The following is a 57,671-nucleotide window of genomic DNA, read 5'->3' as shown; positions in this document are numbered from 1 at the left end:
AACCATTTCTGGATCGCCAGCGATGACCACTTTAAAAATCGATAATTTGGCTGGCACCTTAGCAAATGTCGTATCGGTAAATGGCATTTGTTTAGGAATCATGGACTCATAGCTGGATTTGCCAAATTCAGTTAACGAATACACCTGATCTTCAGCAACCACATCTAAGTGGAAACCTTTTTCCTTAACGAGATCATAAACTGGCTGGATTTGTGATTTAGTCAGCGTTGAAGATTTGATGACGGTGTGATCCCGTACTAATCGGACTAAGCCGCCGTTGAAACAAATGCAGACATCATCATTTTTAGTTAAATGAAGCTGATCCAAAAATGGCTTCAAAGTGGCAAATGGCCGACCAGAACAGAGAATGACACGTATACCTTTGCGGCTAAGATAGCGGAGCACATCTTGATTCGTGACACTAATTTCTTTTTGACTATTAAGTAACGTGTTATCCATATCAAGGGCAATAGCTTTAAGCATGGGTAAACTTCCTTTCTAACTTCACGTGGTTACAACCCATTATATCAGAGTTGGCGGCGTTAAAAGCGTTTTCAGGTCATTGTGTACATTAAGTTTTAAATTTGGGTTTATTGATATAGACCATTTATCGGGAAAACAACGCAGTCAGTCAGTGATTGACAAATAACGATATTCAATAAATGAACAGGAGTGAACTTTCATGCTTGAACAATTAAAACAAGAAGTCTACGAAGCAAATATGCAGTTGCCAAAATTAGATCTGGTTACTTTTACTTGGGGCAATGTTTCCGGCATTGATCGGGAAAAGGGATTGTTCGTCATTAAACCATCTGGCGTTGATTACGAAGACTTAACGCCGGATGACATGGTTGTCGTCAACCTGCAAGGCGAAGTTGTAGAAGGGCAACTGAACCCTTCAAGCGACACGCCGACACACACCGTCCTCTATAATGAGTTCCCTGACATCGGTGGGATTGTCCATACCCATTCACCATGGGCAGTTGCGTTCGCTTCGGCACACATGGATATCCCCAACCTGAATACAACCGCCGCTGACACGTTTTATGGGGATGTGCCCATCTCCGAAGCGTTGACGCAACAAGAAATTGAAGATGCTTACGAGGAAAACACGGGTAAAGTCATCGTCAAAACCTTCAAAGATCGCGGTATTGATCACAACGCAGTTCCTGCAGTTCTGGTCAGCCAACATGGTCCATTCAGCTGGGGAGCGACCCCAGCTAAGGCGGTTTATAACGCCAAAGTCTTGGAAGTTGTCGCAGAAATGGATTATCACGCATTAACCTTGACGCATCAAGATGTGCATTTGCCACAGTATTTGTTGGACAAGCATTATTATCGAAAACATGGTAAGGATGCTTATTATGGGCAGGATAATGCTAAGTCGGTGGGGCATGCGGCTAAGGCGTGATATTAAAAGCAAGCCGAGATCCCTGTTTTCAAAAATAAGAGCTGGTTAAGTGGTCAAGCACCGCTAACCGGCTCTTTTTACATGATCCTTCACTAGTTTCACCTTCAAGTGATAGTTGACTATTTAACGATATCCAGTTGTTTTCGTTAACCATCGTGCACGTTTTTTCCCCGACGTCGGAAAATGACTGTCTTAAGTCTTTCTCTCGTAAACGCTACCATAGAACAGAAAGATGAAAGGGAGAGATTGAATATGTCTGATTGGTTAGGTTTAGATAGCAAGACAATTGTTGTAACTGGAGGTTCATCAGGAATTGGCGCTGCGATCGTCAAGGAATTGATTAATAATGGCGCTACGGTTGTTAACGGCGATCTCAAGGAAGGCGACTTTAAGGACCCTAACTTGAAGTATGTGCATACTGATGTGACTGATCCTGACGAAGTTGAAAATCTTGCCGCCACCGCCGAGAAGATCAATGGAGAAATCTGGGGCGTCGTGAATAATGCAGGTATCAACAAGCCGCGGGTATTGGTTGATCCTAAAGATCCACATGGTAAATATGAATTGGACGTTAAGATATTTGAACAAATCTTCAGTGTTAACGTTAAAAGTGTCTTCTTGGTTTCACAAGCAGTCGTTCGTCGGATGGTCAAACAGGGACATGGGGTTGTCGTCAATATGTCTTCTGAGGCTGGCCTTGAAGGTTCTGTTGGTCAGAGTGTTTATTCAGCAAGTAAAGGCGCCATCAACGGGTTCACCCGTTCTTGGGCTAAAGAGTTAGGCAAGTACAATATCCGGGTTGTGGGGGTCGCACCTGGCATCATGGAAGCAACAGGCTTACGGACACCGAGTTATGAAGAAGCTTTGGCTTATACGCGTGATACCACCGTTGATGCAATCCGTGCCGGCTACAGTTCAACGTCTACTACACCATTAGGCCGTAGTGGCAAATTGAGTGAAGTGGGTGATTTGGTCAACTACTTCTTGTCCAATCGTGCTAGTTATATTACAGGTGTGACAACCAATGTTGCGGAGGGTAAGTCCAGAGGTTAATTCATAAGCTTGGGGAGGTAACCTGATTGAATAGTTTGGATTATCGACTTCTACGCTATCTCCTAGCAAATGGCACATCTGATTTAGACGAGTTGGCCGAAAGCGAAAACGTTTCAACGCGTACGATGCAGAAGTACATTCATGAGCTAGGGGAATCACTTGGGGATGCTGCAGAAATTCGCATTAATAAAAATGGGTACTTCTTGCACATCTTGGATTATCGCCAATTTGCTTTAATTCAATCAGGTGTCTTCAAACAAAATATTGATAATAACGACAAGCAGAAGCGGCAGGCGGAAATTCTTTTTCGTCTTATCAAAGAACGGCAATTCATTCCTATGGATGAAATCGCTGATCAATTGACGGTCAGTCGCGGCACTTTATTAAAAGATTTAGAAGCTTGTCGCGCTTGGTTGAAAAATTATGATCTCCAAATTGAAGGGGCGACAAGTCGCGGGGTTAAGTTACAAGTGGGGTCAACTGTTGACTTAACCATGTTGATTTACAATCACCTCTTTGATTATGTGCAGTCGCGAATTTTTACGGATAAAACTTTGGTTGCATCAGTCGTCAGTCGGCTGAACTCAGCCAAGATAAAGACGAGCACAACACAAATTTTTGAGAAGATCATGCAAATCATCGTCTTCCTGAAAAAGCATCATTATGTATTCAGTGGTATTAGTCCGTATTATACGAACTTGATGGACGATTCACCACTTTTCATTAACATTGTTGGTGATATTGAAGATCGCTGCCATGTGTCATTTAGCCAAGAAGAATATGATTTCCTTGCCTTTCCCTTCAACTTGTATGCGAACAAGTTATTGTCACCAGCTAAGTTGAAGGTAAAGGTTCACGAAAATAAAGCAATGTTCGACCAAATTGCCAGTGAAGTTCGAGCTTTGGTTGATGCCAAGATTGACTATGACCAATTTTATGAGACGACTAAGTATCATTTAATTTTCTTGATTAATCGCGGTATTTTCCACATTTCTCCGTCTGATTATTTGACGGACAAAATGTTACAACGATTTCAACCAGCTGCCGATATGGCGATCTTGATGATTGACAAGTTGGAAGAAAAAATGGGGATTCATATTGCGGATGTTGAGATCAATTATCTGACGGTTTACTTCGAAATGGCGTTGCAGCATGCCGATGTCAATGTACCAGATCAACCACGAGTTGGTTTTTATTCAAACATGGGGCAAAGCGTGCTGCAGTATTTGTAAAATCAGCTTAACACGATGTTCGAGTCGCAGGTGACAATCACTGCTTATCAGGATGAGGAAGATATTCTAAAACATCAAGATGAGTTGATCATGGTTTTCACAGATCGGCCGTTGGCTCATAAATTGCGAATTCCGGTCGTCATGATTGGTGATATCTTCCGGGATCGCGTACTTGAAACCAAAGTGCGAGTTTCAGCGGTTCAACACGAAATTGATGCTGGCAGAATCATCTGGCGCCCACAGGTTTTCGAGAATCAACCGAGCATGTCGTATGAGGCAGTTTTACGAGCAGCACTCAAGCCAGATAGTGATGCAGGTTTGGTTGACCCGGGATTTATTGACCGATTGATTAAGCACGAATCGACCACCAAGTTTGTGCTCGATAACGGTGTCGCGATCCCTCATGCTATTGCGGATATTGACGAGAATCGCTTGTTCCTGCATCTAAGTGTACTGAAACATGCCATTCCAGTTGGTGGCAAAGCAGTTAGTTATATTTTTGTTATTGGGATTCCACGTGTTTTAGGGAAAAAAGCCTTGGAGGATTTATCGATGCTCTATGATCTGCTGTTTTTACTAGCAGTGAATGAAGCGGCGATGAATAATCTGCGCAAGATTTCAGGCAGTCAAGATCCCTTAACCGTTGTCACGGAGGGACTTTAAATGAACGTTTTGATACTTGGTATCTTTATTGCAGCGGCGTTTTTACTGCAGGCACTAATGGGCTATTTTCAGATTCGTAATTTTGCTCACAATTATCACGAGGTACGGCAAGATGGTCGGGTGCTGATCGGGAAAAATCCTCGGCGTTTTCGCCAAGGCAGTTTGATGTTGATCGGTTTAGACCAAGATGATCGTATTCAAGAAATTCGGGTGATGAAGGGCCTCACGGTTTTCAGCCGATTCCGAGACGTAAATCAATTTGGCGGTGAACTGGTCGCTGAAGTTGGCGCTGATTACACAGCACTGCAGAAGCTGAGTCGAACAGAACGCGAATGTTTTCTGAATGCGTATCGCAATTATGTGAACTATAAAACGAATAATCTCAGTTTTGAAGACTTTGATACAAGTCGTGTCAGCATGTTTTCACTGCCGATCTTTAATGAGATCGGCAGTGAAATGAAAGCGATTCCGCAGATGCTAACCAATGTCTTTAAGAAGAATACAATTTAAATTTAGGAGATGAGACCATGCAATATGTTTCTGATTTTGCAGCCGGCTTCATGAAGCTGTTCCAAACAGGTGGCAAGACATTCATTAGCTGGATGACCAGCATTGTACCAGTTGTCTTGCTATTGTTGGTATTGATGAACACGATTATTGCTTTTATTGGGGAAGAACGGATCGAACGGTTTGCCCAGAAAGCGAGCCGAAATGTATTGATGCGTTATCTGGTATTGCCATTCTTAGCAGCATTCATGTTAGGTAATCCAATGTGCTTCACGCTTGCCCGCTTCTTGCCGGAATACTACAAGCCAAGCTACTATGCTGCACAAGCACAGTTCTGCCACACCAGCAATGGCGTGTTCCCGCATATTAATCCAGGTGAATTGTTCGTCTGGTTGGGCATTGCCCAAGGCGTCCAAAAACTTGGGTTAAATCAAATGGACCTCGCAATTCGCTACATGTTAGTCGGGATTGTGATGAACTTTATCGGCGGTTGGGTCACCGACTTCACAACCGCATATGTATCCAAGCAAACTGGCATTACGCTCAGCAAGACAGTTGATCTATCAGCGCGTAATGGTCAAGAAGCTTAGAGTGTGAACCAGCCCGTTTAGAAACCGAAGCATAAGTGGGCTTGGGCGTGATGGTCGGGCTTTGACCATTGCGACCAAGGTCCTTATGCGCAGGTTTCTGGGCTGGTGAACACGTTTCAAACCAAGGAGGGTTAAACTATCATGGCTGATCAAAAATGGCATAGTATTCAAGTTGTGAAAGGTTCAGGCGGCTATGGCGGCCCCTTGACCATTACACCTACAGAACAAAAGCATAAGTTTATCTACGTGACTGGCGGCAATCGACCTGCCATCGTTGACAAGATTGTTGAGTTAACTGGGATGGAAGCAGTCGACGGTTTCAAGACATCTATCCCTGAAGACGAGACGGCAGTTGCGATCATTGACTGTGGCGGCACACTACGTTGCGGAATTTATCCGAAGAAAAACATTCTGACGATTAACGTTTTACCAACTGGGAAGTCTGGTCCGCTGGCAAAATATATTGTGCCTAAGTTGTATGTTTCAAATGTTGATGTGAATCAGATTACAGCCTTACCTGATGATGCAGTGCCAGATCAATCATTAAATGGGGTACCTTTTGACCAACGTGGCGAAGCTGGCAAACAGCATGCTGCATTGGCAGCATCGGCAGCTTCTCAAACGACGGCGATTGAAACACAGACCACCACAGCTAAAGATCAAGAGGCAGCTGACGCTCGCGAAGCAAAGTTCGATACGAACAAAACGATCACGGCGCAGATGAAGAAGCCCAATTTCATTGCGCGTATCGGGATTGGCGCTGGGAAAGTGATTGCTACTTTTAACCAGGCGGCTAAAGATTCCGTTCAGACGATGCTGAATACCGTTATTCCATTCATGGCCTTTGTTGCCTTACTGATTGGTATTATTCAAGGCTCTGGCTTAGGTAGCTGGTTCGCCAAGCTCATGACGCCACTTGCTGGTAATGTCTTTGGACTCATCGTCATCGGCTTTATCTGTTCCCTACCATTCCTTTCACCAATCCTTGGCCCCGGGGCTGTTATTGCTCAGGTTATTGGGACGTTGATCGGGGTTGAAATCGGTCGTGGTAACATCCAGCCACAATATGCATTGCCTGCATTGTTTGCGATTAATACGCAAAACGCGGCTGACTTCATTCCTGTTGGTTTAGGACTTGAAGAAGCTGATTCCAAGACGGTTGAAGTCGGCGTTGTCTCTGTCTTGTATTCCCGTTTTCTAAACGGGGTACCACGTGTTGTTGTTGCTTGGTTAGCAAGTTTTGGCTTGTACGCGAAATAAGTTAGTTTATTGGAGAGGTGAGTAAGGTGTCGTCATTAGCAGAAACAGTAAAATACGAGACAAAAATTCTTGAAGTTGGTTCGGAAGCACGGGGGTTCAAGGATATCAATATGGCCATTCTTTTTGGAGATGAAGCCCCTGATGCATTACGATCGTCTTGCTTCATTATTAATGTCAATAAAATTTTGGAACCAATCGAAGTCGGAGATGTGATGACGTTCGACGATCAATCTTATAAGATCACGGCGGTTGGCAATGAGGTGAACACCAATCTGGGCAACCTTGGTCATACAGCGATTGTTTTCGATGGTTCGACAACACCTGAGCTCGCAGGATCGCTTTATTTGAAAGAAAAGACGTATCCAGAATTAGATGTCGGGACTACAATTAAAATAATAAGAGCGTGAACCGGCGCGGTAAGAAACCGGAGCATAAGTGGCCTTGGCCGCGATGACCGCCCTTTGATCATTGCGACCAAGGTTCTTATGTGCAGGTTTCATCGCCATTGAACGCTTTTAATTAGGGGGAATAATCCATGTTTATTGATACAGCGAACCTCGATCAAGTCAAAGAAATGTTGAGTTTTAATCAGTTCGAAGGGGTTACCACCAATCCCAAGCTGTTGCTGAAGGAAGGCCATCCACGCTTCGAACAATTAGGTAAGATTCGCGACTTGAAGCCAGGCGTTTTGTTCGTGCAATTGGTTGGCGATACTGAGGAAGAATTGTTAGCTGACTATCACGAATTACGCAAGCGCTTTCCGGATAATGATGACACGCGCATGGCCTTTAAGATTCCATTATTTGAACCAGGCTATCGGGCAGTATCAGCGATTCGCGCTGAAAAGCCCGATGAGTGTCTGCTAGGCACGGCCGTTTATTCCGTTCGCCAGGGCTTCATGGCCTGCGTCGTTGACTGTGATTACATTGCCCCTTACGTCAATCGTATGGAGCAGTTGGACATTGACCCATACAGCGTGATCGCCGAGACACATTCATTCTACAAGAGTACTGACACACACATTAGAATCATGGGCGCGAGCTTCAAGACCGCTTCACAAGTGATGGCTGCCATCAAAGCTGGGGCAGAAAATGTCACCATCAGTTACGACATTTTCCAACAGCTCATGACCAATGCAGCAGCTAATGATGCGATTCGCGTCTTCAATGAAGAAGGCCATCAGCTGGATAAAACGGCTGGGATTTGATCACTGATCGGATGAACAAAATCGTGATGGGATAGGTGCGAATTTAATTTCAAAAAAGCCATGAAGTGCCGAGCTTGACTCGGGGTTTCATGGCTTTTTGTGTCTCGCACGACTTGATCTATCGGAGGCAGCAAACGAACTTTCATTCAAAACAGCCTATTTTTGCAGCAGATTACCAGCAAAAAAAATAGGCGTTATTTTTAAAAATAAGAAACGGATTTTTGCACGAATGACTGATGCAAAGTGTGAAATGTCTAAATTGACGTTTTTTTGAAATTTAAGGAATGATACAACTTATAAATGCTGTTATGTACATAAATAAACGCGCCATATAAGCACTTCAATCATCGGCTTCCTGAATAGCTTAACACAACATTGTTGACAATCGGAACAGACCAATTATCTTTTTGTTTACAATATCACATATCATTGCACGATTAATCGTGCAAACATTGCCTGTTGTTTCGCCTTAGAAAGCGCTTTACAGTAGAATTAGAAATTGAGTGTGGGGGGTGATGTGAGATGTCATTAAGTAACCGACAGCGGCAGATTGTTTTGCAGCTGATTAGTGCTGAAGGGGCGGTGACAGCTAAGCAGTTGGCTGAGTCAGTTGCAGTCAGTGTTCGGACAGTGAAGTACGACTTAACAGATATTCGAGATTGGCTGGCGGCGAAAGATTCAGTTTTGAAAAGTGCACCGCGCAAAGGAATCTGGATCGAGGCTAGTGAAGCTGCACGAACGGCTTTGCGGGAGAAAATCGATGATCAGTTAGCTGATAACTATTTAGCCCCGAATGAACGAATTCTCCGCATGATCTTGATTCTTTCACAAACCGGCGATTACACCACCCAACAGCAGTTGCAGGCGCGGGTGAATGTGAGTCAGACAACGGTGAACAATGATCTGAAGAAACTCGCGGTTTACTTGGAGCAATTCAACGTCAAGCTGATCAGCAAAAACTATTATGGCTATAAGCTGAATGGTACCGAGTTGGCTATCCGCCGTTTGCTGGAACAGCTCATCACCCAGCAGTTGAATCGTAAAACGCTCATGGCCGAGCTGGTTGACAGCTTGAACACTAAAACCGAATCGAAAAGAGCTTTAGTTTTGACCGGTGAAGCAACTTTTGATCACGCGTTCAATACCATCTTGAAAGAAGCCATTCGTCTAGGTAAACAGGAAGGCGACATGCCTGATCCTAGTACACTGATTGCCACGATCATTCGGTTGACCATCGGCGTGATTCGCCAAGGGTTTAATCAACTAGTCAACAGCTATCATCGGGTTGAACAGTCCCAAACGGATCAGCAGTATTCGGACAAACTGATCATGAGGACGTTGACTTTTTACAACTTGCCAGCGCTCACGGACGATTACGACTATTATCTCGGTCAAAGCGTTAACGAAAAAGTGGCTCCGCAAGATCATAACTTGGTCGCGATGACACATCGCATCATCTTGGCGGTTGGGGCATTGGTTGATCATGATTTTAGTCACGACAGTCAGCTGCAGGAAAATCTGTACTTGCATCTTAGTCAGTCCTTGGGTAAGAAAAGTCAGCTGCTTGAGTACAGCCCGTTTACGCAAGATATTAAGCAAGAGTATCCGGCCTTGTTTGAAGCAATTGAAAAAACCGTCAATAAAGAGTTGGCAGGTGATCAGGCAGTTTTAAGTGAGGCGTTTGTTTCCTTCATTGCCTTGCATTTCATGGTGTCGCTCAATCGCGATAGCCAGATGCGCACGGTTCGGGTCGCATACGTTTGTGCAACTGGCATTGGAATCACCAATCTGATTCAGCAGCGCATTGCTTCAGCGATTCCAAACATCGAACTGGTTGGCTTTGCTTCCATTGATGACGCGCGGGCGTTGATTGCGCGCGAACATCCTGAGTTGGTCATCAGTGTGTTTCCGCTCAAGAATTTGGAGGTTCAGGTGATTGAAGTGCGACCGTTGCCGAATGCCGCTGACATCGCTGCGATTCGAGGAGCGGTTGCTAAAAAATTACAAGTACCGCTTGCCCAGATTAAGTCACAGCAGCCAGTAGTGCCGATTAGACCGAAGCCCAATCTTGAACAACAGACGCAGCAGACGATTTTGACTATGTTCAGTATCTATTCGGAACTCAAGCAGCAATTGCCAACAACAATTGATCCATATTACGGCGATGCGTTCATGATGCACGTTTTCCTCGCGGTCCAACGCATTATGTTTGATAAGCAGTATCAGGGAAAACCAAATCAGGATGATCCTAAGCTGGTGGGGACAGTTGAGCATGTCTTTTCGGATCACGGCCTTGCCATCAATCGTGCAGAAGTGCATGCGATCCTAGAGTATTTGAGCTTAAGTCATGAAGTATCACAGGAAGGGGATGATACCACTGGACGCGAACGTTGAATTACCCACAGAAGTCAAAGCGATGATCGAACAAAGCAGTGATGTCCAAGCAACAACAGCGCTTGTCAATTATGTCATCAAACTAGCCGCTGCGGCGGAGATTCATTTTACTGATCTTCAGCTGCAAGTACTCACGAATCATCTCATTGAAATGCTAGGCCGATCGAAGTCAGGCGAGCAATTGCCAGCGGTTGATCCGACAATGTTCGCTGAAGTTTCGCAAAAGTCGTTGGATTTGGCTGATCAAGTTGTGCAGCATATCGGGCATTTGGAAGTCGCAGAGAAGTATGTTTTATCGATTCATTTTGAAGCGGCGCAGGATAAGATTTAAAAAATTGTTGTAGAAGGTCACTTACTTTGAATAAACAAACGCGCTCGCAGTCGCAACTCGGCTATGTCAAGGACAGTTACGTCAGATGGCCCAAAGATCGGACCATTTGACGTAACTGCCACTTCGCTACGCCGAGCCAAGCGTTCCTGCTCGTGCGCTCATAATAGGAGGATTTCACCATGGTTAAAGTTGTTATTGCAGATCGGATGGGTAAGGGTCAGAACGTTGCGAAAGGCGTTGAAGCGGCTGGTGGTACAGCGGTTGTTGTGCCAGGCATGGGTGCAGATATGCGCTTGGGTCAAGTGATGGATAAAGAAAAAGCCGATATGGGGATTAGCTTCTGCGGTTCAGGCGGTGCTGGTGCAATCACAGCGCACACCCAGTTTGGCTGGCCAGAACGTCATGGTATGCGTTCCGTTCAAGAAGGAATTACCGCGATTGAAGACGGCAATAAAGTGCTTGGTTTCGGCTTTATGGATCAAGAAGCTTTAGGTACAGCCCTTGTCGAGGCGTGGAACAAGAAATATCCAGAAGCTTAAGGAGTGATTCAGATGACGGTCGTGAATGAAACCAAACGTCAGGTTCTCACAGTATCTGGTAAAGGCGAGACCAAGCAACAAGCTTTCGCTGCTGCCTTCAGCGACATTCAAAAGCAGCTGATCGATAATGGCGATGAAGCTATTTTACGGATCGTCCCAGAAAAGGTTGAGCCGCTGAAGTTGATCAAATCCAGTTACACAGAAAAGTTGGATGTAAGCTGATTCCTGAGACAACTTTTAAGAGAGGGTATAATGAATAAATCGTCTCTCAAAAGGAAGGAATTTTTACATGCCAACTCGTTACGACAAAGAATTCAAACAAAACATTATCAACCTATATAAGCAAGGCGAATCAGCTGCTCAACTGGCCAGAGAATATGGCATTGGCTATTCAACAGTTCATAAGTGGATCCAGGGCCAGGCCAAAACTCAATCCGGTAAATCGCCAGACGAAATCAAAGCGATGGAAAAGCGACTGGCTTCGCTGTCTGAGGAGAACGAAATCCTAAAAAAAGCCCTGGGCTTCCTTGCGCAGAAGTAACCAATATCTTTGATTACATTCACCAAGAAAGCCATCACCACCAGGTAACCAAGATGTGCCGAATCCTCGGTGTTTCCAGAGCTCAGTATTATCGTTATCGATCCCCCAAAACTTCAAAACGCCGGGCCGAAGATGCGGACTTGAAACAACGGATTCTGCGGATCTTTGCGGAATTTAAGCAGCGATACGGTGTTATGAAGATCCACCATGAATTGAATCTGGAACTTCAACCACTGCAGCTTCGGTGCAGTCCACGACGGATTTCCCGGCTCATGAAGGAACTGGATATCCACTCCGTTACCGTCAATAAGTGGAAAGCGGCTTCGGCTTCCAAAACCAAGGTTGAACAGCGTCCCAACTTGCTTAAGCAGGATTTCTCGACCACTGGTTTAAATCAAAAATGGACCGCTGATATGACCTATATTCAAACGAAGCGTAATGGCTGGTGTTACTTATCAACCATCATGGACCTGCACTCACGACGGATTATCGGCTATTCGTTCTCAAAAAAGATGGATACTGATTTAGTCTTAAAGACCCTTGAAAGCGCGGTTAAAAATCGAACCATTACTGGGGACCTGATTATCCATACGGATTTAGGATCACAGTATACCAGCGATAATTACAATCAACGTTTAACTGAACTACATATCCGCACTCATACAGCCGTAAGGGTTGTCCGTATGATAATGCGCCAATGGAATCCTTTCACGCTTCCCTCAAAAAGGAATGTGTTTATCCAGTGCCGGTCTTTGAAGATTATGAAACTGCCGCTTCCGTCCTTTTTGAATATGTGCATGCTTTCTACAATAGGAAGAGAATTCATAGTTCACTGGGCTACCAGACCCCCTTACAAGTTGAAATTGCAACACTTACGAGCCAAATGGCCGCCTGATTTAATGCTTTCCAGGGTTCAAATAAGTTATTAATCGCGATTAATGATTTATTTGAGCTGTGGAAGGTAAACGCGGTCCTGAATGTCTCTTAAAATCTGTCTCAAATATTGACTTCAATCCACTAATAGCAAAATTAGATGTGTCTATCACTCACATGCGGAAGAATCAATGTTCTGGGCAACAAGCGGGCTTGATATGCCAAATGTGACTGAGGTAACAGAGGAAGTAGGGCCTATTCGGGTATTGCCTTACGCACCTGCTACTACAAAAGAACTGGCTGATATAGTTTATAAAGGGTTGAAAGAAGTTGGTGAGGCGGCTAAAGAGCATATATTCCTGTTAAATAGTCATGGTGTTCTGATTACCTCCGAGACCCTTCATCATGCAACGGAGATTCTTGAAACTATTGAGTGGAATGCAAAAATTGCATATCAGCAAACAATTTTTATCAAACTAGGACTGCTTGATGGTTACCAGTCATGTGGAAAGGCAACTGATGGCATGGTAAAGGAGAGTTTGCATGTATAACGCATGTATTTTGCCAGTTTGAAAAGGTACTATGCTGTTGAACCCTTATGAAAAAATTGGGTCTGAGAGTATTCTATAACTAGAGTCAGTCGAGCTTCATACGTTTGCTATAAGAGCAGCCATTTTCTATTATTGAAAACGGCTGCTCTTTATTGTGATAGACCATTTCTGATAGTAGTCGACTTAATAATTATCATAAGTTATCGTTTCGAAAAACATTTTAATTATCATAAATGAAAATAATCAATTTTCAATAATTTATAATTAAGTGGGTTCACAAATAATATGAAATCGGTTACAATTTCAAGTGAATCCATATAATACAAGGGGGACTTAGAGTGAGAAAAATCTGGATAGGTGCAGCTTCAATACTACTGTCGGTGGCGTTAGTGAACCCAGTCAATAGTCAAGCAATCACGATGACTAAGAAGCAGGCCCAAGAGGTTACTGAAACGGTTCAAAAGACAATGCCAACAGAACAGCGTGTCAGCGATTTAGAGGATGCGGCTATTTACTACTATTGGAATGGTGGCCAACTCAAGAAGAACGAGAAGAAGGTTTTTAAGGGCGTCACTATCAAGAGTAATTTCGATGTCATTGAGCAGTTGTTCAAAGAAGCAATCAAAATTGATCCGCAGAATCTGAATTTACAAATGGATCTAGCCTCTACTTATCGGATGCAAAATAATAATGCGGCTGCGGCAAAGATGTGGCAGAACATTTTGAAGAAAGACCATACGAACTTTGACGCACGGCTTAAACTTGCTGCTTTTAGTAAGGTGACAGGTGACACAGCGACATATGACGATAACATTGCCAAACTGCAGGCACAGAATGCAGAGAAGACCGCGACTTTCACGAAGGCATTTAGCCAAATTGATGATATTGGCAAGTTGGACATTCAGACCAAGATACCAAATGACTTGCCTAAAGATAGCCATCACTACTTCGTTGTTCTCGGTTATGCTTTAAGTCCAAATGGTAAGATGCAACCAACGATGAAAAAGCGACTTGAAATTGCTTTGAAAGCAGCTAAGAAGTATTCCAAGTCAAAGATTTTAGTTGCTGGCGGCGTTCCGGAGAATAAGTTGACTGAAGCAACGGTTATGCAGAAATGGCTGGTTGCGCATGGCATCGCCAAAAAGCGAATCGAATTAGAGGATTTGTCAACGAATACCGTTGAAAATGCCCTGTTTTCAGTGCGCGAACTAGTTGATAGAGGGGCAACAAGTGCGACACTCATTACGAGTGCCACCCATATGCGCCGGGCATTTTTACTGTGACGAATTGTCAACTCAAGTGCAACTTTTTACCCATGAAGACTTCTGATGGCGTCTTCCAGCCTAAGACCTTGCGTGGTCGATTATTCAGTTGTTCAATGTAAGTCTCAATTTCCTGGTCGCTCTGAAGGTCTAGGTCTGTGTTCTTGGGAAAGTATTCTCTAATCAGTCCGTTGGTGTTTTCGTTAGTTCCTCGTTGTTGAGGCGCGTGTGGGTCAGGAAAGAAGACCTTTGTATTCAGACGTTCTGCCAGCTCCCTGTACCGGGCAAACTCCCTTCCACGGTCAGGAGTCACTGTTCTTACTCGGTTAGCTGGTAAGGCACCAAGCAGCTCAATCATGACGTCTCTAACAGTGTCAGCTTTTGCATTGGCCGTTCGCTTCGAAAGCAGATAGCGTGATTTACGGTCAACTAATGTTACTAATGCAGAGTGTCCTGTTTTACCGCGTACTGTATCGCCTTCCCAGTGACCAAACCAGCTGCGATTTTCTGCCGACCGGGGTCGGTCGTGAATTGATGGCACGTCATTGAAGCGCCCCCGGCGTTCATTTATGGTGCCTTTGATTTTGCGCGTCTTGCCTCGGTGTCGAAGCAGCCTTGGTAGCCCGCGAGCACCATGGCTCTTCAATGGAACACCGAGATTATCTAGGTAGATACCTCTGTAGATAGTCGAATAGCTGATGCGAATAGGACTGCCTTCTAGTGACAAGCGACCGGCAATCTGCTCAGGCGACCAATGTAGCACCGTGATATATCGAATGACAGCGTCACGAGTCCCCGGTCGATCGAGGATCCGAGGACGCCTGCTAGCCAAGCGAACCCGCCGGTAGCGGTCCTGAGCGGTGGCTGCCGAATAGTTCCGCCAGCCGCCGTTACGTGCAATTTCACGGCTGACTGTACTCTTGGAACGACCTATCTCTTTGGCGATGGTATCAAGAGTTTTGCCTGTAGAGATACCAAGCAGTATCGATTCACGGTCTTTTAAGGTAAGATGGGTGTACGGACTCATAGTCGAGTTCTCCTTGTAGTTGGTCTTGTGGTGATTCCATTTTACAAGGACTCAGGCTATGAGTCTTTTCTATTTGACTAATTTGTTGCACTTGAATTGTAAATCCGTCGTGACAAAAAATGGGTACAAGCCATTAGCCATCAATCAATTAAGTTCTAAAAAGATCTCAGTCACCCAAAAAGATTTGCAAAGTTCAATTGCGCAACAACTGCAAAATACCATTGACACTAAAGGTAATTCAAACCTAGATTGCAATAATAAAGTTACCACCTAGAAAGAGGCTTGCTCACTGCTTGAACTGGGGTTTGCCAACGGAGACATTTTCTAGGTTTGTTATTGATAAGCGCTGTGGCTTGTTGAATATCGGTCTCTGAAACCTGATCAAACTGTGTTCCCTTCGGGAAATAGTAGCGAAGTTCTCGATTGAACCGTTCATTTGTGCCCCGTTCATTCGGGTGATAGGCGTGGCAAAAGTAAACCGGTATCCGATAGCGCTTTGTAAGCGCCTGATCGCAGGAAAACTCTTTACCGTGATCAACCGTCACTGATCGAACCGGACCCGGAAAGTCCACCATCAGTCTTGCAAATCCCTTGAGAACAGCATTTTGTGATAAGTTTTCAAGCTTAGTTGTCGCCATTAAACGTGTCACCCGATCGACAATGGTCAAAACAGCAGCCTTTGACCCGCGACCACCGCGAACTGTATCCATCTCTAAATGTCCTTTTTCGGTTCGCCGATTAGCTGACTCACTGCGAATCTCAATTGAGGTGCCTACTGCTTGGTTATAGCGCGACCGAAGGTCTTGTCTTCTTTTATGACGTTTACCGTGATCAAAGAGTTGGCTTGGCTGAAAATCGACTTGTCTTTGATAAATCCAGTGGTAAATCGTGTGTGGCGCACAGTGAACGGCATAACCGACCATTTCAGGGGACCAACCTAGGTTTAGCTTCTCAGTTACCATCCGCTTCAACTTAGGCGTTAAAATCGAGTGCCGACCACAACGATGCCGACAAGTATCGGCATGATCCTGAGCTATAATGGCGCAGTAATCACCTTCAGGGCAACGGTGAAGCTCATGCCTAATAGAAATACGAGAGCGGCCTAAGGTCGCGGCGATGTATTGAATCGTGTGGTGTTGCATCAGTTCTATCTGAGATCGTTCAATTAAGGTTATAATGGCCATGGGACCTGTCCTTCTCTCTAGATGGTATGTTATGCAAACACCATTTTAGCAAGAACGGACAGGTCTTTTTTCACATTTTCTGGGTGGTAACTTTAATTATGCAATCTAGGCAAACATCACCATTGAAAAATTTTCGGAGTATCCTGATGTGGATACTGCAGGTGAAAAGACGGCTAAAGTGCTTGTGTCACAAACCTTATCGAGTGGCAAAAAAGTCAGTTATCCTTATAAAGTGCCAGTAACCGTGATCGCCAAGCCGGGCAAACTTAAAACACAGGAAGCTTTTTATAAACTTGGTGAAAAGTGGAACACAGAAAATCGTTCAAGGATGATGGTGTCGGCGACAGACACTGATGGCAGTGATGTGCCATACAGTGACGGCAGAGTCGGGTCTAGCAACCCTGATGAAGTTAAAAAAGCGCTCAAAGATGACCGAATAGATAAGCTCTTTAAAGCATCCGTTGAACTCGTTTTTTCGTCCATGGGCGGAACAGTCACTTCTATTAGTCCAGTTGAAGCAGAGTATGGGAATGCCATTGTCTTACGAGGATATGAATATGGCCCTCGTGATTCAGCTGGTGTGTTCGCTTTGATTGAGGAAAATGGTAACCCGAAAATTATCGCGACTTCGGGGAAGTCGACCGATAACGAAGCCATTCATTCTTCGTTTCCCGGAAAGTTTTATGTTGAGACTGCTTTGTATAACATGAATCAGCATACCGAGTTAGCACTTGATAAAAGTACGCCAACGATGGTCATTAAAGCGAACGGCGATGATAAGAAGCAAGACTTTTTGAATCGTTGGGGCGCTTCTCGTACGCTGTCCGTTAATTACGGCGATGTTTTTAAGGCCAAAGAAGCAGAAGGGAAAATTGGCTATACACAAGATTCCACGTATACTTCCTTAAACCGCTATCAGCAACCTAAAGAAATCTTTTTCGAAGTTACAAAAAATGGCTATCGACCTTTGCAAATTAACCAACTGACTTTTAAAGGGTTGGTCGTCCCACCAGCTGTTAAAAAAGAAGCGATTGAAAAGGAAGTTAAAACTGCTATTGATAAAAACAAGCAAGCAACGGTGACATTCGAAAAGATAACTGACTATCCGGACACTACTCACGATGGGTTTCAAGATGTAAAGGTGCAAGTGTCTGAAAAGCTTGCTTCAGGGAATAAGGTGTTCTTCACATACACAATTCCAGTTGTCGTCAAAGATACAGACGATCAATCGGATGATCAATTTATTCTCACGGCAAAAAACATAACCGCTTATTCTAATCAACTAGCTAATAAAACATCCGATCAGTTGGCGGCGTTTATTTTGAAGCAAAGTCAAGCTCAGGCTTGGGAAAAGAATAAGCAGACCCCCTCCGAGAAAATCAAGGTGATCACAACGAACCTAAAGCCTGAATTTGGTACTTATCAGGCAACATTAGCGATTGGTAAGCTTCGAAAAGAGATTTCAATCAATGTCTTAGCATCAAACAATATGATCGATTTGACGATTCCGAAAAGTCTCGCCTTTGGTTCGACTGATGTTGATCAAGGTCAGATTGTCTCACCCAACTATGAGATCAAGAATCGTTCAAAGACAAAAGTCAAAGTGGTTTTGCAACAAGTTAAGACCACAACCAAATCATCGATTAAGTTAGTGCATGTTAATGATCCTGATCCAGTAAACGCCTCAGAAAGTGCCAGATTATTTTTGAAAGGCAACGAAAAATTTGCCGCAAATAAAATTCCGCTTGATGATTCAACAGCGAATCAAGAGCTAGGAACATTAGATGATCAGGCTAAGACCAGTGTGTCGTTGTCGGGCCAATATTTCGGTGATTATTCGAGTCGGCAAAATCTGGCCATGGATTTAACCTTTAAGTTTGAGGTATTACATTAATCAGCAAAACGGAACGAAATCATTCACTCTAGGATTTAAAGAATCCTAGATTGCATAATTAAAGTTACCACCCAGAAAATGTGAAAAAAGACCTGTCCGTTCTTGCTAAAATGGTGTTTGCATAACATACCATCTAGAGAGAAGGACAGGTCCCATGGCCATTATAACCTTAATTGAACGATCTCAGATAGAACTGATGCAACACCACACGATTCAATACATCGCCGCGACCTTAGGCCGCTCTCGTATTTCTATTAGGCATGAGCTTCACCGTTGCCCTGAAGGTGATTACTGCGCCATTATAGCTCAGGATCATGCCGATACTTGTCGGCATCGTTGTGGTCGGCACTCGATTTTAACGCCTAAGTTGAAGCGGATGGTAACTGAGAAGCTAAACCTAGGTTGGTCCCCTGAAATGGTCGGTTATGCCGTTCACTGTGCGCCACACACGATTTACCACTGGATTTATCAAAGACAAGTCGATTTTCAGCCAAGCCAACTCTTTGATCACGGTAAACGTCATAAAAGAAGACAAGACCTTCGGTCGCGCTATAACCAAGCAGTAGGCACCTCAATTGAGATTCGCAGTGAGTCAGCTAATCGGCGAACCGAAAAAGGACATTTAGAGATGGATACAGTTCGCGGTGGTCGCGGGTCAAAGGCTGCTGTTTTGACCATTGTCGATCGGGTGACACGTTTAATGGCGACAACTAAGCTTGAAAACTTATCACAAAATGCTGTTCTCAAGGGATTTGCAAGACTGATGGTGGACTTTCCGGGTCCGGTTCGATCAGTGACGGTTGATCACGGTAAAGAGTTTTCCTGCGATCAGGCGCTTACAAAGCGCTATCGGATACCGGTTTACTTTTGCCACGCCTATCACCCGAATGAACGGGGCACAAATGAACGGTTCAATCGAGAACTTCGCTACTATTTCCCGAAGGGAACACAGTTTGATCAGGTTTCAGAGACCGATATTCAACAAGCCACAGCGCTTATCAATAACAAACCTAGAAAATGTCTCCGTTGGCAAACCCCAGTTCAAGCAGTGAGCAAGCCTCTTTCTAGGTGGTAACTTTATTATTGCAATCTAGGGAATGAACGCTATGAAGACTTTGCCAATTTAGCCGACCTTTTCAAGGATTTGCATCCTGATCGTTAAATATACTGCCTACTTTTACGTGGCAGGCTGGCTGCATGAAGATTTTCGTGCAGCTTTTTTGATTCGTTTGGTGAAATTCAAAAAGTGGATTAATAAATTCTGTCGGGAAAATAATTTATTTTATTTTTGCAAGCATCACGTCAATATTAAAACGATTGCTGGTGTATACCAAAAGTTCACGATGATTGCGCTTCCAATTATGCGATGATAAGCTCTCTGAGATTAGATGTTGGCTATTTTAGGCAGTTGAACGATTTAGCGGCTGTAGCTGAACGGAGCAACGTCTTGATTGATGATCACCTATCATCGAAAATCATTTTAACAGGGAGAAGAGCATGAAAAAGTTTTTGGTAAGTGTAGGCCTATTGGGAATGATGCTGCTTTCGACCGGGACGGTTACTGGGTACGCGGCTGATGATAGTGCCAGCGCGGTCGCAACACCATCGTCGGCCACGTCGAGTTCAGAAATACTGAAGGCTGTTAATGACGAACCAGTTGCCATGGAAGTTCCTGCGCAAGGGGCTAAGCCTGTCGAGAAGGCAGCAACAGCAACAAGCCGTGCTGAGTATGTGACGATGCGCGCAAGATGGCGTGACCGCCTGATTGCGACCAAACCGGATATGAGTGATCCCAATGTTAAAGCTTACTTGACGGACTTGGCAGCGCAGAGTCAAACGCTATGGGCGACGATGGATCGAGGGGCTAATCGTAGTCGGCTTTGGCCGAAGAAAAGTTCGGACACGATCTCGGCGGATTACACCTCGATGTTTACCAATATTAAAATGTTAACATTGGGCTACTATAATCCTGTAAGCCAGCAGCACCAAAATCCTGAGGTGTATCAGGCAATCATTGATGCGATTGATTTTATGGAGACGGCCAAAAAATATAACGGAAGCTATTCCACCGGCAATTGGTGGGATTGGCAAATCGGTTCGGCACAACAGCTCGATGATACTTTGATCCTGTTATACAATGACTTGCACCGACAGGATCCAGAAAAGTTGGTCAAGTTTGTTCAACCATTGTTGGGTTATGCCAAGGATCCTAATATTCAATGGCCAGCTTACACAGCAACAGGGGCTAACTTGACGGACATTTCGATTTCGGTTTTGGCTAGCGGGTTGTTGTTAGAAGATGACAAGCGGGTTGCCCTTGTTCAACAGAATTTACCTAAAGCGATGGGGCTTGTGACCGCCAAGGATGGTATCTATGCGGATGGTTCCTTCGTTCAACACACCTTTTTTCCATACAATGGCAGTTATGGCAACGAAATGATTAAAGGCATTGCGCGCGTTTCATCGACCCTCGTTGGTACGCCTTGGGCTATTAGTGAAGTTCAGTTCGCGAACGTTTTTAACTTAATTGACAAAGGCTTTTTGCAATTGATGGTGAATGGACGCATGCCGTCGATGGTTTCGGGTCGTAGTATTTCGCGCGCACCAGGGACGAATGCGAAAACCACGGAGTTGGAGACTGGCAAAGAGACGTTAGCCAATCTGACCCTAATTGCCGACGCAACGCCAGCAACATTGAAGCAGAAAATTTATCAGGCCGTTGCCACTTGGGTTGCACAGGTGGGTGAGCGCTACAATTTCTATGACAAGCCACGAGATTACGCGGCATTAAATGGTCTCAAAACAGCTTTGCATCAGGCAACAGCTCAGAAAGATACGTCAGTTCGCTGAATATTTATGGGGCGATGGATCGGGTCATGCAAAAAACACCGACGCACGCGGTTGGCATCGCGATGTACTCCAATCGAATTGCCAATTTTGAATACGGTAATACCGAAAATAGCCATGCTTGGCATACGGCTGACGGCATGGTTTATCTGTATAACAATGATTTGAATCAATTCGGTGAAGGTTACTGGACAACGGTTGATCCATACCGCCTTCCCGGAACGACAGTTGACACGGTGTCACTGCCGGATGGTGAGAAGTCGTCTTCAAAAAGTCCGCAAGCTTGGGTTGGCGGCGCGACCGATGGAACCATCGCCAGTGTTGGCATGGCATTGAACAAAGCCAATGAAGGCCAGAATCTGCAGGCGATGAAATCCTGGTTTTTATTAAACGACCAAATCATTAATCTCGGTGCCAATATTAATGGCACAACTGCCGCCGATATCGAAACCATTATCGATCAACGCCAAATTGATCCGGCAACCACCAAAATCACGGTGGATGGTCAGGTATACACGAAACAAAAGACAGTCAGCCGGTGGGCAAATATTAACACCACCGATCCCGAAAATAATGTTGGCTATATTATCGCAAAAGGCAATGCGCCCGTTACGATCAATCAGGCGACGCGGACAGGCACCTACAAAGATATTAATGGGTATTTCCCATCCGATACGGTTTATAAGCATACTTATGCAACATTGGCAGCCATGCATGGCGCAACCGTTAAAAACGGATCGTATGAATATGTCACTGTGCCGAATGCGACGGATACAAAAGTCGCCCAGCTAGCGCAGTCACCAGACTATATGGTTCTCGCAAATACTGGCGAGTTGCAAGCAATCAAGACAAAAGATCAGGTGATGGCCAATGTTTGGACCAAGGCCGATCAACTGGATGGCCTTGTTTCAATTGATCAGCCGGCCGCGGTCATCATCAAAGCACTTGGCAACAATGTTTATCAGCTGACGGCTGCCGAACCAAGTCAAACCGGTAACCTAATCAACTTCAGCTTTAACTATCCAGTTCATCTTCCAGGAAAGACGGAGGCGCTCTTTTCAACGAACGGCCATGTTTTGACCTTTAATCCGGCTGATTTGGCAGGCGCCAGTCGAGCGGTCACCTTTAAGCTCGATGTACCAGTTGACCGTACTACCTTAGCTGCGACTATCAAAACTGCAGGAAATTTGAAGGCGAAGGATTACACGAAAGCAAGTTTCGCGACCTTAACGCAGGCACTGACGGAAGCAAAAGCAGTCATCGCCGATTTAGCGACTGACCAGCAGATAGTGGATGATGCTAATACAGCGTTGGTGGCAGCCATTGATGGGCTGGTAAAAACTGCTGATACGAAAGCACTTCAGGCTGCTTTGACTGCTGCGGCGAAACTTGATGCGAAAACTTATACCGATGCTTCGTGGCGGGACTTGCAAGCAGCGATTGATGCTGCAAAAGACGTTCTGACGCTTGACGAGCCGGCCCAAGTTATGGTTGATCACGCCACGAAGGCCGTACTTGCTGCACAAAAAGCGCTCGTCAAACGATCACAGACAGATCCAAGCAGCAAAATCCCACCGACCAAGCCGTTACCAGCTGATAAAAACGGTCGGCATCAGAAAACGCAAGCAGATATGCCACAAACTGGCGATAAGGTCATTCAATGGCTAAGTTTGGCAGGCGTGGGCATGCTTTTGCTGATTGGCGGCTTAATGATTTGGCGTAAACGGCGTGAGCAATAGTCAGACGGGTTACAACATGCGGTTAGAACTAAAATTTATAACTGCCAAACGAAGATGAATAGCTTCCATCCCTAGTGGCGCCTCTTTTGTGCTAGCAACTACCGACAAACCAAAACAACCACCCAACAAGAAACGTGTTCCGAATCAGCGGAACACGTTTCTTGTTGTCTTGAAAAGGTTTTCACGATAAAACTTGTCTGTTATGTTTAGATCAACAAGAAATTATTTTGCTATTACTAGAAGAGGTGACAAAGATGAAACAGAAGGTTATGGACGGTCTGCAGCGCTTTTCCAAGGCCATGTTCGTGCCCGTGCTGATCCTGCCGATTGCGGGGATTCTGATTGCCATTGGGAACATCTTTACCAATCAGAAGTTGCTTGAAGTGGTGCCGTTCATGAATAATCCGGTGACAAAAGGCTTCGGCTTGATTTTGTCCGGATCGTTGGTGTCAATTCTAACCAACCTTGGGGTGATTTTCTGTGTGGGCTTGGCTGTTGGGTTAGCGAAGAAGAAGAAGGCAGAGGCTGGGTTTACGGCGCTACTGACATTCTTGGTCTTCATTAACGCGATGAACAAGTTTATGGAACTGCGCGGGATTTTATCAAAGGCCGAGAATCTTCAAGGTACCGGTCAAGCATCGGTTCTTGGCGTTCAAATTCTCGATATGGGGGTCTTCCTAGGCATTATTTTAGGGTTAACGGTTGTCTTCATTCATAACAGATTTGTGGATACTGAATTTCGCAGTGCCTTTCAAATTTATGGTGGCAGCCGGTTTGTCTTCATTGTTTTGATTCCAGTTACTGTCATGTTAGCAGTCTTGCTTACGTATGTCTGGCCGTTCATTCAAATGGGCATTTCCAGTCTGGGGCACGTGATTAATCAAACCGGCAACTTCGGCCTTTTCCTGTATGGGTCGCTTGAGCGGTTACTCATTCCAACTGGTTTGCATCACCTCATTTACACGCCATTCCTATATACCTCGCTTGGCGGTGTTGAGGAAATCGGCGGGCACATTTTTGAAGGCGCCCGGAACATCTACTACGCCGAAATGGCTAATCCCAATATTCATCTGTTGTCACGCTCCGTTATTTGGGACGCGCGAGGCATTTCCAAAATGTTCGGTCTAATCGGTGCTTGTTTGGCAATGTATCAAATGGCAAAACCTGAAAACAAGAACAAAGTGAAAGCCATTTTGATTCCAGCCGTTGTGACCTCCTTCTTAGCAGGGGTCACGGAACCGATTGAATTTTCCTTCATGTTCATCGCACCATTGCTGTTTGTTGTTCATGCAGCCTTAAGCGGTTTAAGCATAGTGGTTTTGAATCTTCTGAACGTTCGGGCGATTGGGCCGAATGGCTTCCTTGATTTTCTGCTCTACAATGTGCCGCTGGGGGTCGGTAAAACCCATTGGCCAATGTATATCGTCGTCGGTATCATGTTCTTCTTTATCTATTACTTCACCTTCAGATTCTTAATCGGCAGGTTCAATTTGAAAACGATTGGCCGTGAAACTGATGCAGAAGAGACTAAGCTTTACAGCAAAGCCGAGTATCAAGAAAAGAAACAAGCCCCGCCGGTCAGTGTCCCTAAAGGTGCGACGGAAGTACCGGTGGCAACGATTATTGAGGCGCTAGGCGGTGCTGATAATTTTGAAAGTGTGACGAACTGCTACACACGCTTAAGAACCGTTTTGAAGAATCCGGAATTGGTGGATGAAACCGTCTTGAAAAACGAAACCGGTGCCAGTGGTGTCATTAAACAAGGCAATAATGTGCATGTTGTTTATGGGCTTGCCGTTACGAAAGTCCGCGCGGCGGTGGATGAAGCATTAGGCTTTGATGCGGCAGAAGTTGAGTAGAAAAAGCGTGAACCAGCTCGGTTAGAAAGAGCGTGAACTGGCGCGTTTTAGGAGGGCAATATGATGAGTCAGAATAAACAATTTTCCATTGTCATTGCAGGTGGCGGCAGTACTTACACAGCGGGGATCGTCATGATGCTGCTGGAAAATGCCGAACGTTTTCCACTGCGAGCATTGAAGCTTTATGATATCGATGAAGAGCGGCAGGCAACGATTGCTGAGGCAATTGCCATTGAGCTAAAAGAAAAGGCACCAGCGATTGACTTCACGTGGACCACTGATCCGCAGACAGCCTTCACAGATGTTGATTTCTGTTTTGCCCACATTCGTTCCGGCGGCTATAAGATGCGTGAGCAAGATGAAAAGATTCCACTTAAACATCACGTGGTCGGTCAAGAAACTTGCGGCCCTGGCGGTATTGCCTACGGGATGCGCAGTATTGGCGATATTATCGAACTGATTGATTTTATGGAAAAGTATTCGCCAGATTGCTGGATGCTCAATTACTCAAACCCAGCGTCCATCGTAGCCGAGGCCTGCCGGCGATTGCGGCCTGATGCCAAGATCCTCAACATTTGCGACATGCCGGTCGGGACCCAGCGGCGGATGTCACAGATCATCGGCTTGCAGCCCAAAGATCTGGAAGTCCGTTACTTTGGGATGAATCATTTTGGCTGGTGGACAAGTGTTAAAGACAAGGCTGGTCATGAATACCTGCCGCAGATTCGGGATTATGTGGCTCATCATGGCTACTTGACCCAGATCGAAGTCGACACCCAGCACATGGATGCCAGCTGGCAAGCAACTCACAAAAAGGCGCAGGATCTGTTGGCAGTTGATCCGCATTATCTGCCGAATACGTATCTAAAGTATTATCTCTATCCGGATTACGTGGTGGCTCACTCTGATCCTGACTATACGCGCGCCAATGAAGTCGAAGATGGCCGTGAAAAGCGCGTCTTCAGTGCCGCCCAGAAAATTATCGATGCCGGTACCAGTGACGTTGGCTCCTTCCCGATCGACAGCCACGCCTCTTTCATCGTCGATCTTGCCTGTGCCATTGCCTTCAACACGCATGAACGCATGTTGCTAATCGTGGAAAATAACGGTGCGGTGGCCAATATCGACGACGACATTATGGTCGAAGTACCGTGCATCGTTGGTAAAGACGGTGCCGAGCCGCTGACGCAAGGCAAGATCCCGATGTTTCAACGGGGGATGATCCTCAATCAAGCCATGGTCGAAAAACTAGTCGTCGATGCGTGGATTAATCATGATTATCAAGAACTGTGGCAAGCCTTGACCTTATCCAAAACCTTACCAAGCGCCCAAGTGGCGAAGGAAGTCTTGGATGATCTCATCGAGGCCAATCGGGAATATTGGCCTGAGTTGAAGCATGATGAACATGAGGTGCACTTGATTAGTGAGAGCGCAGTGAGCGAAATTTAGGGCTTGGTGATTTTGAGGAGTTCTTTACAAAAATATTATTCGACACTTTAACGCCGACTAAGGACCGTCAACTCCTTTCAGGGCAAGGGGTTGACGGCTTTTCTGCGAGTGTGTGTTTTATCGTAAACTCCTACTTGCTTCGGTGTGATTCCTTCTCTAAGGTTGCTAGAAATACTATGGACAAAAAGCAAAATTGATGGTAGTTTTCGGTTATAGAAAAAAACAGTTTCATTGCATACTGGATCACGCACAATAGCCGCTTCCCCGGCCAGGGAAGCGGCTATTTTTTTCACCTGTTTAGTAGCGGGTCTAACCAGGCGTGTGGGTTAGTAAGCAACGGTCGCGTGGCAAATACTGTCGCCATAATGGTCGAAATGCCATGCAGCGTGAGCACAAGCATCAACTAAAAAAGTGCCTGCCATCAACATGACAGACACCAAGTATCGTTACCGATACACGGACTCGAAGTCCAATATTTTTGAGGAGTCTAAGCTCCTAAAATCAGTATAATCCATTCTCGAAAATGGCGAAAGCGGTTTCAACAGAAAAGCCTAGTTCACTGGACAAACAAGCCTAGCTTTTACAAACGAATGTTCGTATAATAGATGACAAAGAAGTTATTTTGACTAAGACAGTGATAGCGCAACACTCTTTGCATTCATCTTGGTTAAAGCTGCTTCAGGGCGTATTTGAAAGCCGAGTCAATTAACTAACAATAGAAGGTGAGTCAGGATGGATAACGAAGAATTCAGCACGTATTTTAGTGAGAACAGCAATGCCGTGGATATGTTCCGCGAGAAAGCCGTGGACTTTCAGGAAGATAAGAACAAGCAACGGGCACCAGCTAAGCGACTAAACAAGACGATGGTCGCGAATGCAGCGGAAAAAATGGTTGACCAGTTCATCGAAAGTGTTTACGAGAAAATTGGCCTCAATATTAAAGAAGACCAGTCGAGCTCGCGCGAGAACTGGATCAGCTTTATTGAAGAAAACGAGATATTTGACAGCCTTGAGGATAGTGTTGGTGAGATGGTGTTTGAATAGTTGGGTGTTTTACGGTGATCGCGAGCTTTGTAGGTAGGTGTTGATACATCACGAAAGACCCTATGGACAAAAAGAAAAAATAATGATACATTCGTGTTGGAAAAGAAATCAGCAATATAGGATCACGCACAATAGCCGCTTCCCCTGCCAGGGAAGCGGCTATTTTTTTCACCTGTTTAGCAGCGGGTCTAATCAGGCGTGTGGGTTAGTAAGCAACTGCAGTTGGCTTACTGGCCACCATCTAACCAATGATCGACCAGTGTGACCATCACACCCACAAGAAGCGGGGCGATAATCTGGAAGAAGAAATCACGCAGCATAGGATCACCTCCAAACGAGGCAGTTGCCAGAAGTGATTGTATCAAGCGGTGAAAACGCTTTCAATGGTTTTGAGCTTTATTTATTAAGAATTAGTCATCTTGGCAAGCTAACAATCCAGTTATGGTGTGGCTGGTGTGGGCGTATATTTATTTACTTTTTTCTCCACAACTTGCCATCAGTTGGTCGATTCATATTAAAGTAAAGGTAATTATACGAATTTGATAAGCGATTAGCCGGCTTAGGTCACGGAAAGCTCCATGGACAAAAGGCGCTGAAAGTTTGTATGTTCGGAACTTTAGCGCCTTTTGTCTTAGATTCCAGCACACTCATAACGTTTATAGGAATCAGCAAAGGAATGACAATCGGCTGATTTATCAAGAACTTCACTGTTCGTTCAGTGTACAGAAAGTTTGGATTGGTGACTATGGTATCAGCAAACAATTAAAATGAGTCACGAGTCAGGGAAGAAAATTATGACGAGAACTCATTTTTTTCTTATTTTTTAAAGCAGTGTCAATTTTTATGTGCTTGCGCTTATAATTCACATGAACACGTTAGGAGGAAATCAGTTGAAATCAACATTGCTTCTAGTGGAAGACGAAGCTGCATTGGCAGATTCATTAACAACAGAGTTCGAGTTAGAGAATATGTCAGTTATTTGGGCAAAAGACGGCGCGGAGGCATTGACGCTGTTTAAGAACAATGAAGGTAAAATCAATGTCATTATTTTGGATTGGATGCTGCCTAAACTAGACGGGTTTAGTGTTTTGCGGAAAATCAGACAATCAAGCCAGGTGCCTATTATTATGTTGACGGCTCGTGACTACATCGGCGACAAGGTGGCTGGACTGACTGGCGGGGCCGATGATTACATCACCAAGCCTTTTGAAATGGAGGAACTGGTTGCTCGTGTCGAAGTCGCCTTGCGACACAATCGGCAGGCTGTCTCACCAGCGACTATTTTTCAAGTCGATGATCTGCTGGTGGATACGGATAACAAACGCGTTCAGCGCGGTGAGGTGATTATGCCATTGACACAGCGGGAATATGAGTTGCTTGTCGAACTTGTTGCCCATCAGGACGAAGCTTGTTCGAGGGATGACTTGCTTGATGCCGTCTGGGAAACCGATTTTGACGGTCAACCTAATATATTGGATGTCTATATCAGAAACTTACGTCATAAAATTGATGATCATTCAGGTAGCAAGAAACTCATTCATACTGTTCGCGGCGTCGGCTATATGCTCTCGGCTAATGTTGCATCCATTTAGTGAGGCGATGATTGATTGAAAAAGAGAAAGCAGAATCAATCAAGTGCTGCGATCATGCAGCGGTCGTTAGTCAGTATGGTGGCCACGCTGACCCTTGCGCTAGGTCTGCTTATCGTGGCGGCAGTTGGCCATCAGCTTTATGAGCAAGTGGTATTATCAACAGATCATATTGCTGCAAGCCTCAAGCAGACTGTGATTGACGGTGATGATGACTGGGAAAATTGGCGCAAAAACAGCACGTTAGATACGAGCTCAACTTATGTTCATGTTCATAATATGCGCCAAGATGCGAAGGTGAAAAATTATTACTCGCCTGCGACTAAAAAAGTTCAATTGGCGAAATCATTTCCGTTTTTGACGCAGTTGCGCTATCAAGCGAATCAAGGATTGTTCTACTACCAAGAGGTTCATGCTAAAGGTATCCGTTATGAGATTTGGCAGAGCATGAACAGTTATCTGGCGGTCCTGATCAGAGTTTTGGTTGTCACGATGATCGTTTTGGTACTTGCCTTAGTTGTCAGTCCGATCTTTATTCGACGACTGGCACATCGCCTGACCGGTCCATTGAGTGACCTGTCGCAAAGCACCAAGCATGCAGCGGAGCACGCAAAGACTGGTGTGGTGATGTTGCCTGTGCCAGATAAACCGATGGAGGTTACTGATCTGGCAAAGGACTTCAATGACCTTTTGAAACAACTGCATGATCGGCAAGAACAGCAAAAGTTGTTTATCATGAACGCGGCCCACGAACTGCGGACACCGATTGCGACGATTCGCAGTCACGCGCAACTGATTGAGCGGCATGGACGGGCGCATCCTGAAATTGTGCTCAAATCGGTCAACTATATCACTGAAGAATCCAGACAGATGCAACAGCTGATTGAAGAATTGCTGCAGCTATCACGCGCTGACAGGTTAACGCTTGATACGCATTTGTTAAACCTGAGTGAAACGGTTCAACACTTAGCTGAAAAATTGGCCAGTGCTTTTTCTCAAACCATTGAGGTACATGTGACGCCTAATATGTCTGTAGAAAGTAATGAGTCGGCTATTGAGCAGATTTTGGATAACTTTGTCACGAATGCTGCTAAATATTCACCGGCTGATACAATCATTGCGGTGAATTTGACGCGCGATGATGATGGCAATGCTGTATTGGCAGTACTTGATCAAGGCGCGGGGATTAGTGCAGAAGACAAAAGCCATGTCTTTGAACGCTTTTATCGTAGTGCTAACGTCCGGGGCACGGTTCCCGGAACTGGCCTTGGGCTCGCTATTGCTAACCAGCTCGCCACGATCAACAATGGCAGAATCAAGTTGCGAGACAACCAACCTCATGGAACGATTGCCGAACTTATCCTGCCGCTGGCAACAACGAAGGAGCGGCATCAATTGAATGAAAGCTGAAACGCCATCTGCAAAAAGATGGCGTTTTTGCGTGATTGGCAAAACGATTTGCGTCAAAAAATTAAGGAAAGATGTCGCTATTCTCGGCAATAGCATGGAGAAAACTAAAAAAAATTTAGAAATGATTTATTTTGTCTAGGTAGTGATGAACCGATTAGACGATTAAGCTAGATGCTGTTAGCAAACACCAACCAAAGGGGGCATTTCAAATGGCATTGCTTTTACTCACAAGCTTTATCCCCAATCTTAATCAGCTGATACCGTCATTAATAGCCCACACCGGTAATTGGATTGACGTCATTTTGTTTGGCGTTATCTTTATCGAGACTGGCGTTGTCATATTCCCATTCTTACCCGGCGACTCGCTACTTTTCCTTTGTGGCTCGCTAGCGGCGTTAGGTGATGGTGCCATTAACTACGGGTTGTTAGTCGGACTTTTGACTGGCGCTGCAGTCCTCGGCGATGCCTTGAATTTTGAAATTGGCGGACATTTTGGCGCTTACTTGACCACCAGCCAAAAGTTTAAACGAGTTATGAAACCAGCGTATCTTCAACGCAGTCAAACATTCTTCAAAAAGTACGGTCATATTGCGATTTTCTTAGGCCGATTGATACCGATCGTGCGAACCTTTGTCCCTTTTACAGCTGGGATCGGAAAAATGCATTATCGAGATTTTGCCATTTACAACATTCTTGGCGGCTTTAGCTGGGTGACACTGGCCACTGGCGCGGGGTACCTGTTTGGAAATGTGCCATTCATTAAAGCACATTTTGAACTCATCATGCTTGCAATTATCGGCATTTCCTTGTTCCCGATGATCGTGATGGTACGAAAACGGGGGATGACTGCAGATGAACATTAAAAAAGACTATTTCTTGGGCGGTGGATTATTACTGCTGTTTGCCTTGCTAACTTGGTCTGTTGTGATGCAGGTAGCGTGGGTCGGTGAGCTGGATCGCAGTGTTCAGGGCATCATCAAATATGATACTCAAATGGATACCCGGATCTTTGAAGTAGTAGCGCTGTTGGGCAGCCCGCCTGTTGTGATCAGTTTGACCGCCGCGATCTGCGGCTATCTATGGGTCAAGGGAAGACGATCCGACAGCATCTGGATTGGTGCGTGTCAATTACTTGGATCAGGCCTTCTCTTACTAATTAAGTTGCTGGTTCAACGTCCGCGACCGATACATCAACTTGTTGCCGACACAGGTTTTAGTTTCCCAAGCGGTCACGTCATGTGCTCAATGGTACTGATGCTGAGTCTGTTAATGCTGATGCTGCCAAAAATTAAAGAACAAGAAAATCAATTTGTGGCAATCTTACTCAGTATGATCTGGATTGGCATGGTCGCTACCAGTCGGATTTATCTGCGCGATCATTTTGCTTCTGATATTCTTGGTAGCTTGTTACTCGCAAATGGTCTTTGGTTCGTTATGTTGCCGCAAGCAAGATGCATTGATGCTTTGATTGTCAAACAGGCAGCACAACGTTCAGCATTTCGTCCGCTAAGGGAGGATAAGTAGCATGCAAAAGTTAACAATTGTGATACCAGCCTATAATGAACAAGAAGTGCTAAAAGACACTGTGCCGAGATTATGGTCAATTGAACGAGAGGTGGTTACCCAAAATTTCCTTTCCGAAGATTCAGATATACTGATTGTGGATGACGGATCATCGGACAACACTTGGTCAATCATTGAAAGTTTCCATAAGCAGCACTCAAAAATCCGCGGATTACGTTTTTCACGCAATTTTGGGCATCAAGCTGCACTCATCGCTGGGTTGACGAAAGCGATTAGGACCACAAACATGACCATTACCATTGATGCTGACTTGCAAGATGATCCTGAAAAGATCATGGAGATGGTTCAGGCATACAGTGCCGGTGCAGATATTGTCTATGGTGTGCGCACCCATCGTGAAACTGATAGCTGGTTTAAACGTACGACAGCACAAGGCTATTACAAACTGCTCAGACTACTAGGTGTTCAGATGGTACCCAATCATGCTGACTTTCGTCTAATGTCCAAACGAGCGGCGCAGACGTTACTCACTTATCCTGAGCGAAACATGTTCATTCGCGGATTGATCCCGAAGCTTGGCTTTCAAACAGTAAAAGTCTATTATAAACGCACCCCGCGGCTCGCCGGGGAGTCGAAGTATCCGCTTAAAAAAATGCTTGCTTTCGCTTGGGACGGCATTACCTCACTCACCATTGCGCCAGTGCGGTTAATTCTTCTGCTTGGGACACTTGCTGTGATGCTGGCTTTTGGCATGTCAGTTTACTCAATTATCGTGAAAGTCCTTGGATTGACCGTTCATGGGTGGTCATCATTGATGGTTTCCTTATGGTTTCTAGGCGGTTTGCAGATGATGAGTCTGGGCGTCATCGGCGAGTATATTGGTAAAATGATGACTGAAGTCAAAGGACGACCGCGGTATACGATTCAAACCCGCTTAGATTAGAAGTGATAAAAATGACAAAAATGGCTAAACATTCATGGATGGCAGTTTTCCTAGCAATTTGTCTGATTATCGGCATTTGCGGCAATTTAATGAAATCTGGTGCTGTTTTGTGGGGTGCCGTTGTCCTGCTCATCAGTGTCGTTACTTTCGCAGCTGCACACAACTTAGGTCCGTTGGTTAATCGATTGACTGCTAGGCAAATGCGGATAATGATCGGAATTGGTTTAACCCTGATGCTCGTGGGGCAAGTTTTGATTCTGATCTTTCTGCCAGACACGATTTACCATGATCCGTACCGAATTTTGTCACAGGCTGATCAAATGGCGGCAGGGCACAACATTTGGAACACGACTTACTTCTGGCGTTATCCCAACAATGTTTCGCTGACCTACTTGCTCTCGCTTTGGTTCAGGCTGACGAGCTTGGTGGGGATGTCAACGAACGTTGCGAGTCATATACTGACCATCACTTTGTTAGATACATTTATCATCATGACCTTAGTAACTTTGAAACAATTGAGCGAGCGCAATAGCATCGTGTTAGGCGGCTTTACATTCCTAGTCTTAAGTCCCTTCGCGTACACTTACTATTTACAGGTCTTTTATTCCGATCTGCCTTCTATGCTCATTTTACTCATGATTTTTCGGATCTTATGGCGATGGCGAATCAAGAGTAACCTGCAACGAATTTGTGCCGGCATCGGCTTGACGATGCTTGTCTTAGTCGGTCAATTGCTAAAACCAAATTTGATTGTTCTCTTGCCAGCACTTTTCATCATCGTTGTGATCCTGTGGCATCGAAAACTTCTAAGAACTACTAAGTTGACTGTGCCTTTTCTTTTGATTGTTGCTGGTTTCGGCCTGAGCGTGCCAACGACACAGGTGATTCATACTGCGGCTAATTTCCATCCAAATGCTGCGTATGAACTGCCGGTTACGTCTTGGATGCTAATGGGCGTGAATACAAACTCTGACGGGATGTATAGCACCAAGGATATTGAAAAAGCGATTACCTTAAAAGATAAACAGGCAGTTGAGCAATACGACATTCAAACGATTCAAACTCGAGTTAAGAAGCTCGGCGTCTTTGGATTAATGAAGCTTTGGCTTGTCAAAATAGGGATTCTCCTTAATGTCAGATCCATCCAAGATTGGTACAATGGCGGATTCCAATCGGCGCCGACTTGGTACGATCAGCATTTACAATTTCTGAGAGCAGTTACGGCTGTGAGTTATCAAGTTGTCACGATTGTGCTTTGGTTGACATTAATCATTCGGTTGCTGGCATGGCGGCCAGATTTACGTGATGAAACTGCCTTGATAGGACTGTTGGCGATTGTCACCGCACTTGGATATCTCGCCTTCCATACCTTGTTATGGGAAACTGAAGAAAGATACGGCCAGGCGATCGTGCCGCTTGTTCTTTTTGCCCTAGGAGCTTTGCCTAATACGGCGCGCAAACGTGTTGTCATTCCTAAACGGACGCGCAATCGGTTGGCAGTTGGATTTGCCTTGGCCGCTATTCTTGGGCTGAGCACGTTTTCGGGGTTGTTAGCGAAGGACTATCCGAATACGATCGTTGTGGCAGCGCAACGTTCTCAACTTTCCACGCAATATCATGCAAAGCCGCAACTAGTTGCACCAAATACAGTGATGTCCGAAGAAATCAGTTTGAACGGTGCATCAAATTACCTATCAGTTCAAGTTCACCAAGCCGCTGGCATGAAGGTAACGCTGACAAGTCTAAGCACTGGCAAAGTGTACAAGCTGAAACCAGCCGCTGCTGTTTATAAACTCGAAACCAATATTGCTGCTGGCCATTATCGAATTACGGCTAAAAACACTTCCGGCATTGGCCAGCAAGTCGATGTTGTGAACACCCAGAGATATCAGTTGGCCGAGTATCCATTGGTCGTCAATGGCGTCAAGAACGCGACGGCATCGTTTGTTTATACGAGTTTGTATCAACCAACGTGATCTTTTGTACCTTTTGGGTAAAGGCGTGCGGCCAACAAGCAGGATGCCGCGTGGTCAAACTTGCGGATCTATTAATTTGGCTTTTTCTACACAACTCGCCATCTGTCGACCGATTCATATTATAATGAAGGCAACTAAGCGAAAAGGATGGTTGGCCATGGACCAGAATAAGTTGAAGCAGGAAGCCGCGCAAAGAGCAGCTGAGTTTGTTGAAGACGGTATGACAATTGGTTTGGGGACAGGTTCGACAGTGGTTTATTTGGTCGAAGCGATTGCGCAACGAATCAAAGACGAGCATCTCAATCTCACCGGTGTCGCCACCAGTGTTCGTACGCGTAAACAAGCAGAATCGCTGGGCATCCCAATGAAAGCACTGGACGAGGTTGGCCAGATTGATTTGACGATTGATGGCGCCGATGAAGTCGACAAGCACTTTCAGGGTATCAAGGGTGGCGGCCGGTCGCACTTAATCGAAAAGATCGTTGCTATCAACACGGCCCGCAACATCTGGATCGTGGATGAAACCAAGTTGGTCGATACCCTTGGCAAATTTCCACTGCCGCTTGAAGTGATCCCTTTTGGCAGCGGCAAGCTGTTGCAACGGTTGGCCGACGAAGGACTTAAACCGGCATACCGCTTAAATGAAGATGGGAGCAAGGCGTTGACAGATTCCAAGAACTATATCATTGACTTGCATCTGGGCAAAATCGAGCACCCGCATCTGCTGGCTGAATGGCTGAATAAGCAGGTCGGTATTGTGGAGCACGGCTTGTTCTTAGATTTGGTCAAAACCGTGGTGGTTGGCACAACACATGGCCCAGAGATTCTGGACGCACATCGTGGATAGCATTCAAAAAGTACGATGTTCTCGTTGGCGAGAGCATCGTACTTTTTGTAGATGGTTGGAGAAAACATATGCAGTCTTTAGATTTTGAACTAAGCGGCGATCCAACACAAGCGCCGCAAATGGCGAAGTATATGAAGCATCAATTTCCATTTTTAGGAATCAAAACACCGGAACGCAAGGCACATACGAAACCGTTGCTTAAAGCCAGTCGCGGTGAGGACTTACCAACGATTCGAGTTTGGATTGATGCGTTGTATCAACGCGATGCCCGGGAATACCAATATGTGGCAATTGATTTGGCGCTTTATCACATCAAGCGCTGGCACTTTTCGGATATGCAGGCTTTTCGACAACTTGTTGTGCAGAAAAGCTGGTGGGATACAGTGGATGCTTGGCGTAAGATTTTTGCGGACTATGTGAAGCTGCACCCTGATCAGAAACTGGCTGTCTTTAATTTGTTTTTCGATCAACCGAATTTTTGGTTACGACGTATCGGGATTAATTTACAACTGCTGGAAAAAGAAACGATGGATACGGCGCTGCTTAGCAAAGCTATCTTGGCTGATTTGGACACGAATGAATTTTTTATTCAGAAGGCCATCGGGTGGTCTTTGCGGCAGTATAGTAAGTTTGACCCAGATTGGGTGCTCGCATTTATGGCTGCCCATTCGCTCAGTCCATTGGCAATGCGGGAAGGCAGTAAGTATTTGTAGAGCTCGTTGATCGGTAAGCTGCTTGAAGGTGGGCGTTAGGCATCGAAAAAGACCGGTAGACTTCTGCCAGAAATCTAACCGGTCTTTAATGACTGCAAAACACTATCGATTGACTCCGCTATTAGTCTTCATGCTGGCCTCAACTTCAGCATTTGTCACCAAGTTGAGATCACCGCCAATTGTCAGCTTTAGGACACTTGCTGAAATGGCGTAGTTAATGGTCTGTTGTGGTTCAAAATGATGAATGAGACTGTGGATTAATCCGGCGCCAAACGCATCTCCAGCCGCAACGCCCTCAAAAATATGCATATCAAACGTAGGACCTTGGTAGACTTTATCATTTTGAATCAGGAGAGCGGTCCATTGACTTTCTTCGACGGAATGAATGTTACGAACGACACTGGCAACTGTGTGGACATTTGGCCAGCGTCGGGTAACTTCGAGCATACCTTCTTTAAAATCCGCAAGTTGGTCAATGCCGGTTGCCATATTCCCATCAAACGCCTTGATGCCCAAGGTTGCTTCAAAGTCCTCATCGTTAGCAATGCAGACATCAATAAACGGCATGACAGTTTTGAAGAATGCTTGGGCTGCTTCAGGGGACCACATTTTTTCACGAAAGTTCATGTCACAAATAACCGTGATGTTGTGATCGGAACAATACTGGCAGGCAGCAAAAACGGCCGCTTGTTGTTCTGACCCGATGGCTGGGGTAATGCCGGAAAAATAAAAATAGTTGATATCGTTTAGCAAAACCGGCCAGTCAAATTCGTCTGCTTTCATCGTGGCAAAAGAACTGCCCGCGCGATCATAGACAACATTTGTATTCCGTACACTTGCACCTTTTTCAAAGAAATAGATGCCCAGTCGAGGACCACCCCAAAGGATTTTCTGGGTATCAACACCCAGGCCGCGAATCGTGTTGCGGGCGGTGTGTCCCAGCGAATTTTCGGGGAGTTTGGTTAAATATTGTACTTGATCACCAAGTAAAGCCAGCGACGCAGCAACATTGGCCTCTGCGCCACCATAATCAGCCGCGAATGCTGATGTTTGGAGGATTCGTTGTTGATTGGTGGGCTTTAATCGCAGCATCATTTCGCCGAGTGTCAGTACTGTTGGCATGCCATCATCTCCTTGTATCCTTAATTTGGGCAATTTTGGCGCGATATTGTTGTGCGGTGACGGTTACTTTTTCGTAGTCGCCTTGACTGGCGCCATCTACGAGATTAGAACCGGCACCCACCAGCATCACGCCGGCTTCAAACCAGTCAGTGATGTTTGCTAATGAAACGCCACCGGTTGGCATCATGGCTAAGTTCGGGAATGGGCCGTGTAAAGCTTTCACCATATTGATCCCGGCGACACTGCCAGGAAAAATTTTGACAAGATCGACGCCTACTTCAAGGGCACTTTGAATTTCGGTTGGGGTGAAAACGCCAGGGGTATATGGAATAGCGTAAAGGTTACATATTTTTGCAACGTCAGGATTAAAACTGGGACTCACAATAAACTTGGCACCAGCGATGATGGCAAGTCGGGCAGTAGCAGGGTCAAGAACGGTTCCTGCACCGATGACGACATCTTGACGACCGGCGTATTTTTCGGTTAAGGTCTCAAGCGCTTCATTGGCATGCGGCACCGTAAAAGTTAGTTCAATGCCGGTAATCCCGCCAGCAATAACGGCATCACAAGTCTTAATGGCGGTTTGGGTGTTATCACCGCGAACAACGGCAACACAGCCAGTGGCAATTAACCGATTCAAAAAATCATATTTTTGCATGATGAATTCTTCTTTCCAGAGGATGGGTTTTTCGCAAAAGAGCTTCAAGCAGGACGATACGTCATAATCGAAGTCAATACATTTAACCGAAAAAATGGTTCAAAACGAATTCAGCTAACCAAATAACCACCGTCAACTGGAACAATAGCGCCATTGATATAGTTTGAAGCATCACTCGCTAAGAAAACGGCAATGCCCATTAGTTCGTAAGGTTCTGCCCAATGACGAGCTGGAATTCGTTCCAAAATTTCATCGTTACGCGCTTTGTCCGCGCGAATCGGTGCGGTGTTTTCCGTTTTAATGTAGCCTGGAGCAATCGCATTGATTTGGACATTATACGCACCCATTTCTGAAGCAAAAGCCTTCGTTAAACCTGCGACGCCGTGTTTGCTTGCGGCATAAGAAGGAATAAATTTGCCACCTTGGAAAGAGAGCATGGAGCCGATGTTGATGATCTTGCCAGATCGTTGTTTGGCATATTCCTTTGAAACTGCTAAGGACAAGTGATAGACGCTGCTTAAATTAATCGCAATCACTTGATCCCAATCTTTATCTTTGGAGTCAAGTAGTGGATTGCGGCGAATCATCCCCGCATTGTTCACTAAGATATCAATATGGCCCATCTGCTTGATGGCTTCTGCAACAACTGCTTCTGCACTTCCTGGCGCGGTGAGATTGACGTCCATGAATGCGACTTTACGCCCACGCTTTTCAATTAAACGCCGCGTGTTGTCCCACTCGGCCTTGCCAAAGGTTGGGATAAAGATATCAGCGCCAGCTTCCGCCATAGCAACAGCGTAACCTTGGCCTAAACCAGTGTTACCGCCAGTGACAATCGCAACCTTGCCCGCGAGATTAAATTGTGACATTTTGAAATGATCCAGTTCTTGCTCGTGTTTCCGGATTTCTTCTTCAGTTTGATGAATTTCAGCCATGTGTATTGCTCCTTTTTGATAGGGGTATCTGTTGCTAACGTAATTCATTCATGGGTACCTGATCCATGTCATCATAGGTTTGGTTTTCGCCACACATTGCCCAGATGAAAGCATAGTTGGTCGTGCCAACACCGCAATGAATCGACCAGCTAGGGTTAACGACGGCTTGCTCGTTGAATAATGCGATATGTCGGGTTTCCGTTGGTTCACCTAAGAGATGCAAGACACGGGTGTCTTGCTCGGCAAAGTCAAAATACATATAAGTTTCCATTCGTCGTGCATGTGTATGGGCTGGCATGGTATTCCAAGATGAGCCGGGTTCGAGAACGGTATAGCCCATTTGCAGCTGACAGGTAGCCATTTGTGACGCGTCAATATATTTGTAGATCGTCCGCTTATTCAGATGTTGTTGATCACCCATTGGCTTGGCAAGCGCATTTGCAAATGGCAGCTTTTTGTTAGGATAAGTTTTGTGGGCCGGCGTGGATACAACATAGAATTTTGCTGGGTTGGCAGGATTGTCTGATGCAAAGACAACCTGCTTGGTTCCCATGCCAATGTAATAACCATCCTGCTTCACCATCGCTGCTTTATCGCCATCAACGATAATAGATCCCGGGCCACCAATATTAATAACCCCAAGTTCACGACGTTGCAGGAAGAAGTCAACCCCTAGCTCTTTCGATAATTTGATTTCCAGCGAAGATTCAGTAGGGACCACACCCCCAAAGATCATTCGGTCGTTATAGGTATAGGTGAGCAGGATATCACCCGCGTTAAAAATCTTCTCCATCAAAAATTCTTGGCGCAATTTAGTTGTATCAAAGTGTTTAATGTCTTCGGGACTGTGCGCATATCGTGTTGCCATGTGGAAAGCCAAAATAATCCCCTCCGTGATTTCTTATATAGAAACGTAGTTTCCTTTTCTGCTACCTCATCAATATAAAACGTTTTCAAAAAGAACACAAGCCACTAAAGCAAATTTTTTATGTGAGTGTCCAAAACGAAAAGAATCGATTCAACAAAAAATCAGGAGAAATTGAACAAACTAAACAGGCCCCAGAGAGACGAGGCAACGTCTTTCTGGGGCCTGTTTGTTTTGATTGCGTAAGGTAAACAATTTCAAAAAGTATCTTGAAAGTTAAAGGGTATTTTCAATTGCGTGGCGTGTGTCCAACAGCAAGCGGACAAAGGCAGCTCGACGTTCCTTGGGAAGCCGATACTTCGGTGTGCTAATGCTGAAGGCACCATAAAGTTCACCGTTTTTTTGTAGTGCAGCACCGAGACAATAAACTTCTTCCTCGTTTTCCTCATTATCGATCGCGACACCGAGCTCTTGAATCGTTTTTAGATCTTGTTGAAGTTTTGTGGGTGTAGTGATCGTATGCGGTGTCATGGGCGTGAGTTTGTGAGACTTGAAGTAAGCCTGTAGTTCCTTGGCATCATACGTGGCTAGAACGGCTTTTCCCATTGCAGATGAGTACATGTTCATGCTTCCGCCAATAGTTGATTGCAACTTGATGCTGGTGGGGCTTTCCAATTTTTCAACAAGGATCATCTTATTATCGCGGACAATCCCTAAGTTAATGGTTTCTTGCGTCTTATCCCGCAAATCTTCGAGGTAAGGACGTGCGACTCTGACAATATTAAAAGTGGCAATTGCTTTCTGCGCATATGGCACAAACTGCGTGCCTAGAAAATATTGTTTTGTCGTGGTATCCCGCCAAACAAAGCCAAGCGATTCAAGTGTTCCTAAGATCTTTAAAATGGTCGGTTTCGAAGCATGCAGTCCGCGACTAATGTCAGATAAGGTTGGTGGATCAGTATTGGCAAGTAGGAAATCTAAAATATCTTTAGCCTTGATCAGCACGGTCCCATAAGGTTTTGACTCATTTGTTGTGGTGCCCATGCGTATCCCTCCAGTTGTAAGAGTTTATTATTTGGAAACTACTGATCATTTTAGTCACAATCAGCAAAAAAATCAATACTAATCCGACATTATGGATAATCGCCTTGTGAATACGTTTACTTTTTTGTTGACAGGGAAAATAATGCACGTTAAGATACACTCGTAATCAAAAAGAAACAGGGTTTCCTATAAAGAAATAAAGGAGGCGGCTATTTTGGAAATTGCGTTGCTTTCGGCGTCGGATCAAGTGATTGATACAAGTCGAAACGGTGAGTCTGACGGTTATCTGCGCTTGGATCATGTCTATGCAGAGGGTGATTATGTGCAAGTTGAGTTTGAGCGTCAGCTTCTGCCTAGTTTCTTCTGGGTCCAAGTCGATGCCGCATTGGTGCCCAGCTTGCTTTATTTTACCCAGTCAACATGGCATTATGTCATTCCAACTGACGAGCTTGCCGTGACCCATCCGGAGCACGAAAGTATCTATCCAGAAACAGCTTTTGCCGGTAAAACACATCTCATTCGCATCTGGAAGCCAGATGCGAGCGAAGTATCAGAAGAACGCAATGTGGCGTTTAATAGTTACGATCAGGCTGTACATTCTGGTGCTTACCCACATGCAAGTGCCAATATCGAAACAAGGCATGACCCAACTTTTGCCGCGCGTAATGCCATTGACGGTTATCGGCTCAATGATCATCATGGAAAATTTCCGTATCAGTCTTGGGGGATCAATCAAGACCCAACGGCAAGGTTCACGCTCACATTTGGGCGTCCGATCAAGCTAACGCGTTTAGCGATCACATTACGCGCGGATTTTCCTCACGATAGTTATTGGACACAAGGCACCTTGCGACTCTCAGACGGCAGTCAAATGCTGCTTCACTTTACTAAAACAGATCAACGGCAAATGTTCGATATTAACAAAGAAGGGATCAGCGAGCTTCAATTGTCGGATTTGATTAAAGCGGATGATGATTCACCGTTTCCGGCGTTGATCGAAATAGAAGCGTATGGTTGTGAGCTCGTCGAGGAGATAGCAAATTGAAAATTGAACCTTTAACCAATGCACAGCGTTTCTTTAATGCCGGCGCAGTTGACATTCATGCGGTCACTAACGCTTTAGATAACGTTGTTCGGCACCTCGACTTGAACATAAAGGTGTTGGGTGAAAGCTTTCCGGAGCCTTCCACAGTCCAAGAGCGCTATGCCGCTATGCCAAACACAGAATGGACGAATGGCTTTTGGACGGGGATGCTTTGGCTAGCTTACGAATATACAGGTAAGGACCAATATCGTGCGCTTGCCGAGAAAAATGTTCAAAGTTTTGCAAACCGAATTGACCAGCGAATCGCTGTTGATCACCATGACCTAGGCTTCTTATACTCGCCATCCGTTGTAAGTGCCTATCAATTGACAGGGAGCCAACTAGCTAAAGAAGCGGGTATCAAAGCGTCCGACCAATTATTGACGCGATTTAATGATAAAGGCGGTTTTATTCGGCTTGGGGACAAAAAGGCGCTAAAGACGAAAATCGGTTGATTGTTGATGCCTTGCTCAATATTCCATTACTTTATTGGGCAACTCGAGTCACGGGTAATCATCAATATCAGCAAATCGCTGACCGACATTATGAAACCGCTTTACAAACTGCTTTTCGGCCAGACGGTTCAACTTTTCACACATATTTCTTCAATGACTTAGGCGAACCTGTTCGCGGTGCGACACGTCAGGGATATTCGGATGATTCGGCTTGGGCGCGAGGACAGGCATGGGCGATTTATGGCACCGCGTTGCATTATTACGATACACATGATGCTGGCGCTTTTCAGACGTTCAAAGCGGTCACCCACTTTTTCTTGAATCGATTGCCACCTGATCATGTACCTTATTGGGATCTCATTTTTCAAGCAGGCAGCGGTCAAAGTCGTGACACTTCATCGGCGGCGATCGCGGTGTGTGGTATGCACGAAATGTTGAAGTATCTGCCAGAAGCTGATCCTGATAAATCTGTTTATCAAGTGGCCATGCATGCTCAGTTAAAGTCGTTGATTCAAAAATATGCGATGTCCGTGGACGGTCAGGCCGTTGAACCGTTATTACGCCACGGCGTTTACTCTTGGCATTCCAACCATGGTGTTGATGAAGGCAATCTCTGGGGAGACTATTTTTACATGGAAGCATTGATCAGATTTTATAAAGATTGGCAATTATATTGGTGAGCGTGAACCAATCCGGTTTTTGGGCAGGTGAACGCGTTTAGACAGAGCGCAAGCCAGTCAGTTTATAGACTGAATAGCGCGTTATGGAGGGAAATGTTGATGGCAGAACCAAACATTAAGGCAGTTCGCTTAGACGAGCGGCTCATTCATGGACAAGGGCGTTTATGGATTTCGAATCTTGGTGTGAACCTTGTCATTGTTGCAAATGACGAGGTTGCGAAGAGTCATATTCAACAACAATTGATGGCTTCACTGATGCCAGAATCAGTGGGCATTCGTTTCTTCTCACTGGCGGAAAAGATTGATAAGATTTTCAAAGCAGCGCCGCGGCAAACAATTTTCATCATTGTTAAAACCCCGCAAGATGCTTTGAAGCTGGCTGAAGGCGGTGTGCCGATTAAGGCCCTAAATGTGGGTAATATCCATATGAAAGATGGTAAGACGCGCTTAACGAATTTTATTTCAGTTGATGCGGATGATCTCAATGCTTTAAGAACATTGCATGAAAAATATCACGCAAATTTGAACACCCGCACAACACCGCTTGGCAATGATGTTGGCTCGGATTTCGATTTAAATGATTATGTTGCGACACACTGATATTTGAAGAGCGCGAGCAGGCGCGGTTAGAAACCGGAGCCTAAGTGGCCCCAAGCCTAAAAGGCTGGGCTTTGGCCATTTAGGCTTAGGGGTCCTTATGTGCAGGTTCCTGCGCCTGCGAACGCGTTTACGTTTAGGGAGGAAAGAGCATGACATATTCTATCGTTCAGGCGCTTTTGGTAGGCCTGTGGGCGGCTTTCTGTTTTGCCGGCCAGCAATGGGGCATTTATACTAATCGGGCATTATTTATCTCATTTGGCATCGGATTGATCCTAGGTGACTTGCAAACAGCTGTTGTTTTTGGAGCCACTGCCGAATTGGCGTTTATGGGATTCGGCGTCGGTCCCGGTGGTTCTACACCACCTAATCCATTGGGACCAGGTGTGGTTGGTACAATCATGGCGATCTCAATCAGCGGACTTAAACCAGCTGCGGCGTTATCGCTATCATATCCATTTGCAATTTTGATTCCATTTGTGATTACGTTTATTTTCTCGGTCAACGCCAACAACCTGGCGTGGTCAAGAAAAGCAATTGAAGAGGGAAAGTATCGTAAATTCCACTTTTTGGCAAACACAACATTATTAGGGTTCATCTTGTTTGCCTTCTGTTTTGGCTTTGCGGCTACCTTAAGTACAAGTGCTTTGAAAGTTTTTGTTCAGGCAATTCCACAATGGCTAATTAGCGGTTTAACGGTTGCGGGTGGGTTGCTTCCTGCTGTCGGGTTTGCGCTGATTATGAGCACAATGGCTAAGAAGGAATATATTCCGGCCTTGATTCTTGGGTATGTCTGTGTGGCTTATCTCAAGATGCCGGTTATTGGTTTAGCCTTCGCGGGTGCCGTTCTGGCTTTCAACAATTACTATAATGGTCGGCGGGCAGACAAGAACAAAGGCGGCAGTACCAGCACAAATGATCATGGTAGTGACGGGGATGAAGGGGGTATTGAAGATGGCATCTAGTCGGAAGCCGGTTTTAACCAAAAAAGATTACTTAAACTCCATTTTGCGATCTTATGTTCTGCAAAATGGACAAAATTACGGCACGATGCAAGGAACTGGGATGGCCAATAGCATCATGCCACAACTGCGAAAGATCTATAAAAATGATGAAGCTGAATTTAAACGGGTAACAACGTCTAATTTAGAATTTTACAATACCAATCCGCAACCTTATCCATTTGTGAGCAGTATTATGTTGGCCATGTATGACAGTGGTCAAGATGAAGACGACGTCCGCGCGATCAAGTTCGCGTTGATGGGACCGTTAGCTGGGATTGGAGATGCCTTGTCGCAGTTTGGACTGGCACCGTTATTCAGCTCAATCTTTGCGTCACTTGCATTGCAGGGCATGACTTGGGCGCCAATTCCGTTTATCTTGTGTCTGTTTGGTATTACTTTCGGCGTTCGTATGCTAATGGGCTACCTCGGCTGGAAAGTCGGCACGAGCATCATTGATACACTATCTGATCGGATGGCTGCCATTGCTGATGTTGCGAGCATGTTGGGGCTAACCGTTATTGCTGGCTTGTCCGTGTCCTTTGTAAAAGTGAATTTGGCATGGCAATACTCACAAGTTATCAAAGGGAAAACACAGGTTGTGGCCGTTCAAACGATTCTCGACAAAATCATGCCGTTTATGTTGCCAATTGCTCTGACGTATTTTGTTTATTGGCTGATCACAAAGAAGAAGTGGACGATTTATAAAATTGTCATTCTGCTATTTGTTGCCGGTGTCCTGCTCTCCGTTTTAGGCATCTTGAAGTGAAATGCTCATACCAAACAGCCGTCACATAATGTGTAGACGGCTGTTTTCAGGAGTAGGTAAAAACAAGAAATATCAACATTTTATTGACGACCGAATAACTAAAAAAGGAGTCAACATTTATGAATTATGAAATAGTGATCGTGGGTCATGGCCGCTATCCGGATGGTGTCTTGTCTGCCCTCCAGTTACTGATCGGTACAACTGAAGGGATCAAGGCATTTAACTTAGATGAACAAACAACGCATGAAAAATTCGAAAAACAATTAACCGAGTTGCTCAGTGAGCATGAACGGGTTTTAGTTTTTGCCGACATGACTGGTGGTGCGCCGCATCAGATTGTGTCGCGTTTGGTTCTCGAAGGCAATCGGCCACATCAATATGTGATCTCAACCTAGATTGCAATAATAAAGTTACCACCTAGAAAGAGGCTTGCTCACTGCTTGAACTGGGGTTTGCCAACGGAGACATTTTCTAGGTTTGTTATTGATAAGCGCTGTGGCTTGTTGAATATCGGTCTCTGAAACCTGATCAAACTGTGTTCCCTTCGGGAAATAGTAGCGAAGTTCTCGATTGAACCGTTCATTTGTGCCCCGTTCATTCGGGTGATAGGCGTGGCAAAAGTAAACCGGTATCCGATAGCGCTTTGTAAGCGCCTGATCGCAGGAAAACTCTTTACCGTGATCAACCGTCACTGATCGAACCGGACCCGGAAAGTCCACCATCAGTCTTGCAAATCCCTTGAGAACAGCATTTTGTGATAAGTTTTCAAGCTTAGTTGTCGCCATTAAACGTGTCACCCGATCGACAATGGTCAAAACAGCAGCCTTTGACCCGCGACCACCGCGAACTGTATCCATCTCTAAATGTCCTTTTTCGGTTCGCCGATTAGCTGACTCACTGCGAATCTCAATTGAGGTGCCTACTGCTTGGTTATAGCGCGACCGAAGGTCTTGTCTTCTTTTATGACGTTTACCGTGATCAAAGAGTTGGCTTGGCTGAAAATCGACTTGTCTTTGATAAATCCAGTGGTAAATCGTGTGTGGCGCACAGTGAACGGCATAACCGACCATTTCAGGGGACCAACCTAGGTTTAGCTTCTCAGTTACCATCCGCTTCAACTTAGGCGTTAAAATCGAGTGCCGACCACAACGATGCCGACAAGTATCGGCATGATCCTGAGCTATAATGGCGCAGTAATCACCTTCAGGGCAACGGTGAAGCTCATGCCTAATAGAAATACGAGAGCGGCCTAAGGTCGCGGCGATGTATTGAATCGTGTGGTGTTGCATCAGTTCTATCTGAGATCGTTCAATTAAGGTTATAATGGCCATGGGACCTGTCCTTCTCTCTAGATGGTATGTTATGCAAACACCATTTTAGCAAGAACGGACAGGTCTTTTTTCACATTTTCTGGGTGGTAACTTTAATTATGCAATCTAGGTCAAGTGCACCACTCAATTTGATGTTAGATTTGTATGCCAAGAGCTTGACTGGGTTTGAAGATGACACGATTGAAGGTGAGCTGCAGCACACCTTGACGCTTTCGAAACAACTGATTGAGATTCTGCCCGACAGGATGAACACAAATTCAGCAACGGCGCCGGTTCCGGATATGACACATCAAGATGAAGGGGATGGTATCTGATGACCTTCTGGCAAATTATTTTAGCTATCATGGTCGTCCTTGTTTGCCTGCTTTATTTGGTTGCCATTCCTCTGGCAAAACGTCATGCCATGCAAAAACAAGCTGATGCTGTTGATCAGATGCACGCTAATTTACAAATAGGCGATCAAATTGTCCTGATTGATGGCATCTTAGGTAACATACAAAGCTTGAATCAAGAAGATGTTCAGGTTGAAATCGCTGAAAAGACAGTGATAACGGTTAAGCGGATGGGAATTGCTGGGGTGGTGAAGGAGGTGTCAGGGCATGACAAAGCAGCGTTGGGCAAGTTACATTCAGCAACTAGCGCAGCAACAACATCTCACTAAAGACGCAAAGACAAATGCCGATTGGTTATTAAATAATATCTTTTTGTTCGATAGCCCTTATGCGATGGAACCCACTCAGATTAGCTATACCATGGATCCAATTAAATGGCAGGAGACGCCTAATGGCGATCCTGAATGGCTGTACATGTTAAAACGTCAAGAGTACCTTTTGGATCTTTTGGAAGCTTTCTATACGACTGGTCAAGTTAAATATCAAGCCAAAATGAAAGCCCTTCTTTTTTCTTGGATCGATCAGAATTTGGCGTTACCCGAAACATGGCGAACAATTGACACAGGCATTCGATTATTAAATTGGACATCCGTTGTCGCCAATCTGGTGGAAAGTGAGCAATTAAATGCATCGGAGTCGGTTTCTGTTCATGATGCGGTGAAGGTTCAGGCTGACTATCTCCGCCAAAACTACACGGAAAAGTTTGATATCAGTAACTGGGGCATCTTAATCACGTCAGGTATTTTAACGTATGCGGCAAGATTCCCTAACGTCGTTGATCGCGACACGGTTACCTGGGCGCAACAGCGATTTGAGGTAGAACTGGATCTTCAAGTGGACACGCAAGGCATGCAGTGGGAACAATCGCCGCTATATTTGTTAGAAGTTTGGCGCAGTTCGTTGGCGGTCATTGCTGCTCAGCAACGAGCAAAACAGACGGTGCCCCCGAATATTTTACAAAAAACCCGTGCCATGCAGTGGATGATGGCGCAATATGTCAAACCCGATCTGACATTGCTACAGCAAGGTGATACCGATGCCATTCGGATTGACAGCTTGTTCAACAGCTCCGCCGCTATCTTAAGTCAGCCAGCACAGTTGCAAGATCGATTAGAACCAGTTTTCGACTTTGTTTTATTAGAACTGGCGCATCAAGCATGGCAACTAGCAGCCAAAAAAACCGAACTTCCCCAACAATTTGCTGCACCGATCAGCGGCAATTACTTTTGGCGCTCAGACTGGGGTGAAAACGCTGATTATTGGCATTTATTCAATGGCAATCTTGGCAGCGGTCATGGTCATGCGGCCTTGGGGCACCTTGATTTGGTGATGGACGGGCATGACGTGCTTGTCGATGGCGGCCGATATACGTACGTTGATGGCACCGAACGCCGTTATCTGAAATCCGTTGAAGCTCATAACACTGTCATGCTGGATCACAAGCCTTTCAGTTTGCCAAAGGACTCATGGAAGTATCAGTATGCTGCCACACCTGTTACGAATCAGGTGATTGATTTTAGCGCCGGCCAGCTGATTAAGGCAGTGTATATTGATCGCGCCCAGCAAACACCAGTGATGGTTGTCCGGTATTTAATCAATCTTGCGGAGGAGAGATTGCGGCTGATACTGGACGTTGTTAGCGACCCTGGCTATCACACACTTAAACGTTTCTGGCAGATTGCGCCTGACCTGACAGTGACTAAGCAAGCGGAAGGGTATCAGTTAGGCAACGTAGCTAGCCTTGCTGTTACTGAGAGAAATATATGGAAGAGCCGGCAGTTGTTCTCACCACGATACAACGCTCTTGATCATCTGACACGTTTGGAATCTGAAACGCTATTCAAAGATTTTACCGCACAAGCCGCAGTCTTTTCACCGGCTAATCCTGACATAACGGTGACGCCGGTCCAAATACGCCATTCTGGTAACGATGATGAGATCGTTGATGACCGGTTAGCAACCGGATTTCGGGTTGATCTGGGTCGGGATGTGAATTATTTGGTGACCTTACAGTCAGAGAATACGATTGTTGGCCGCAAGCTGTATTGGTTTGATGGAACTGAGGCTTATGGGAGCTTCAATCTTTTTAAGCGAAAGGGTCAACGAGTGGAAAAGCACTTTCAGCTTTTATAGTAGAGACGGTTTCTTAAAACCATCATGGTAGAAATTTGAACAATTGGCTGAGATGATGATAGCAGCGGCAATTTTATACATCGGTATCGTAAAGGCAATCCCAGACATCTATTGCGATTTATGTGCTCAAACCGGAAAATAAAAAACGCCTGTAACCTTTACGGCTCTATGCGTTCGCCCGAATTGAATGGTATGATAGCGACAGCAGAGAAGTTAATGACGGTTGGCAAATCCAATCACAGGAGCTGGTGCTTATGAGTCACGCACAAAATCCAGTGAAGGGAGGTGTCTGGTTGTCCGTTGCGGATGCAATAACCATTATGTTAGCGTTTGGCAGTTTTGTACTGTTGCTCGTTGGCACAGTGGTGATCCTTGTTCGCGCAATTCTTGACAATCAAAAAGACCGTCACTAGATTTCTGGGAGAAGTCTAACGGTCTTTCCTGATTGTTATTCAATGCCAGCCGTCTTAAACGGCTCTGCTAGGGGCGTGTCTGTTACCCGCAGGCACGCCTCTTTATTTACTTATTTTAGCACGAAAAACCAACACAGAACAACCCATGCACGGTAAATAGATTCCCGGCCAAAGGCTAACGGTCTTTCATGATTTGGCTCACTTTAGTATGGTAAAGCAGCACAGAGAGAACTAGGCGTGGTCCAATTCGAAAGACCAAAAGACTGCCAATTGCCTTGTGGGAGCATTTTATCCATCGTTAATTAAAGTCAAACAAAAACCCGCGAAATCATGCGGGTCTGCCTATGTATTGGCCAGTCGGTGGGAGGCCGGCTGACGATTTCTACTTTGGAGGAGTAAAAATGAAAAAGTTGGGTTGGGGTTTGTAGGAATGAGTGGGTGGCTCATTTCTATGTTGCTAATACTACAGGCTAGGTGTGACGAAATTGTGAAGCAAAGATGGTCTTTGTGTTATTCAAATACAGAAAAATAGCAGATTTGAGTAGCTAGTAAAAAGGACTAAGCTATTGCTCTTTATTTTTGAGTCACCCTTGGCATCACCCTTAAATTTTGGCTTGCATACTGAATTTGTGAGAATCAATTTAGCTGTTTCCTGGCAAAATTGGCATTACTCTTGGTCAAAGTCAATAAAACGGTTGATGTTGATTTTTTGAACAGCGACCATGCCTCCATGTGAATTAATCCAGTCGTTGACCGTTTTAAATGAGACGCCAACGGTATTGTGGAGTCCAGGATCGGGAACGTAGCCGTTGGCGTCGTCATCAACTTTTCCATATGTCAATCCTTCAGGTCGGTGACCATCTGCTTGCATACCTAGTTCGACGTATGAAAATACTGGTGCTGCAGCACTTACTTGAGAAAGATGAGGCGCTACTAAATAAGGTGTACTGCCAATGCCTGCGGACATATCTTTTACAAAGACCACATCAACGCCGCTACTCGAATAAACAGCGTCTCCGGGGTAATTACTGACGCTTTTGTCGTTAAAATATTGCATGTTGCCTAATCCGTAATAGATAGCCGCTTTTGCTTGGCCAATTTTGCTCAACTTATCGAAGTCAACATGATTAACGGCTTCTGCTTTACTCTTTGCTTCAGATGCGACAATGGCTGATGAAGCTACCGCGTCTTTTGACGTTTTATCTGCATAAAATTTTGAGTTTGCGGTGCTTTGTGCTTCCGAAACAGAGACTTGCCACTTTGACGCTTTCACTTTTGATGTCGATATACTTGATACTCTTGAGCGCCCTAATGATAATCGGCGTTCTGCGTCGTTTTTCTGAATGAGTATGACGCCAAATGTAATCACCAATAAAATGGCGACACCTGTGATTGTTATCACCCATGTTCTTTTCTTCAAAACGAATACCCCTCCAAACTCACAATACCTGTTCTTAATGATATAAACCGCCTAGGGAAGTTGTGCCTATTGCTAAATAAAGCCAAACAAAAACCCGCGCATTCATACGCGGGTTTGCTTATGTATTGGCCAGCCGGTGGGAGGCCGGCTGGCGATTTCTACTTTGGAGGAGTAAAAATGAAAAAGTTGGGTTGGGGTTTGTAGGAATGAGTGGGTGGCTCATTTCTATATTGCTAATACTACAGACTAGGTGTGACGAAATTGTGACGTTGAAATGCTCATTGTGTTATTCATACAAGGTGAAAATTTGACCGCTCATAAAGGCCAATGTGGTGACCTGAAGCGATTGGCCTTGTCACTTGAGGTTAGGTGGTGCAGAGAGTTCTAATCCAAACCATCGTTATACTTTTGCGTTAAAATGACGCTTTAGTTTTTGTCACAGATATTGAATATTGGTTCTTTAACGCCGTTCGCCAAGATAGCTGCGTGTTTCATAAGGCCGCAAAACGTCACCACGATCGTCAGCATAATTACTGATCATTAGCCGTGCGTTTTTAGGCAAGCGCGTGCTAATTGGGCGGGATTGTTCCTGATCGGTGAAGTTGTTGATAACGAGCAACTCTTGATCATCGGTAAAACGCCGATACATAAAGACATCTGAGTCGTCTGGATCCAATAACTCATAATCACCATAGACAATGAGAGCTGGGTATTGCTTGCGCAGCTGATTGAGCTTTTGATAGAAGAAAAAGACTGAATCAGGATCTGCCAATGCAGCCGCTGCATTGATGGTCTGATAGTTTGGATTGACCTTGATCCAAGGGGTACTTTTTGTGAAACCCGCATGTTGCGTGGCATCCCATTGCATTGGTGTGCGGGCGTTGTCACGCGAGCGCCGATGGATCCGTTTCAGCATGTCTTCAGAGGTCAGTGCATGCTGTTGATCAACGAGCTCGTGCCAGGCATTTAAAGTATCAAGGTCACGGTAATCGTGAATGGAGGAAAAATCGATATTGGTCATCCCCAGCTCTTCGCCTTGGTAGATGTAGGGCGTCCCTTCCATCATGTGCAAGGTTGCGGCGAGCATTTTCGCTGAGCGAACTCGGAAGGCTGGACGATCATCACCAAAACGCGAGACGGCTCGTGGTTGGTCATGATTGTCCCAATACAAACTATTCCAAGCTTTTCCGTGCAGGTCGGTTTGCCATTCGGAAAGCACGCGCTTAAGATCGGTCAACTTTGGCCGATGCAAGGACCATTTCCCAAACTGTGGATCATCGTCCAGACCCATATGCTTAAACTGGAAAACCATCTCTAGTTCGTGCCGATCAAAGCCGGTATATTTCTCTGCCAAAACAGGTGTGACACCGGGGGCCTCACCAACCGTGATGAGATCGTATTTTGATAACACCGTTTGATTCATTTCCCGGAGGTATTCATGAACATGCGGGCCATTTGCAATGAATCCCAATGAACTGCCATTAGGATGTTCAACGATGTAAGGATCATCAGTGAATTGCTCGGGTTTCGAGATCAGGTTGATCACGTCCATTCGGAAACCATCGATACCTTGCTTGCACCACCATGTCATCATGTCGAACACGGCTTTCCGTACTGCAGGATTCGTCCAATTGAGATCTGGTTGCTTGGTCGCAAAAAGATGCAGGTAGTATTGACCGACTTCTGGCACATAGGTCCACGCAGAGCCACCGAAATCAGCCCGCCAGTTGGTCGGTTCATGACCGTCAACTGGATCGCGCCAAATATACCAGTCATGGTGAGGATCGTTGCGACTTTGCTTGGCAGCCTGAAACCACGGATGCTCATCAGAAGTATGATTAACCACTAAATCCATCATGACTTTCAAGCCACGTGCATGTGCTTCGTTTAGCAAATGCTTGAAGTCCGCCATCGTGCCAAACTCTGCCATAATTTTTTCGTAATCAGCAATGTCATAGCCGTTATCAGCATTAGGTGATTTATAAATCGGGTTGAGCCAAATAACATCAACACCAAGCTGCTTGATGTAATCTAGGTGCTCGACAACCCCGGTTAGATCACCAATGCCATCATTGTTACTGTCTTGAAAACTGCGTGGGTACACTTGATAAACAACAGCTTCTTGCCACCAGCTTTTGTGCATATGAATGCCTCCTTAAATGCGTTCACTGGCGCAGAAACCATCACGTAAGGGCCTTTGGTCGCAATGATGAAGAAGCAGCCATCACGCCCAAGTCTGCTTATACGCCGGTTTCTAACTGCACCAGTTCACGCGCGCTCGTTTTTGACGTCAATTTCAGTATAAAGGTTCATAACCATTACCCAAGTGAAAATGACGTAAAAATGTAATCATAAACAATTATTAATTTCAAGTTATTGTGCGTCAGTCGGTAGCGTGAATTCACGATTACGTGGCACGCGATATTTAAATGGACTTGGTTCGTAATCTTCAAAATTAGTTGGTTTTTTGCTGATAGGGTGGCATTAAAGCGACAAGCAATTGAAAAAATAGCTCACACATGGTTGATATTTTGCATCACATCTTCAAATGAGATATTTTTAGTACTAACAAACCGCAGCCACTGAGGTATTCCCATCATGACAAGGACCATACGGACTTTAACTTGCATCCTCAAAAAGGAGAACTTTATGTCAACAAATCACGATATTCAAGACAATCTCAGCAATTGGGATGACCGCGCCAACATCCATGCCGGTGGCGGTTATGGTGACATTGCTGGCTTTATTAACAATCCAAACGGTGTGACTGGCACAGTTAAGCGCGATTTAGAAGTACTCTTGCCGCACTTGCCAGCAAATTCGGTTAAGGGTCAGCGACTGTTGCATCTGCAAAGTCACATTGGCACCGACACTTTGAGCTGGTGGCGCCTAGGCGCAGTCCATGTTCATGGCATTAATTTTTCGCCGAATTCATTACATTACGCCCGTGACATTGCCAAGCAGGCCGGCGCGGATATTACTTATGTCCAAAGTGATGCGCGTTATGCCGCAAAGGCGCTGGCTAATGAAGCTCAGGGGTTTGACGTGATCGTGACTAGTGCGGGTACCATTACTTGGCTGCCAGATTTGCAAGATTGGGCTAATTCAATCGCGGCATTACTTGCACCAGACGGGATTTTCATGATACGTGACAATCACCCGCTTTTGTTCGCACTGGATAATGACGGGTTTACCATCACGCAAAATTATTTCAGCGGGGCCGAAATCTCTTACGATTCAGATGGTTCGTACACGGCGGGATCGAAAGGGCTAATCCAACACACCCGCAACCACAACTGGGCACATGATTTTCAAGAAATAACGAGTGTGCTACTGAAGGCTGGTTTAACGATTGAAGCACTGGGGGAGCAGCCCATCACCGATTGGCAGGCATTGCCGATGCTGACGTTCAATCAGGAAGAAGATGGTTGGCAGATGCCGGCTGATCTGCCACAAATTCCGTTGACGTTTTCGCTGGTGGCTAGAAAACAAATATGACAAAGAACCTACCTGAGTAAAAATTGCTCGGGCAGGTTCTTTTTAAATACTGCGACTAAATGAGTCTTTTAGTTAACTTATTTTCCCGGAGCGTGGGTCTCATCAATCACGCGTACTGGTGCGATTGGGAGCGTTTTGAACTGCCTTTTTTGTACGTGATCGTGGTTTCTAAGCAACTGAAATTTGGAATAGTCAGCTTGAGTGACTTAGCTTTGAACTGGGGAAAAAATGATTTTAATTATGGTGATGAGCAAATCAATTTTTAGGTGTTTGGCGATACTCATGCGGATAGGTCAGCAGAATATGATTTTTTTCAAATAGATTTTGATAGGCGGCATTTGGCTTTTTATCTGTGATGATTTCATCAATTTGATTCATGTTCGTAATGCGAATGTAGTCACTTTGATCAAACTTAGTTGAGTCAATGCCGAAGATAACACACTTGGCATTGGCAATCATGGCTTCTTTGACTGCTGCTTGCTCTGGATCGGCAACATAAATGCCGCCTGCATCGATGGAACCGGTCGAAAGCAGCGCAAAGTCCGGATGGAAACTCTGGATTTCCTCGATGGTCGTTGAGCCAAGGGTCGAAGCCGATCGTGGGGCCATTTTACCGCCAATGATAATGGTTTCGATATTGTTCAGTGAATTGAATTGTAGCCCCATGTTGACGTTGTTTGTAATCACATGCAGGCCGACTTGATTGTGCAACAGTTCAGGCAAGCTGAAAAAAGTTGAACTGCCGTCAATGAAAAAGGCGGCGTTGCTAGGAATCTTGTCAGCAATTTGATGACTGATAATCCGCTTGAGCCGCGCATTCTCGTTGCGGCGCTTTTCGTAGGTGAATTCAATGTTGTTACCTTGCAGGAGCTGAATCATCCCGTATTGGCGTTGAATGATGTTAGTGTTTTCAAGCTCAATCAAATCGCGACGCAAGGTGGACTTACTTGTGAATATTTGTCGACTGAGTTCAGCCACACTAATTTGCGGTGTTTCACGCAAAATTCTGATGATGTCATTTAGTCTTTCAAACTTAGCCGGTTTTTGTGACACAGTTAACACCTCCAATTTATGAATTATTATGAATCTATATGAACAAATTTTAACCGCTTTCATGAACCATTGTCAACCTTGATGACTTCCACTTTACAGTGTAGACAAAAGGATGTAAGCGCTTTATCATTAGCTTTGGGAACGAGGGAAAGGCTCAAAAAGTTCCAAATGCTAAGGCCACTCGAAAAGATGAGGTGATATAAAGATGGACTATAGCACAATGATTCACAAAGATTTAATTTTTCTCAACGAAAACGCTGCCGATCGAAAAACACTGTTTAGAGATGTTGCCAAGAAGATTCGCGCGGCTGGGTATGCTAAGGACACTTATGAAGCTGCCCTTAACAAACGCGAAGATGAGTTCCCGACTGGGGTTGTTTTTCCTGAGATCTCGGTCATGTTACCGCATGCCGATCCTGAGAACGTGAATGAGCCGTTTATGGCCATCGTCAAAAACGCTCAACCAGTTCGAGTACTGCAAATGGGTTACAACGAGCCTGAGGATGCAACGGCGATGTTTTTCTTGGGGATTACCGATGCCAGTCAACAAGTCGGGTTATTGCAGGTTTTCATGGATCTGTTGCAAGACAAGGCGTTTGTCGCCAAGTTCAAGGCAACGACTGATCCTGAAGCAATGTATCAATTCTTTGTCGATACGTTCAAGACACAAGCTGCTAACAAATAACTGATCCAATCAAAACAAGGAGCAAAATATTATGGCTAAAATTGTTGTTGCATGTGGTTCGGGTGTAGCTTCCAGCGAAGCAACCGCTAGTCGAATCAAAGATTTTTTTGAAACCAATAACGTTAAAGGCATTTCGGTTGATGCGACGGATTTCAAATAGTTACCGGAAATTTTGCATAACTATGATGTGTATGTCTGGATCGCTAAACCGAATCAACAGTTGGAGGAACTGGCCAAGGAAAATAACATCGCTGTTGTGAATGGGATGCCGATCTTCATGAACATGAATCCTGAAAAATCCTACAAAGAAATTGTTCAAGCATTGAAGAACATGCAGGCTGCTGGGAAATAACAGCCCATTCTACTAGAGGAGGTGGAAAATCGTGACAATCTTAAAAGACGTCGTTAATTATATCCTGAATTTGGGTGGACCGGTCTTCGTGCCATTGATCATGTTGATTCTGGGTCTGGTTGCCGGGTTGAAGTTCAAAAAATCAATTGTGGCCGCTTTGACCTTGGGGGTTGCTTTCTCCGGCATGACCTTGGTCGTTAACTACATGATGGAGGCTATTTCACCAGCGGCAAAATCCATGTCCAAGCTCTTCCATTTGAGCCTGAATGCGATTGATGCCGGCTGGACCGGGGTTGCTGCCATCACTTGGTCGTACAAGTCCGCGTTCCTATTTTTCCCGTTATTATTAGCTATTAACTTCGTGATGTTGACGTTCAACTGGACCAAAACCCTGAACGTTGATATGTGGAACGTTTGGAACAAGATTTTCACTTACGTCGTTGTTTTGTACTTTACGCACAATGCCTTCTTCGGATTCTTAGTTGCCGGGATTCAAATTGTTTTCGAACTGAAAGCAGGTGATATGTGGCAACGGCATATTGAGGATTTGACAGGCATGCCGGGTGTCACAGTACCGCATTTTATCACCTTATTCGCGGTCATCTTGCAACCGCTTAATAAGTTGCTTGACTTTATTCCGATTATGAACAAGCCGTTTGACGCTGATGCGTTGCAAAAGCGAATTGGTGTCTGGGGTGACAATACCGTCATGGGTGCCTTGATTG

The 57,671-nt window shown here is 45.1% G+C and carries 49 protein-coding genes and 10 pseudogenes (2 of these 59 cut by a window edge); 46 read left to right on the top strand and 13 right to left on the bottom strand.

Annotated features, from left to right (window positions below; genetic code table 11):
- Nucleotides 1-483 carry the 5' portion of a Cof-type HAD-IIB family hydrolase gene (locus LBPC_RS13870; RefSeq protein WP_003568028.1) on the bottom strand. The gene continues 339 nt to the left of window position 1, outside the view, so the window shows 483 of its 822 coding nt (coding positions 1-483); its start codon is at nucleotides 481-483; its stop codon lies beyond the left edge, outside the window.
- A gap of 199 nt (nucleotides 484-682) precedes the next feature.
- On the opposite strand from LBPC_RS13870, the gene LBPC_RS13865 reads away from it, so the two are divergent.
- The 16 genes and pseudogenes from LBPC_RS13865 to LBPC_RS13790 all read left to right on the top strand — a co-directional run.
- On the top strand, nucleotides 683-1,411 hold the full coding sequence (locus tag LBPC_RS13865) for an L-ribulose-5-phosphate 4-epimerase (protein WP_003568027.1): 729 nt from the start codon (nucleotides 683-685) through the stop codon (nucleotides 1,409-1,411).
- A gap of 252 nt (nucleotides 1,412-1,663) precedes the next feature.
- On the top strand, nucleotides 1,664-2,464 hold the full coding sequence (locus LBPC_RS13860; protein WP_032781153.1) for an SDR family oxidoreductase: 801 nt from the start codon (nucleotides 1,664-1,666) through the stop codon (nucleotides 2,462-2,464).
- 26 nt (nucleotides 2,465-2,490) lie between these two features.
- Nucleotides 2,491-4,359, top strand: a pseudogene (locus tag LBPC_RS16670) (BglG family transcription antiterminator).
- Entirely contained in the window at nucleotides 4,360-4,869 is a 510-nt protein-coding gene (locus tag LBPC_RS13850) for a transcriptional regulator GutM (RefSeq protein ID WP_003662491.1), read from the top strand.
- Nucleotides 4,870-4,886: 17 nt separating this feature from the next.
- On the top strand, nucleotides 4,887-5,456 hold the full coding sequence (gene srlA, locus LBPC_RS13845) for a PTS glucitol/sorbitol transporter subunit IIC (protein WP_003568023.1): 570 nt from the start codon (nucleotides 4,887-4,889) through the stop codon (nucleotides 5,454-5,456).
- Between the two features lie 141 nt (nucleotides 5,457-5,597).
- The gene (gene srlE / locus LBPC_RS13840; RefSeq protein ID WP_003662492.1) at nucleotides 5,598-6,716 is read left to right on the top strand and encodes a PTS glucitol/sorbitol transporter subunit IIB; all 1,119 of its coding nucleotides are present in this window, start codon (nucleotides 5,598-5,600) and stop codon (nucleotides 6,714-6,716) included.
- Nucleotides 6,717-6,742: 26 nt separating this feature from the next.
- Nucleotides 6,743-7,123 (top strand): PTS glucitol/sorbitol transporter subunit IIA, encoded by a 381-nt coding sequence (locus LBPC_RS13835; protein ID WP_016376134.1) that lies wholly within the window; start codon nucleotides 6,743-6,745, stop codon nucleotides 7,121-7,123.
- 128 nt (nucleotides 7,124-7,251) lie between these two features.
- The gene (locus LBPC_RS13830) at nucleotides 7,252-7,923 is read left to right on the top strand and encodes a transaldolase family protein (protein WP_003662499.1); all 672 of its coding nucleotides are present in this window, start codon (nucleotides 7,252-7,254) and stop codon (nucleotides 7,921-7,923) included.
- Nucleotides 7,924-8,445: 522 nt separating this feature from the next.
- Nucleotides 8,446-10,317, top strand: a complete 1,872-nt coding sequence (locus tag LBPC_RS13825) for a BglG family transcription antiterminator (protein ID WP_003662501.1) — start codon at nucleotides 8,446-8,448, stop codon at nucleotides 10,315-10,317.
- The gene (locus LBPC_RS13820; protein ID WP_003662503.1) at nucleotides 10,292-10,648 is read left to right on the top strand and encodes a transcriptional regulator; all 357 of its coding nucleotides are present in this window, start codon (nucleotides 10,292-10,294) and stop codon (nucleotides 10,646-10,648) included. The genes LBPC_RS13825 and LBPC_RS13820 overlap by 26 nt, the downstream gene beginning before the upstream one ends.
- Before the next feature lie 179 nt (nucleotides 10,649-10,827).
- Nucleotides 10,828-11,187: an SFCGS family glycine-rich protein gene (locus LBPC_RS13815; RefSeq protein ID WP_003576723.1), complete on the top strand. Its 360-nt coding sequence runs from the start codon at nucleotides 10,828-10,830 to the stop codon at nucleotides 11,185-11,187.
- 12 nt (nucleotides 11,188-11,199) lie between these two features.
- Nucleotides 11,200-11,394, top strand: a pseudogene (locus LBPC_RS13810) (DUF4312 family protein); the annotation flags it as partial.
- 82 nt (nucleotides 11,395-11,476) lie between these two features.
- Nucleotides 11,477-11,728, top strand: a complete 252-nt coding sequence (locus LBPC_RS17325; RefSeq protein ID WP_002816285.1) for an IS3 family transposase — start codon at nucleotides 11,477-11,479, stop codon at nucleotides 11,726-11,728.
- Between the two features lie 5 nt (nucleotides 11,729-11,733).
- Nucleotides 11,734-12,657, top strand: a complete 924-nt coding sequence (locus tag LBPC_RS17320; RefSeq protein WP_338131916.1) for an IS3 family transposase — start codon at nucleotides 11,734-11,736, stop codon at nucleotides 12,655-12,657.
- A gap of 90 nt (nucleotides 12,658-12,747) precedes the next feature.
- Nucleotides 12,748-13,152, top strand: a pseudogene (locus LBPC_RS13795) (class II aldolase/adducin family protein); the annotation flags it as partial.
- A gap of 389 nt (nucleotides 13,153-13,541) precedes the next feature.
- A pseudogene (locus LBPC_RS13790) lies at nucleotides 13,542-14,432 on the top strand (ElyC/SanA/YdcF family protein); the annotation flags it as partial.
- A 10-nt stretch (nucleotides 14,433-14,442) separates the two neighbouring features.
- On the opposite strand, the gene LBPC_RS13785 reads toward LBPC_RS13790, so the two are convergent.
- Both LBPC_RS13785 and LBPC_RS13775 read right to left on the bottom strand, forming a co-directional pair.
- Entirely contained in the window at nucleotides 14,443-15,441 is a 999-nt protein-coding gene (locus tag LBPC_RS13785) for an IS30 family transposase (protein WP_016377049.1), read from the bottom strand.
- Between the two features lie 263 nt (nucleotides 15,442-15,704).
- Nucleotides 15,705-16,625, bottom strand: a complete 921-nt coding sequence (locus tag LBPC_RS13775) for an IS30 family transposase (protein WP_003574021.1) — start codon at nucleotides 16,623-16,625, stop codon at nucleotides 15,705-15,707.
- Between the two features lie 109 nt (nucleotides 16,626-16,734).
- Between LBPC_RS13775 and LBPC_RS16655 the strand changes: the two are divergent.
- The 7 genes and pseudogenes from LBPC_RS16655 to LBPC_RS13740 all read left to right on the top strand — a co-directional run.
- Nucleotides 16,735-18,519 (top strand): annotated as a pseudogene (locus LBPC_RS16655) (cell surface protein); the annotation flags it as partial.
- A gap of 154 nt (nucleotides 18,520-18,673) precedes the next feature.
- The gene (locus LBPC_RS13765) at nucleotides 18,674-19,594 is read left to right on the top strand and encodes an IS30 family transposase (protein ID WP_003574021.1); all 921 of its coding nucleotides are present in this window, start codon (nucleotides 18,674-18,676) and stop codon (nucleotides 19,592-19,594) included.
- Nucleotides 19,595-19,700: 106 nt separating this feature from the next.
- Complete coding sequence (locus tag LBPC_RS17470) at nucleotides 19,701-19,889, top strand: hypothetical protein (protein WP_003662509.1); 189 nt, start codon at nucleotides 19,701-19,703, stop codon at nucleotides 19,887-19,889.
- A 127-nt stretch (nucleotides 19,890-20,016) separates the two neighbouring features.
- Nucleotides 20,017-23,105, top strand: a pseudogene (locus tag LBPC_RS16650) (polysaccharide lyase family 8 super-sandwich domain-containing protein).
- Between the two features lie 254 nt (nucleotides 23,106-23,359).
- Nucleotides 23,360-24,964, top strand: a complete 1,605-nt coding sequence (locus tag LBPC_RS13750) for a PTS transporter subunit EIIC (RefSeq protein ID WP_003662512.1) — start codon at nucleotides 23,360-23,362, stop codon at nucleotides 24,962-24,964.
- A 63-nt stretch (nucleotides 24,965-25,027) separates the two neighbouring features.
- Nucleotides 25,028-26,413, top strand: coding sequence for a 6-phospho-alpha-glucosidase (locus LBPC_RS13745; protein WP_032775734.1), 1,386 nt, complete (start codon nucleotides 25,028-25,030; stop codon nucleotides 26,411-26,413).
- Nucleotides 26,414-27,145: 732 nt separating this feature from the next.
- Nucleotides 27,146-27,457 carry a hypothetical protein gene (locus tag LBPC_RS13740; protein WP_003576660.1) on the top strand — a complete coding sequence of 104 codons (312 nt, stop codon included), beginning with the start codon at nucleotides 27,146-27,148 and terminating at the stop codon, nucleotides 27,455-27,457.
- Nucleotides 27,458-27,684: 227 nt separating this feature from the next.
- On the opposite strand, the gene LBPC_RS13735 is transcribed toward LBPC_RS13740, so the two are convergent.
- Nucleotides 27,685-27,777 carry a type I toxin-antitoxin system Fst family toxin gene (locus tag LBPC_RS13735; RefSeq protein WP_003576656.1) on the bottom strand — a complete coding sequence of 31 codons (93 nt, stop codon included), beginning with the start codon at nucleotides 27,775-27,777 and terminating at the stop codon, nucleotides 27,685-27,687.
- Nucleotides 27,778-28,347: 570 nt separating this feature from the next.
- Between LBPC_RS13735 and LBPC_RS13730 the strand changes: the two genes are divergently transcribed.
- From LBPC_RS13730 to LBPC_RS13695, 9 genes are all read left to right on the top strand, one after another.
- A complete protein-coding gene (locus LBPC_RS13730; RefSeq protein WP_016383803.1) occupies nucleotides 28,348-29,049 on the top strand; it encodes a response regulator transcription factor in 702 nt (233 codons plus the stop codon).
- Nucleotides 29,050-29,064: 15 nt separating this feature from the next.
- Nucleotides 29,065-30,456 (top strand): sensor histidine kinase, encoded by a 1,392-nt coding sequence (locus LBPC_RS13725; protein WP_003606144.1) that lies wholly within the window; start codon nucleotides 29,065-29,067, stop codon nucleotides 30,454-30,456.
- On the top strand, nucleotides 30,446-30,595 hold the full coding sequence (locus tag LBPC_RS17120) for a hypothetical protein (protein ID WP_003662518.1): 150 nt from the start codon (nucleotides 30,446-30,448) through the stop codon (nucleotides 30,593-30,595). The genes LBPC_RS13725 and LBPC_RS17120 overlap by 11 nt, the downstream gene beginning before the upstream one ends.
- Before the next feature lie 70 nt (nucleotides 30,596-30,665).
- On the top strand, nucleotides 30,666-31,319 hold the full coding sequence (locus LBPC_RS13720) for a VTT domain-containing protein (RefSeq protein ID WP_003662520.1): 654 nt from the start codon (nucleotides 30,666-30,668) through the stop codon (nucleotides 31,317-31,319).
- Entirely contained in the window at nucleotides 31,309-31,980 is a 672-nt protein-coding gene (locus LBPC_RS13715) for a phosphatase PAP2 family protein (RefSeq protein ID WP_003662521.1), read from the top strand. The genes LBPC_RS13720 and LBPC_RS13715 overlap by 11 nt, the downstream gene beginning before the upstream one ends.
- A gap of 1 nt (nucleotide 31,981) precedes the next feature.
- Nucleotides 31,982-32,923 (top strand): glycosyltransferase family 2 protein, encoded by a 942-nt coding sequence (locus LBPC_RS13710; protein ID WP_003662522.1) that lies wholly within the window; start codon nucleotides 31,982-31,984, stop codon nucleotides 32,921-32,923.
- Between the two features lie 11 nt (nucleotides 32,924-32,934).
- Nucleotides 32,935-34,899 carry a hypothetical protein gene (locus LBPC_RS13705; RefSeq protein WP_003662524.1) on the top strand — a complete coding sequence of 655 codons (1,965 nt, stop codon included), beginning with the start codon at nucleotides 32,935-32,937 and terminating at the stop codon, nucleotides 34,897-34,899.
- Between the two features lie 157 nt (nucleotides 34,900-35,056).
- The gene (gene rpiA / locus LBPC_RS13700) at nucleotides 35,057-35,746 is read left to right on the top strand and encodes a ribose-5-phosphate isomerase RpiA (RefSeq protein ID WP_016365420.1); all 690 of its coding nucleotides are present in this window, start codon (nucleotides 35,057-35,059) and stop codon (nucleotides 35,744-35,746) included.
- 68 nt (nucleotides 35,747-35,814) lie between these two features.
- Nucleotides 35,815-36,459, top strand: coding sequence for a DNA alkylation repair protein (locus tag LBPC_RS13695; protein WP_003662529.1), 645 nt, complete (start codon nucleotides 35,815-35,817; stop codon nucleotides 36,457-36,459).
- Between the two features lie 102 nt (nucleotides 36,460-36,561).
- Here the strand turns inward: LBPC_RS13695 and LBPC_RS13690 are convergent, their stop codons facing one another.
- The 5 genes from LBPC_RS13690 to LBPC_RS13670 form a co-directional block, all read right to left on the bottom strand.
- The gene (locus LBPC_RS13690) at nucleotides 36,562-37,581 is read right to left on the bottom strand and encodes a sugar kinase (protein ID WP_003662531.1); all 1,020 of its coding nucleotides are present in this window, start codon (nucleotides 37,579-37,581) and stop codon (nucleotides 36,562-36,564) included.
- A gap of 4 nt (nucleotides 37,582-37,585) precedes the next feature.
- Nucleotides 37,586-38,239 carry a bifunctional 2-keto-4-hydroxyglutarate aldolase/2-keto-3-deoxy-6-phosphogluconate aldolase gene (locus LBPC_RS13685; protein ID WP_003567945.1) on the bottom strand — a complete coding sequence of 218 codons (654 nt, stop codon included), beginning with the start codon at nucleotides 38,237-38,239 and terminating at the stop codon, nucleotides 37,586-37,588.
- A gap of 110 nt (nucleotides 38,240-38,349) precedes the next feature.
- Nucleotides 38,350-39,174, bottom strand: a complete 825-nt coding sequence (gene kduD / locus LBPC_RS13680) for a 2-dehydro-3-deoxy-D-gluconate 5-dehydrogenase KduD (RefSeq protein ID WP_016365419.1) — start codon at nucleotides 39,172-39,174, stop codon at nucleotides 38,350-38,352.
- A gap of 34 nt (nucleotides 39,175-39,208) precedes the next feature.
- Nucleotides 39,209-40,054 (bottom strand): 5-dehydro-4-deoxy-D-glucuronate isomerase, encoded by an 846-nt coding sequence (kduI, locus tag LBPC_RS13675; protein WP_003662536.1) that lies wholly within the window; start codon nucleotides 40,052-40,054, stop codon nucleotides 39,209-39,211.
- 261 nt (nucleotides 40,055-40,315) lie between these two features.
- The gene (locus LBPC_RS13670) at nucleotides 40,316-41,083 is read right to left on the bottom strand and encodes an IclR family transcriptional regulator (protein ID WP_003662537.1); all 768 of its coding nucleotides are present in this window, start codon (nucleotides 41,081-41,083) and stop codon (nucleotides 40,316-40,318) included.
- 214 nt (nucleotides 41,084-41,297) lie between these two features.
- Between LBPC_RS13670 and LBPC_RS13665 the strand changes: the two genes are divergently transcribed.
- The 6 genes and pseudogenes from LBPC_RS13665 to LBPC_RS13640 form a co-directional block, all read left to right on the top strand.
- The gene (locus tag LBPC_RS13665) at nucleotides 41,298-42,128 is read left to right on the top strand and encodes a hypothetical protein (RefSeq protein WP_003662539.1); all 831 of its coding nucleotides are present in this window, start codon (nucleotides 41,298-41,300) and stop codon (nucleotides 42,126-42,128) included.
- Nucleotides 42,125-43,302 (top strand): annotated as a pseudogene (locus tag LBPC_RS13660) (glycoside hydrolase family 88 protein). The gene LBPC_RS13665 and the pseudogene LBPC_RS13660 overlap by 4 nt, the downstream one beginning before the upstream one ends.
- A 99-nt stretch (nucleotides 43,303-43,401) precedes the next feature.
- The gene (locus tag LBPC_RS13655; RefSeq protein ID WP_016365415.1) at nucleotides 43,402-43,902 is read left to right on the top strand and encodes a PTS sugar transporter subunit IIB; all 501 of its coding nucleotides are present in this window, start codon (nucleotides 43,402-43,404) and stop codon (nucleotides 43,900-43,902) included.
- A 149-nt stretch (nucleotides 43,903-44,051) separates the two neighbouring features.
- A complete protein-coding gene (locus LBPC_RS13650; protein WP_003662546.1) occupies nucleotides 44,052-44,864 on the top strand; it encodes a PTS mannose/fructose/sorbose/N-acetylgalactosamine transporter subunit IIC in 813 nt (270 codons plus the stop codon).
- On the top strand, nucleotides 44,854-45,669 hold the full coding sequence (locus LBPC_RS13645; protein ID WP_003567930.1) for a PTS system mannose/fructose/sorbose family transporter subunit IID: 816 nt from the start codon (nucleotides 44,854-44,856) through the stop codon (nucleotides 45,667-45,669). The genes LBPC_RS13650 and LBPC_RS13645 overlap by 11 nt, the downstream gene beginning before the upstream one ends.
- Nucleotides 45,670-45,788: 119 nt before the next feature.
- Nucleotides 45,789-46,061, top strand: a pseudogene (locus LBPC_RS13640) (PTS sugar transporter subunit IIA); the annotation flags it as partial.
- 18 nt (nucleotides 46,062-46,079) lie between these two features.
- On the opposite strand, the gene LBPC_RS13635 reads toward LBPC_RS13640, so the two are convergent.
- On the bottom strand, nucleotides 46,080-47,000 hold the full coding sequence (locus tag LBPC_RS13635) for an IS30 family transposase (RefSeq protein WP_003574021.1): 921 nt from the start codon (nucleotides 46,998-47,000) through the stop codon (nucleotides 46,080-46,082).
- A gap of 110 nt (nucleotides 47,001-47,110) precedes the next feature.
- Here LBPC_RS13635 and LBPC_RS13630 point away from each other — a divergent pair.
- The 4 genes and pseudogenes from LBPC_RS13630 to LBPC_RS13615 all read left to right on the top strand — a co-directional run.
- Nucleotides 47,111-47,314, top strand: a pseudogene (locus LBPC_RS13630) (PTS fructose transporter subunit IIA); the annotation flags it as partial.
- Entirely contained in the window at nucleotides 47,314-47,661 is a 348-nt protein-coding gene (locus tag LBPC_RS13625; protein ID WP_003662554.1) for a preprotein translocase subunit YajC, read from the top strand. The pseudogene LBPC_RS13630 and the gene LBPC_RS13625, both read left to right, overlap by 1 nt.
- On the top strand, nucleotides 47,600-49,525 hold the full coding sequence (locus tag LBPC_RS13620) for a heparinase II/III family protein (protein ID WP_032781159.1): 1,926 nt from the start codon (nucleotides 47,600-47,602) through the stop codon (nucleotides 49,523-49,525). Before LBPC_RS13625 ends, LBPC_RS13620 begins: the two co-directional genes overlap by 62 nt.
- Before the next feature lie 254 nt (nucleotides 49,526-49,779).
- On the top strand, nucleotides 49,780-49,938 hold the full coding sequence (locus LBPC_RS13615) for a putative holin-like toxin (protein WP_003567918.1): 159 nt from the start codon (nucleotides 49,780-49,782) through the stop codon (nucleotides 49,936-49,938).
- A gap of 667 nt (nucleotides 49,939-50,605) precedes the next feature.
- On the opposite strand, the gene LBPC_RS13610 is transcribed toward LBPC_RS13615, so the two are convergent.
- Together LBPC_RS13610 and LBPC_RS13605 are read right to left on the bottom strand one after the other, a co-directional pair.
- Nucleotides 50,606-51,358: a hypothetical protein gene (locus LBPC_RS13610; protein ID WP_003662559.1), complete on the bottom strand. Its 753-nt coding sequence runs from the start codon at nucleotides 51,356-51,358 to the stop codon at nucleotides 50,606-50,608.
- A 460-nt stretch (nucleotides 51,359-51,818) separates the two neighbouring features.
- A complete protein-coding gene (locus tag LBPC_RS13605; RefSeq protein WP_003662562.1) occupies nucleotides 51,819-53,501 on the bottom strand; it encodes a glycoside hydrolase family 13 protein in 1,683 nt (560 codons plus the stop codon).
- 506 nt (nucleotides 53,502-54,007) lie between these two features.
- Here LBPC_RS13605 and LBPC_RS13600 point away from each other — a divergent pair.
- The gene (locus LBPC_RS13600; RefSeq protein ID WP_032781161.1) at nucleotides 54,008-54,856 is read left to right on the top strand and encodes a class I SAM-dependent methyltransferase; all 849 of its coding nucleotides are present in this window, start codon (nucleotides 54,008-54,010) and stop codon (nucleotides 54,854-54,856) included.
- Between the two features lie 255 nt (nucleotides 54,857-55,111).
- Here LBPC_RS13600 and LBPC_RS13590 read toward each other — a convergent pair whose 3' ends face one another.
- Nucleotides 55,112-55,909, bottom strand: a complete 798-nt coding sequence (locus LBPC_RS13590; protein ID WP_016365829.1) for a DeoR/GlpR family DNA-binding transcription regulator — start codon at nucleotides 55,907-55,909, stop codon at nucleotides 55,112-55,114.
- A 205-nt stretch (nucleotides 55,910-56,114) separates the two neighbouring features.
- On the opposite strand from LBPC_RS13590, the gene LBPC_RS13585 reads away from it, so the two are divergent.
- The 3 genes and pseudogenes from LBPC_RS13585 to LBPC_RS13575 all read left to right on the top strand — a co-directional run.
- Nucleotides 56,115-56,594: a PTS sugar transporter subunit IIA gene (locus tag LBPC_RS13585; RefSeq protein ID WP_003576630.1), complete on the top strand. Its 480-nt coding sequence runs from the start codon at nucleotides 56,115-56,117 to the stop codon at nucleotides 56,592-56,594.
- A 31-nt stretch (nucleotides 56,595-56,625) separates the two neighbouring features.
- Nucleotides 56,626-56,946: pseudogene (locus LBPC_RS13580) on the top strand (PTS sugar transporter subunit IIB).
- A 31-nt stretch (nucleotides 56,947-56,977) separates the two neighbouring features.
- On the top strand, nucleotides 56,978-57,671 hold the beginning of the coding sequence (locus LBPC_RS13575) for a PTS galactitol transporter subunit IIC (RefSeq protein ID WP_003567901.1). The gene runs 899 nt beyond the window's last position; the window shows 694 of its 1,593 coding nt (coding positions 1-694); the start codon lies at nucleotides 56,978-56,980; its stop codon lies off the right edge, out of view.

Source organism: Lacticaseibacillus paracasei subsp. paracasei (assembly GCF_000829035.1).
Lineage (GTDB): Bacteria > Bacillota > Bacilli > Lactobacillales > Lactobacillaceae > Lacticaseibacillus > Lacticaseibacillus paracasei.
The sequence above is the reverse complement of the archived record's forward strand: the minus strand, read 5'-3'. Positions and strand labels throughout refer to the sequence as shown.

What these genes read in the sequence shown, in the direction of transcription:
- LBPC_RS13865 (WP_003568027.1), top strand. Translation starts at nt 683, where the DNA reads ATGCTTGAACAATTAAAACAAGAAGTCTACGAAGCAAATATGCAGTTG.
- LBPC_RS13860 (WP_032781153.1), top strand. Translation starts at nt 1,664, where the DNA reads ATGTCTGATTGGTTAGGTTTAGATAGCAAGACAATTGTTGTAACTGGA.
- LBPC_RS13850 (WP_003662491.1), top strand. Translation starts at nt 4,360, where the DNA reads ATGAACGTTTTGATACTTGGTATCTTTATTGCAGCGGCGTTTTTACTG.
- srlA (WP_003568023.1), top strand. Translation starts at nt 4,887, where the DNA reads ATGCAATATGTTTCTGATTTTGCAGCCGGCTTCATGAAGCTGTTCCAA.
- srlE (WP_003662492.1), top strand. Translation starts at nt 5,598, where the DNA reads ATGGCTGATCAAAAATGGCATAGTATTCAAGTTGTGAAAGGTTCAGGC.
- LBPC_RS13830 (WP_003662499.1), top strand. Translation starts at nt 7,252, where the DNA reads ATGTTTATTGATACAGCGAACCTCGATCAAGTCAAAGAAATGTTGAGT.
- LBPC_RS13825 (WP_003662501.1), top strand. Translation starts at nt 8,446, where the DNA reads ATGTCATTAAGTAACCGACAGCGGCAGATTGTTTTGCAGCTGATTAGT.
- LBPC_RS13820 (WP_003662503.1), top strand. Translation starts at nt 10,292, where the DNA reads ATGATACCACTGGACGCGAACGTTGAATTACCCACAGAAGTCAAAGCG.
- LBPC_RS13815 (WP_003576723.1), top strand. Translation starts at nt 10,828, where the DNA reads ATGGTTAAAGTTGTTATTGCAGATCGGATGGGTAAGGGTCAGAACGTT.
- LBPC_RS17325 (WP_002816285.1), top strand. Translation starts at nt 11,477, where the DNA reads ATGCCAACTCGTTACGACAAAGAATTCAAACAAAACATTATCAACCTA.
- LBPC_RS13785 (WP_016377049.1), bottom strand. Translation starts at nt 15,441, where the DNA reads ATGAGTCCGTACACCCATCTTACCTTAAAAGACCGTGAATCGATACTG.
- LBPC_RS13775 (WP_003574021.1), bottom strand. Translation starts at nt 16,625, where the DNA reads ATGGCCATTATAACCTTAATTGAACGATCTCAGATAGAACTGATGCAA.
- LBPC_RS13765 (WP_003574021.1), top strand. Translation starts at nt 18,674, where the DNA reads ATGGCCATTATAACCTTAATTGAACGATCTCAGATAGAACTGATGCAA.
- LBPC_RS13750 (WP_003662512.1), top strand. Translation starts at nt 23,360, where the DNA reads ATGAAACAGAAGGTTATGGACGGTCTGCAGCGCTTTTCCAAGGCCATG.
- LBPC_RS13745 (WP_032775734.1), top strand. Translation starts at nt 25,028, where the DNA reads ATGAGTCAGAATAAACAATTTTCCATTGTCATTGCAGGTGGCGGCAGT.
- LBPC_RS13740 (WP_003576660.1), top strand. Translation starts at nt 27,146, where the DNA reads ATGGATAACGAAGAATTCAGCACGTATTTTAGTGAGAACAGCAATGCC.
- LBPC_RS13735 (WP_003576656.1), bottom strand. Translation starts at nt 27,777, where the DNA reads ATGCTGCGTGATTTCTTCTTCCAGATTATCGCCCCGCTTCTTGTGGGT.
- LBPC_RS17120 (WP_003662518.1), top strand. Translation starts at nt 30,446, where the DNA reads ATGAAAGCTGAAACGCCATCTGCAAAAAGATGGCGTTTTTGCGTGATT.
- LBPC_RS13720 (WP_003662520.1), top strand. Translation starts at nt 30,666, where the DNA reads ATGGCATTGCTTTTACTCACAAGCTTTATCCCCAATCTTAATCAGCTG.
- LBPC_RS13715 (WP_003662521.1), top strand. Translation starts at nt 31,309, where the DNA reads ATGAACATTAAAAAAGACTATTTCTTGGGCGGTGGATTATTACTGCTG.
- LBPC_RS13710 (WP_003662522.1), top strand. Translation starts at nt 31,982, where the DNA reads ATGCAAAAGTTAACAATTGTGATACCAGCCTATAATGAACAAGAAGTG.
- LBPC_RS13705 (WP_003662524.1), top strand. Translation starts at nt 32,935, where the DNA reads ATGACAAAAATGGCTAAACATTCATGGATGGCAGTTTTCCTAGCAATT.
- rpiA (WP_016365420.1), top strand. Translation starts at nt 35,057, where the DNA reads ATGGACCAGAATAAGTTGAAGCAGGAAGCCGCGCAAAGAGCAGCTGAG.
- LBPC_RS13695 (WP_003662529.1), top strand. Translation starts at nt 35,815, where the DNA reads ATGCAGTCTTTAGATTTTGAACTAAGCGGCGATCCAACACAAGCGCCG.
- LBPC_RS13690 (WP_003662531.1), bottom strand. Translation starts at nt 37,581, where the DNA reads ATGCCAACAGTACTGACACTCGGCGAAATGATGCTGCGATTAAAGCCC.
- LBPC_RS13685 (WP_003567945.1), bottom strand. Translation starts at nt 38,239, where the DNA reads ATGCAAAAATATGATTTTTTGAATCGGTTAATTGCCACTGGCTGTGTT.
- kduD (WP_016365419.1), bottom strand. Translation starts at nt 39,174, where the DNA reads ATGGCTGAAATTCATCAAACTGAAGAAGAAATCCGGAAACACGAGCAA.
- LBPC_RS13670 (WP_003662537.1), bottom strand. Translation starts at nt 41,083, where the DNA reads ATGGGCACCACAACAAATGAGTCAAAACCTTATGGGACCGTGCTGATC.
- LBPC_RS13655 (WP_016365415.1), top strand. Translation starts at nt 43,402, where the DNA reads ATGGCAGAACCAAACATTAAGGCAGTTCGCTTAGACGAGCGGCTCATT.
- LBPC_RS13650 (WP_003662546.1), top strand. Translation starts at nt 44,052, where the DNA reads ATGACATATTCTATCGTTCAGGCGCTTTTGGTAGGCCTGTGGGCGGCT.
- LBPC_RS13645 (WP_003567930.1), top strand. Translation starts at nt 44,854, where the DNA reads ATGGCATCTAGTCGGAAGCCGGTTTTAACCAAAAAAGATTACTTAAAC.
- LBPC_RS13635 (WP_003574021.1), bottom strand. Translation starts at nt 47,000, where the DNA reads ATGGCCATTATAACCTTAATTGAACGATCTCAGATAGAACTGATGCAA.
- LBPC_RS13625 (WP_003662554.1), top strand. Translation starts at nt 47,314, where the DNA reads ATGACCTTCTGGCAAATTATTTTAGCTATCATGGTCGTCCTTGTTTGC.
- LBPC_RS13620 (WP_032781159.1), top strand. Translation starts at nt 47,600, where the DNA reads ATGACAAAGCAGCGTTGGGCAAGTTACATTCAGCAACTAGCGCAGCAA.
- LBPC_RS13615 (WP_003567918.1), top strand. Translation starts at nt 49,780, where the DNA reads ATGAGTCACGCACAAAATCCAGTGAAGGGAGGTGTCTGGTTGTCCGTT.
- LBPC_RS13605 (WP_003662562.1), bottom strand. Translation starts at nt 53,501, where the DNA reads ATGCACAAAAGCTGGTGGCAAGAAGCTGTTGTTTATCAAGTGTACCCA.
- LBPC_RS13600 (WP_032781161.1), top strand. Translation starts at nt 54,008, where the DNA reads ATGTCAACAAATCACGATATTCAAGACAATCTCAGCAATTGGGATGAC.
- LBPC_RS13585 (WP_003576630.1), top strand. Translation starts at nt 56,115, where the DNA reads ATGGACTATAGCACAATGATTCACAAAGATTTAATTTTTCTCAACGAA.